At 40.0% G+C, this 57,671-nt stretch carries 54 protein-coding genes, 8 tRNA genes and 1 other RNA gene (2 of these 63 running past the window's edge); 6 read left to right on the plus strand and 57 right to left on the minus strand.

Annotation, left to right across the window (positions count from 1 at the left end; genetic code table 11):
• Positions 1 to 57, minus strand: the 5' portion of a protein-coding gene (gene trmB / locus V6C17_RS01800; RefSeq protein ID WP_333520836.1) for a tRNA (guanosine(46)-N7)-methyltransferase TrmB. The gene continues 585 nt to the left of window position 1, outside the view; 57 of the gene's 642 nt are visible here — the first part of the coding sequence; it begins with the start codon at positions 55 to 57; the stop codon falls past the left edge of the window.
• Positions 58 to 229: 172 nt separating this feature from the next.
• On the opposite strand from trmB, the gene V6C17_RS01805 reads away from it, so the two are divergent.
• The gene (locus V6C17_RS01805; protein ID WP_333520837.1) at positions 230 to 1,297 is read left to right on the plus strand and encodes a two-component system sensor histidine kinase NtrB; all 1,068 of its coding nucleotides are present in this window, start codon (positions 230 to 232) and stop codon (positions 1,295 to 1,297) included.
• A gap of 80 nt (positions 1,298 to 1,377) precedes the next feature.
• Here the strand turns inward: V6C17_RS01805 and V6C17_RS01810 are convergent, their stop codons facing one another.
• A complete protein-coding gene (locus tag V6C17_RS01810) occupies positions 1,378 to 3,288 on the minus strand; it encodes a sigma-54-dependent Fis family transcriptional regulator (RefSeq protein ID WP_333520838.1) in 1,911 nt (636 codons plus the stop codon).
• Between the two features lie 202 nt (positions 3,289 to 3,490).
• On the opposite strand from V6C17_RS01810, the gene V6C17_RS01815 reads away from it, so the two are divergent.
• Complete coding sequence (locus V6C17_RS01815) at positions 3,491 to 3,856, plus strand: methylglyoxal synthase (protein ID WP_333520839.1); 366 nt, start codon at positions 3,491 to 3,493, stop codon at positions 3,854 to 3,856.
• 139 nt (positions 3,857 to 3,995) lie between these two features.
• Here V6C17_RS01815 and V6C17_RS01820 read toward each other — a convergent pair whose 3' ends face one another.
• Positions 3,996 to 5,801, minus strand: a complete 1,806-nt coding sequence (locus V6C17_RS01820; RefSeq protein ID WP_333520840.1) for a heme NO-binding domain-containing protein — start codon at positions 5,799 to 5,801, stop codon at positions 3,996 to 3,998.
• 226 nt (positions 5,802 to 6,027) lie between these two features.
• On the opposite strand from V6C17_RS01820, the gene V6C17_RS01825 reads away from it, so the two are divergent.
• A complete protein-coding gene (locus tag V6C17_RS01825; RefSeq protein ID WP_333520841.1) occupies positions 6,028 to 6,693 on the plus strand; it encodes a nitrite reductase in 666 nt (221 codons plus the stop codon).
• A 108-nt stretch (positions 6,694 to 6,801) separates the two neighbouring features.
• Here V6C17_RS01825 and V6C17_RS01830 read toward each other — a convergent pair whose 3' ends face one another.
• The 8 genes from V6C17_RS01830 to citG all read right to left on the minus strand — a co-directional run bounded on the left by V6C17_RS01830 (position 6,802) and on the right by citG (position 14,028).
• A complete protein-coding gene (locus V6C17_RS01830) occupies positions 6,802 to 7,335 on the minus strand; it encodes a hypothetical protein (RefSeq protein ID WP_333520842.1) in 534 nt (177 codons plus the stop codon).
• Positions 7,336 to 7,419: 84 nt separating this feature from the next.
• Positions 7,420 to 7,980 (minus strand): TIGR00725 family protein, encoded by a 561-nt coding sequence (locus tag V6C17_RS01835; protein ID WP_333520843.1) that lies wholly within the window; start codon positions 7,978 to 7,980, stop codon positions 7,420 to 7,422.
• A gap of 68 nt (positions 7,981 to 8,048) precedes the next feature.
• Positions 8,049 to 9,029, minus strand: coding sequence for an AEC family transporter (locus V6C17_RS01840; protein WP_333520844.1), 981 nt, complete (start codon positions 9,027 to 9,029; stop codon positions 8,049 to 8,051).
• Between the two features lie 156 nt (positions 9,030 to 9,185).
• The gene (locus V6C17_RS01845; RefSeq protein ID WP_333520845.1) at positions 9,186 to 9,896 is read right to left on the minus strand and encodes a peroxiredoxin; all 711 of its coding nucleotides are present in this window, start codon (positions 9,894 to 9,896) and stop codon (positions 9,186 to 9,188) included.
• Positions 9,897 to 9,982: 86 nt separating this feature from the next.
• Positions 9,983 to 10,786: an HD-GYP domain-containing protein gene (locus V6C17_RS01850; RefSeq protein ID WP_333520846.1), complete on the minus strand. Its 804-nt coding sequence runs from the start codon at positions 10,784 to 10,786 to the stop codon at positions 9,983 to 9,985.
• Positions 10,786 to 11,166 (minus strand): response regulator, encoded by a 381-nt coding sequence (locus V6C17_RS01855; RefSeq protein ID WP_333520847.1) that lies wholly within the window; start codon positions 11,164 to 11,166, stop codon positions 10,786 to 10,788. The genes V6C17_RS01850 and V6C17_RS01855 overlap by 1 nt, the downstream gene beginning before the upstream one ends.
• Positions 11,167 to 11,342: 176 nt before the next feature.
• Positions 11,343 to 12,599, minus strand: a complete 1,257-nt coding sequence (locus tag V6C17_RS01860; RefSeq protein WP_333520848.1) for an HD-GYP domain-containing protein — start codon at positions 12,597 to 12,599, stop codon at positions 11,343 to 11,345.
• Positions 12,600 to 12,651: 52 nt separating this feature from the next.
• Positions 12,652 to 14,028, minus strand: a complete 1,377-nt coding sequence (gene citG / locus V6C17_RS01865) for a triphosphoribosyl-dephospho-CoA synthase CitG (protein ID WP_333520849.1) — start codon at positions 14,026 to 14,028, stop codon at positions 12,652 to 12,654.
• Positions 14,029 to 14,402: 374 nt separating this feature from the next.
• Here citG and V6C17_RS01870 point away from each other — a divergent pair, with 374 nt between their 5' ends.
• Positions 14,403 to 14,828, plus strand: a complete 426-nt coding sequence (locus tag V6C17_RS01870) for an acyl-CoA thioesterase (protein ID WP_333520850.1) — start codon at positions 14,403 to 14,405, stop codon at positions 14,826 to 14,828.
• Positions 14,829 to 14,884: 56 nt separating this feature from the next.
• Here the strand turns inward: V6C17_RS01870 and V6C17_RS01875 are convergent, their stop codons facing one another.
• The 3 genes from V6C17_RS01875 to V6C17_RS01885 all read right to left on the minus strand — a co-directional run bounded on the left by V6C17_RS01875 (position 14,885) and on the right by V6C17_RS01885 (position 15,806).
• Positions 14,885 to 15,160: a hypothetical protein gene (locus tag V6C17_RS01875; RefSeq protein ID WP_333520851.1), complete on the minus strand. Its 276-nt coding sequence runs from the start codon at positions 15,158 to 15,160 to the stop codon at positions 14,885 to 14,887.
• An 89-nt stretch (positions 15,161 to 15,249) separates the two neighbouring features.
• Positions 15,250 to 15,477, minus strand: coding sequence for a hypothetical protein (locus V6C17_RS01880; RefSeq protein WP_333520852.1), 228 nt, complete (start codon positions 15,475 to 15,477; stop codon positions 15,250 to 15,252).
• A gap of 155 nt (positions 15,478 to 15,632) precedes the next feature.
• Positions 15,633 to 15,806, minus strand: a complete 174-nt coding sequence (locus V6C17_RS01885) for a hypothetical protein (RefSeq protein WP_333520853.1) — start codon at positions 15,804 to 15,806, stop codon at positions 15,633 to 15,635.
• 204 nt (positions 15,807 to 16,010) lie between these two features.
• Between V6C17_RS01885 and V6C17_RS01890 the strand changes: the two genes are divergently transcribed.
• Complete coding sequence (locus V6C17_RS01890; RefSeq protein WP_333520854.1) at positions 16,011 to 16,523, plus strand: DUF1003 domain-containing protein; 513 nt, start codon at positions 16,011 to 16,013, stop codon at positions 16,521 to 16,523.
• Between the two features lie 64 nt (positions 16,524 to 16,587).
• Here V6C17_RS01890 and V6C17_RS01895 read toward each other — a convergent pair whose 3' ends face one another.
• The 28 genes from V6C17_RS01895 to V6C17_RS02030 form a co-directional block, all read right to left on the minus strand.
• Positions 16,588 to 16,839, minus strand: a complete 252-nt coding sequence (locus tag V6C17_RS01895; protein WP_333520855.1) for a hypothetical protein — start codon at positions 16,837 to 16,839, stop codon at positions 16,588 to 16,590.
• A gap of 84 nt (positions 16,840 to 16,923) precedes the next feature.
• Positions 16,924 to 17,559 carry a phosphoribosyltransferase gene (locus V6C17_RS01900; RefSeq protein ID WP_333520856.1) on the minus strand — a complete coding sequence of 212 codons (636 nt, stop codon included), beginning with the start codon at positions 17,557 to 17,559 and terminating at the stop codon, positions 16,924 to 16,926.
• A 141-nt stretch (positions 17,560 to 17,700) separates the two neighbouring features.
• On the minus strand, positions 17,701 to 19,407 hold the full coding sequence (locus V6C17_RS01905; protein ID WP_333520857.1) for a methyl-accepting chemotaxis protein: 1,707 nt from the start codon (positions 19,405 to 19,407) through the stop codon (positions 17,701 to 17,703).
• Positions 19,408 to 19,580: 173 nt separating this feature from the next.
• Positions 19,581 to 19,656 (minus strand) — tRNA-Val (locus tag V6C17_RS01910).
• Positions 19,657 to 19,663: 7 nt separating this feature from the next.
• Positions 19,664 to 19,738 (minus strand) — tRNA-Glu (locus tag V6C17_RS01915).
• A gap of 5 nt (positions 19,739 to 19,743) precedes the next feature.
• Positions 19,744 to 19,819 (minus strand) — tRNA-Lys (locus V6C17_RS01920).
• A 35-nt stretch (positions 19,820 to 19,854) separates the two neighbouring features.
• Positions 19,855 to 19,930: transfer RNA gene (locus V6C17_RS01925), tRNA-Phe, on the minus strand.
• Positions 19,931 to 19,966: 36 nt separating this feature from the next.
• Positions 19,967 to 20,043: transfer RNA gene (locus V6C17_RS01930), tRNA-Asp, on the minus strand.
• A 55-nt stretch (positions 20,044 to 20,098) separates the two neighbouring features.
• Positions 20,099 to 20,174: transfer RNA gene (locus V6C17_RS01935), tRNA-Val, on the minus strand.
• A gap of 7 nt (positions 20,175 to 20,181) precedes the next feature.
• Positions 20,182 to 20,256, minus strand: a tRNA-Glu gene (locus tag V6C17_RS01940).
• A 5-nt stretch (positions 20,257 to 20,261) separates the two neighbouring features.
• Positions 20,262 to 20,337, minus strand: a tRNA-Lys gene (locus tag V6C17_RS01945).
• 82 nt (positions 20,338 to 20,419) lie between these two features.
• A complete protein-coding gene (locus V6C17_RS01950) occupies positions 20,420 to 21,355 on the minus strand; it encodes an AEC family transporter (RefSeq protein ID WP_333520858.1) in 936 nt (311 codons plus the stop codon).
• Positions 21,356 to 21,420: 65 nt separating this feature from the next.
• Positions 21,421 to 21,900 (minus strand): hypothetical protein, encoded by a 480-nt coding sequence (locus V6C17_RS01955; RefSeq protein ID WP_333520859.1) that lies wholly within the window; start codon positions 21,898 to 21,900, stop codon positions 21,421 to 21,423.
• Positions 21,901 to 21,926: 26 nt separating this feature from the next.
• Entirely contained in the window at positions 21,927 to 22,787 is an 861-nt protein-coding gene (lipA, locus tag V6C17_RS01960) for a lipoyl synthase (RefSeq protein ID WP_333520860.1), read from the minus strand.
• A complete protein-coding gene (gene lipB / locus V6C17_RS01965; protein ID WP_333520861.1) occupies positions 22,774 to 23,472 on the minus strand; it encodes a lipoyl(octanoyl) transferase LipB in 699 nt (232 codons plus the stop codon). The genes lipA and lipB overlap by 14 nt, the downstream gene beginning before the upstream one ends.
• A complete protein-coding gene (lpdA, locus tag V6C17_RS01970; protein WP_333520862.1) occupies positions 23,451 to 24,845 on the minus strand; it encodes a dihydrolipoyl dehydrogenase in 1,395 nt (464 codons plus the stop codon). Before lpdA ends, lipB begins: the two co-directional genes overlap by 22 nt.
• 17 nt (positions 24,846 to 24,862) lie before the next feature.
• On the minus strand, positions 24,863 to 26,146 hold the full coding sequence (locus V6C17_RS01975) for a dihydrolipoamide acetyltransferase family protein (RefSeq protein ID WP_333520863.1): 1,284 nt from the start codon (positions 26,144 to 26,146) through the stop codon (positions 24,863 to 24,865).
• A 31-nt stretch (positions 26,147 to 26,177) separates the two neighbouring features.
• Positions 26,178 to 27,212: a zinc-binding dehydrogenase gene (locus V6C17_RS01980; RefSeq protein ID WP_333520864.1), complete on the minus strand. Its 1,035-nt coding sequence runs from the start codon at positions 27,210 to 27,212 to the stop codon at positions 26,178 to 26,180.
• A gap of 143 nt (positions 27,213 to 27,355) precedes the next feature.
• Positions 27,356 to 28,639 (minus strand): MFS transporter, encoded by a 1,284-nt coding sequence (locus V6C17_RS01985; protein ID WP_333520865.1) that lies wholly within the window; start codon positions 28,637 to 28,639, stop codon positions 27,356 to 27,358.
• A gap of 80 nt (positions 28,640 to 28,719) precedes the next feature.
• Positions 28,720 to 29,466 carry an SDR family NAD(P)-dependent oxidoreductase gene (locus tag V6C17_RS01990; protein WP_333520866.1) on the minus strand — a complete coding sequence of 249 codons (747 nt, stop codon included), beginning with the start codon at positions 29,464 to 29,466 and terminating at the stop codon, positions 28,720 to 28,722.
• Between the two features lie 18 nt (positions 29,467 to 29,484).
• Entirely contained in the window at positions 29,485 to 30,459 is a 975-nt protein-coding gene (locus V6C17_RS01995; protein WP_333520867.1) for an alpha-ketoacid dehydrogenase subunit beta, read from the minus strand.
• A complete protein-coding gene (locus tag V6C17_RS02000; RefSeq protein WP_333520868.1) occupies positions 30,452 to 31,438 on the minus strand; it encodes a thiamine pyrophosphate-dependent dehydrogenase E1 component subunit alpha in 987 nt (328 codons plus the stop codon). Before V6C17_RS02000 ends, V6C17_RS01995 begins: the two co-directional genes overlap by 8 nt.
• A 201-nt stretch (positions 31,439 to 31,639) precedes the next feature.
• Entirely contained in the window at positions 31,640 to 33,520 is a 1,881-nt protein-coding gene (locus V6C17_RS02005; protein ID WP_333520869.1) for a sigma-54-dependent Fis family transcriptional regulator, read from the minus strand.
• A 220-nt stretch (positions 33,521 to 33,740) separates the two neighbouring features.
• Entirely contained in the window at positions 33,741 to 34,706 is a 966-nt protein-coding gene (locus V6C17_RS02010) for a sensor domain-containing diguanylate cyclase (RefSeq protein ID WP_333520870.1), read from the minus strand.
• Between the two features lie 188 nt (positions 34,707 to 34,894).
• The gene (locus V6C17_RS02015; protein ID WP_333520871.1) at positions 34,895 to 35,743 is read right to left on the minus strand and encodes a DMT family transporter; all 849 of its coding nucleotides are present in this window, start codon (positions 35,741 to 35,743) and stop codon (positions 34,895 to 34,897) included.
• 95 nt (positions 35,744 to 35,838) lie between these two features.
• On the minus strand, positions 35,839 to 37,122 hold the full coding sequence (locus V6C17_RS02020) for an adenylosuccinate synthase (protein WP_333520872.1): 1,284 nt from the start codon (positions 37,120 to 37,122) through the stop codon (positions 35,839 to 35,841).
• Positions 37,123 to 37,793: 671 nt separating this feature from the next.
• The gene (locus tag V6C17_RS02025) at positions 37,794 to 39,695 is read right to left on the minus strand and encodes a heavy metal translocating P-type ATPase (RefSeq protein WP_333520873.1); all 1,902 of its coding nucleotides are present in this window, start codon (positions 39,693 to 39,695) and stop codon (positions 37,794 to 37,796) included.
• Positions 39,696 to 39,707: 12 nt separating this feature from the next.
• Positions 39,708 to 40,070, minus strand: a complete 363-nt coding sequence (locus tag V6C17_RS02030; protein ID WP_333520874.1) for an ArsR/SmtB family transcription factor — start codon at positions 40,068 to 40,070, stop codon at positions 39,708 to 39,710.
• 204 nt (positions 40,071 to 40,274) lie between these two features.
• Between V6C17_RS02030 and V6C17_RS02035 the strand changes: the two genes are divergently transcribed.
• Positions 40,275 to 42,125: an APC family permease gene (locus V6C17_RS02035; RefSeq protein ID WP_333520875.1), complete on the plus strand. Its 1,851-nt coding sequence runs from the start codon at positions 40,275 to 40,277 to the stop codon at positions 42,123 to 42,125.
• A gap of 87 nt (positions 42,126 to 42,212) precedes the next feature.
• Here V6C17_RS02035 and V6C17_RS02040 read toward each other — a convergent pair whose 3' ends face one another.
• The 15 genes from V6C17_RS02040 to V6C17_RS02110 form a co-directional block, all read right to left on the minus strand.
• Entirely contained in the window at positions 42,213 to 42,389 is a 177-nt protein-coding gene (locus V6C17_RS02040; protein WP_333520876.1) for an aspartyl-phosphate phosphatase Spo0E family protein, read from the minus strand.
• A 103-nt stretch (positions 42,390 to 42,492) separates the two neighbouring features.
• Positions 42,493 to 42,969: a hypothetical protein gene (locus V6C17_RS02045; RefSeq protein ID WP_333520877.1), complete on the minus strand. Its 477-nt coding sequence runs from the start codon at positions 42,967 to 42,969 to the stop codon at positions 42,493 to 42,495.
• 128 nt (positions 42,970 to 43,097) lie between these two features.
• Entirely contained in the window at positions 43,098 to 43,784 is a 687-nt protein-coding gene (locus V6C17_RS02050) for a manganese catalase family protein (protein ID WP_333520878.1), read from the minus strand.
• Positions 43,785 to 43,900: 116 nt separating this feature from the next.
• Positions 43,901 to 44,209, minus strand: a complete 309-nt coding sequence (locus V6C17_RS02055; protein WP_333520879.1) for a spore coat protein — start codon at positions 44,207 to 44,209, stop codon at positions 43,901 to 43,903.
• A 16-nt stretch (positions 44,210 to 44,225) separates the two neighbouring features.
• The gene (locus V6C17_RS02060) at positions 44,226 to 44,450 is read right to left on the minus strand and encodes a hypothetical protein (RefSeq protein ID WP_333520880.1); all 225 of its coding nucleotides are present in this window, start codon (positions 44,448 to 44,450) and stop codon (positions 44,226 to 44,228) included.
• Positions 44,451 to 44,649: 199 nt separating this feature from the next.
• A non-coding RNA gene (ssrS, locus tag V6C17_RS02065) (6S RNA) lies at positions 44,650 to 44,823 on the minus strand.
• 242 nt (positions 44,824 to 45,065) lie between these two features.
• Positions 45,066 to 46,589, minus strand: coding sequence for a sensor domain-containing diguanylate cyclase (locus tag V6C17_RS02070; protein WP_333520881.1), 1,524 nt, complete (start codon positions 46,587 to 46,589; stop codon positions 45,066 to 45,068).
• Between the two features lie 312 nt (positions 46,590 to 46,901).
• Positions 46,902 to 47,147 carry a helix-turn-helix domain-containing protein gene (locus V6C17_RS02075; protein ID WP_333520882.1) on the minus strand — a complete coding sequence of 82 codons (246 nt, stop codon included), beginning with the start codon at positions 47,145 to 47,147 and terminating at the stop codon, positions 46,902 to 46,904.
• A gap of 317 nt (positions 47,148 to 47,464) precedes the next feature.
• Positions 47,465 to 49,240 carry a methyl-accepting chemotaxis protein gene (locus tag V6C17_RS02080; RefSeq protein ID WP_333520883.1) on the minus strand — a complete coding sequence of 592 codons (1,776 nt, stop codon included), beginning with the start codon at positions 49,238 to 49,240 and terminating at the stop codon, positions 47,465 to 47,467.
• 22 nt (positions 49,241 to 49,262) lie between these two features.
• Entirely contained in the window at positions 49,263 to 50,174 is a 912-nt protein-coding gene (locus tag V6C17_RS02085; protein WP_333520884.1) for a chemotaxis protein, read from the minus strand.
• A 214-nt stretch (positions 50,175 to 50,388) separates the two neighbouring features.
• Complete coding sequence (locus V6C17_RS02090) at positions 50,389 to 52,581, minus strand: PAS domain S-box protein (RefSeq protein ID WP_333520885.1); 2,193 nt, start codon at positions 52,579 to 52,581, stop codon at positions 50,389 to 50,391.
• Between the two features lie 249 nt (positions 52,582 to 52,830).
• Positions 52,831 to 54,162 carry a replicative DNA helicase gene (dnaB, locus tag V6C17_RS02095; RefSeq protein WP_333520886.1) on the minus strand — a complete coding sequence of 444 codons (1,332 nt, stop codon included), beginning with the start codon at positions 54,160 to 54,162 and terminating at the stop codon, positions 52,831 to 52,833.
• A 132-nt stretch (positions 54,163 to 54,294) separates the two neighbouring features.
• Positions 54,295 to 56,229: a Lon family ATP-dependent protease gene (gene lonC, locus V6C17_RS02100; RefSeq protein WP_333520887.1), complete on the minus strand. Its 1,935-nt coding sequence runs from the start codon at positions 56,227 to 56,229 to the stop codon at positions 54,295 to 54,297.
• Positions 56,230 to 56,247: 18 nt separating this feature from the next.
• Positions 56,248 to 56,694 carry a 50S ribosomal protein L9 gene (rplI, locus tag V6C17_RS02105; RefSeq protein ID WP_333520888.1) on the minus strand — a complete coding sequence of 149 codons (447 nt, stop codon included), beginning with the start codon at positions 56,692 to 56,694 and terminating at the stop codon, positions 56,248 to 56,250.
• Positions 56,666 to 57,671: the 3' portion of a DHH family phosphoesterase gene (locus V6C17_RS02110; RefSeq protein ID WP_333520889.1), read on the minus strand. 1,001 nt of this gene lie beyond the right edge of the window; the window shows 1,006 of its 2,007 coding nt (coding positions 1,002-2,007); its start codon lies off the right edge, out of view; its stop codon occupies positions 56,666 to 56,668. Before V6C17_RS02110 ends, rplI begins: the two co-directional genes overlap by 29 nt.

A 57,671-nucleotide genomic window follows, 5' to 3' on the forward strand; every position in this document is an offset into this window, starting at 1 on the left:
AAAATCACTAAATTCTTTAATAGCCTCAGTAACCCAAGGTTTCTTCCTCAACCGCATACTAATCACCTATACCTTTTCTCGCTATTTTTACCTAAATACCCAAATTTAGCAGGATTTGTAAATTATTTTATATAATTAATGAATAAATGATAGTTATATGTAATATATATGAATAAATACAAGCTCAGCTTGTCTAATAGCTCTGAAACAGAGCGCAGGGGGTTATTATGTGTCAGATTGTCTTACTAAAGGTCCAATCAATAATATATGGGATGCTGTTCCAGCTTCCGTAATTATTGTTGACTCGAAATGTCAAATAACCAGCTTCAACAAAGCATCTGAAGATTTATTTGGAGTAACACGGGAAAAAATCCTTGGGCAGAATATCGTTGAAGCTTGTTGCGCTTACCAAGTAACTTACGATAATGATATGTTTACCAAAGCGGTGCAGAGTGGTATAGCCACTCCGTTAACTGAATTTAGAATTACCTATAATGGGCTGCAAATAACTCTTGCAGGCACTGTTTACCCTGTTTATAATGCCAATCAGCAAATTACTGGTGCAATCGGCGTATTAATAAACCTTGATAAAGAGAAGCAGTGGGAACGCAGAATACAGCATCTGGAAACACTAGCGGCTATCGGGCAAATTGCCGCAGGAACAGTTCATGAAATCCGCAATCCGCTGACCGCTATTAAAGGCTTTGCTCAGCTTATACAATGCCGAGCAACACGCCAAGATACAACCTCAATATACGAATACTGTACACTGATAAGCAAGGAAATCGACCATATAAATCTAATCGTCTCTGATTTCCTGACTCTATCCAGACCTCACGAGAAACCCTTTTTACGGCTGGATATAGCAAGCTTAGTAACAGACGTACTGGCGTTTTTATATGGTGAATCACTGTTGGTCAATATAACTGTTTTATCCGAGCTTCCCGATAATTCTCTGTATATCAAAGGCTGTATTGAGAATTTAAAAGAAGTACTTATTAACATCTGCCGCAACGCCTTTCAAGCTATGCAGCCAGGGGGCACATTAACAGTATCAGTATCTAAAAATCTAAATTCAGTATATATCGAGATATCTGATACCGGCTGCGGTATGGATGAGAAGACTCTCGCCCATCTCTTCGAAGCCTTTTACACAACAAAGGAAACTGGCACAGGACTAGGGTTATCAATCTGTCAGCGCATTATCCGAGAACATAACGGCGAAATAAAAGTAACAAGTGCTCACGGCGTCGGAAGTACTTTCACAATTATTTTACCTTTATGCAGTGAAATCTAAAACCAATGATATAGGCTCAGAAACCAGCCGCTCTAATGCCTCATCAAGATGAGGATATAGAACGGCTGTTTTTTTGCTTTTTAAGCTTTTTCTAGTCCATATTTTTTCAGATACCGGTATAGAGTAACTCTACTGACATCCAGCATATTTGCCAGTCTGCTGATATTACCGCCAGCAGCCTGCCACGCCTTAATAAAGACATCACGATCCTCTTTCCAGGAGGTATCAGGCCTAATATCACCCATTAGATTAATATCTTCAGGACGAATTTCATCACTAGTGGTGTTAAAAAACGCATATTCTACTACGCCCTGAAGCTGTTTTATATTACCTGGCCACTCATAAGACTTCAGCAGCTCAGCCGTCTCAGGCAAAATTCGCTTTATACCAATCTGATGCTGCTCTGCAACTTCACTAATAATATGCTCTGCAAGAGCTGGAATGTCTTCTTTCCTCGTCCTGAGCGCAGGTACTCTAATTACATTCTTCGCAATTATATCATACAGCTCTGGAGCAAATGCGCCCCGTTCTGTCAGTCTCTTTAAGTCACTGTCGCAGGCAGCAATAATTCTTACATCAACCGAACGCTCAACCTTATCCCCGATACGACGCATTGCCTTTTTAGCAAGAACTTCTGCCAAAACGGCTGAAATGCCCTTAGGTAATTTTTCAATCTCATCCATAAATAAAGTGCCGCCATTGGCAAGTTCTAGTTTGCCTGGACGACTAATATCAGGAGCGTCCGCAATACCAAACAACTCTTCTTCTAACCGTTCTGGCGGTAAACCGCCGCATTTAATTGCAATAAACGGACCAGCTGCTCGCGTGCTAGCCTGATGAATACCATGAGCCATACGTTCTTTTCCTGTCCCCGCTTCACCTTGCAGCAGTAGATGGGTGCTGTTTCGAGCAACTCTGGCTGCCTTATCCTTAGAGTTAATAAATACCGCAGCATCTCCTATCATACTTGCCAAACTATATCTGGCAGTATATCCTACCGCATGAGCCACAAGTGTCCTTAGATCCTCAATCGGCAGAGAAACAGCAACAACACTATTTACCGTCTGGTCAGAATCCCGTTCCAAAGGTACGACAGTGGTAATATCTTCGTAAGTTTTACGTGGAGTAATCCAAGTAACCTCTTTATTATATGACGGTACACCATTGAAACCTTTGTAAATTGGTGTATGGCGATAATTTAACACTACATCATTAAGATTAGGAAGACCGCTTCCAGTGTCTTCACCGCCAATGCCAGCAAGCCTACTCTGACCTAGTTTGTTTGTGTAAGCAACCTCTCCACCTGGCATAATATGATATACCGCAAAAGGAGCAGCATCCAAAATTGCTTGTTGTGCCTTTAAACGCGACAGCAGCATAATCTGCTTTTCCATTGCATGTTTTATACTTAGTAATAAGGAGACGACCGAACTGTACGGCAGAGCTTGCTGCTCAACCGAAACTAATGTAACAATATACTCAAGTTGTCCATTAATGATAATAGGAGCAGAGCAGGCGTCCCCCATCTGACACTCTTCAACCCACATCTCCGGACCGAATATCAAAAATGGAACTCTGTGATCCCGGGCAATACTAATACTTGAGGTACCAATATCCTGCTCAGATAATCTCGCGCCTTCGATCTGACCAGGTGTTTTCTGGAAAAAAGGCAGGGAATAGCTCTTTAATACATAGCAATCAGCATCTAAAAGCAGTAGGCTAAGATTATAAATATTAAAAAATTCCCTTATTTCACGGTAAAAGTCATTTAGGTATTTTATTGCCCCATCATTCTTTTCTTGACGTGCGGCCAATTCAGATTTAGGCAGCTTAGCTAGTGTTGGCATAAAATCGTTCGGCACACCAATCTCGCGGCTTTTCTGCCAAGAATCTGCTACCCATGGATGGACATTTGGGTCAAGCACATTATCATTTATATATTTACGGTAGTAATATTCCAATTTCTCTTTACTTCGCTGTTCACGAATCATTAAATAACCCCCAAAAAATTCTTTGTATATTAAGTATGTCCAGGATATTATCAATAGTAACTGTTTGCTTACCTAATTGTATCAAGCCTGTACACTTCACGCAATAATGTACGAACCTAATATACAGAAAATTAACTCCTCTTTACCAAAAGCCAAGATTTAGTTATGCTATAAATAGGATATTTTGAAAGTGGGTGATTTAATGAAAACAATTGCTCTCATTGCTCATGACCGAAAAAAACAGGAAATGCTGGATTTCGTTAGGATTCACTCTGACCTGCTTTCCAGCTACAACCTTGTCGCCACTGCTACTACCGGTCGGCTAATTAAAGAAAATACTAAGCTAGCTGTGACCGCATACTTATCAGGTCCATTAGGCGGAGACCAGCAAATAGGCGCCCTTGTCGCGACCCAGCAGGTTGACGTTGTTTTATTCTTCCGTGATCCGCTAACAGCTCAGCCTCACGAACCAGATATTACTGCCCTGCTTAGAGTATGTGATGTACACAATGTGCCACTAGCAACAAATCAGTGTTCGGCACATATCCTGCTGAACGGATTAGACTAATTACCCCATAAGAGTAAAAAACAGGCTGGATAGCCTGTTTTTTTGTACGATAAAAAGCATAAGTGTTCCTTACATGCATATAGGAAACATCAGCTTCCGCCTCGCGGAGGCTCGGCGCAAGCCGTGTTTTCTTTATTAATCACGTACGATAGTGATTCATATCTTCAGTAAAGTGATGAATTACCTTCTTGAACTCACCGATCTTATCCATCATATCTTGCAGCTTATCATTATATACCGCGACAGCCGCACTAACCTCTTCACTTGCTGCTGAGTTTTCCTCGGATATTGCCGCTAATGATTCGATTTTACCATAAACCTGATTTAGCCCGCCCATTTCACGATCCAGCTTATCAATCATATCTACGATATTATCGGCAACACTGTGTATATTCGTTACATGATCGGTATTAGCTTTAACTACTTCACCAAGCTGATGGCTTTCTTTTGCTAAAATTTCATACTCATCTTCTATCATCCCGACAACGCCGCTGATTATTTCCATCAGAATTTGTAAGTCACTTGAAATACTTTCCGAATGCTGATGTGACTGCTCGGCAAGTTTTCTAACTTCTTCAGCTACAACAGCAAATCCTCGTCCTTGTTCACCAGCACGAGCAGCCTCAATCGCGGCATTTAGAGCCAGTAGGTTAGTCTGTCCGGCAATCTCAGCAACCATCCCAGTTATTTCATTTATCTTACTAGCCTGAGCCTGTAGATTCTCGGCTGATTCTTTTACATCAACAAACTTTTGCATGCTTTTTTCAAGTTTAGTACTTGACGCTTGTACCTCACTAAAACCATTTTTGATTTCAATCACAGCCGCTTCTAATTGCAGCTTGTTACGTTCTTGCTCAGCGACAACAGTTTTAAGAGTTTCTAGATTACCATTTAAAATATCAACTGCATGGGTGGTTTCTTCGGCTTGACTTGTAGCTGCCGTAGCGACATCCATTACAACTCCGGAAATCTCATTGGATGTTCCGCGCATTTTTTCAGCAAGATCATTGAAGTTGTCAGCATATTTATTCATTTCATCGCCAGTGCCTTTAAAACCCGTAAAATCACTCTTTAGGCGTTTTTTATATTCATTAATCAAAGTAATAATCTCTTCGAAGTCATCGTTAGAATCTAGATTAGTTGCAATATAGTACTTATGTCCAATGATATTCTTTAAATCCATTTTTATTGTTTCGAAAGGTTTTAACAACAACGATGCTCCCGCACTAGCAAATAAACCTGTCAAAAGCGCAGACCACAGCGGAATATCAAAGCCGCCAAGCGTCAAGATTAAGTTAGCCGCTAGTGAAAACACCGCAGCCGCTATTCCTATCTTTGCCGACAGGCTGCGCACAAAACCTAACGAAAAAGCCTTATTGCACTTATAGGTTACAGTTTGGCTAATTGGTTTAGGAAATTTAATTTTTATTTTCATATGCTCAGCCGAGGATTCAACAATATCAGTTTTAATATCTTCTCGAAAATGTTCGGCCGCACCGGTCAGCAGCCCTTTTAGATAGCCAAACATGCCCCGTTTTGAGCGGTAGCTCAAAACAGCTTCGTCTTCAGATATCGGATTAATTAGAAGCTCTGGGGGGTTAGCACCTGGCAGACGTTTAACCATTACTACATGAACATCATACATAGCCGCTAAGAAAGAATAGAGATTTTCATGCTGAAAAAATGCCGGATATACACTAAAAAAGCTTCTAACGTTATCTTTGCCTATTGCAAGCCAAATCTCATCCTCTGATTTATTTAGCTTTGCTGCAAGAAATGCAACAATTTGCTTAGGCTTAGAATCTTCTATCTCTTCAGTAGGCAAAAACATTTTATCACTAGGCCAACCAACATGCTTCATAGCTTCGATGGTCAATTCTACGCCCCATAGCTGTCTCGATGTATTAAGCCAAGTCCCAACAACAGTACCTTTCAAAAATAACACCTCATTAGTGGTAATTTATGTCTAATAACCAAAAACTTCGCTATCATCCGCCAATATCCTGTTATATATTGTGAAATAAAGTTTAAAATTCCATTTTAATATTAGTTTTCTATTAAAAATACCTATTTTTACTATCATAAATAGTGACTTAAGTCACAGCCGTTTTAGAGTAAAGCCGCTAATATAAAGATATTATTTTTCGATTATTTCATAAGGAGGCTACATAATGACTCTACCTTTAGCGAAAATTCCCTTCTTAAATAAACGTATCAAATTTCCTGTCAGCCCCCACATCCCAGGAGGTTTTACTAATCCTGACCAGCTTAGAAAAATCGCCGAAATAGCTGACAAGTACGGTGGAACTTTAAAAATCATGGGAAACGGCATTACCATTATGGGCCTTAGCTTAGCTGATGGTGAAAAGGCATTAGCAGAATTAGGTACAAAACTAGAATCTTTTATTTCAAAGTCAGTGCGAGCTGTAATCACTTGCCCAAGCAAACCGCACTGTCCTATGGCCCAGCAAGACAGTTCAGCGTTAGGATTGGCACTAGACAGTGAGTTCTTTGGTCAAGAAGTGCCTGGTAAGCTTCGCATAGGCGTCAGCGGCTGTCCTAATTGTTGTGCGGAAGTAATGGTAAAAGATATCGGTATGTTTGCGACAGCTAAAGGATATACGCTAGCCGTTGGCGGCAATTCTGGCAGACATGCGCAGGTCGCCCGGATAATCGCCGAAAACATGCCTTCCGAAGAAATATCCCCAGCAATTCGTTCTATCTTGGCATATTATCAAAAGTACGGTCAGCCTAAAGAAAGACTGGGGCAGGTCATTGATCGGCTTGGATGGGATAATTTTGTTAATCAGACTATTCCTGCTGGCTATCGAAAATAAGCGAAATAACCTGCTGAATAATTAAATACTTCGCACAATTAAAATTAGCCGCAAAATGCTGGGAAGACTCAGCATTTTGCGGCTATTGCGCTCTAATTAGAATCTCTATTAGAATTTGACCATTACTTGGGCATTTGTACCTCTAACCGTATGATAGCCAAGACCGAAAGCTAGCGTCTTTTTAGCCCGAAACTGAAGACCACCGGAATAAGCAGCGTTAGTTGAGGTCCTGGATGATTGAGTGTAAAGCAGCCCTGAAGTTGTTGACTGGGCGACTTCTGCCTTATCCTGAAAGTAAAGGCCTACTCCACCGTACACGGTAAACTTATTCGACAGATCAGCAAAATGTAATATATCCAGCCCGTAAGGACCGTCGATATTTTTATCCCCAAGTGAGATATAACCGTTTTCAGATGTTGGATAGCTTTTAATATCGTTGGAAGCATAATCTCCACCGTTTAAGCCACCTATTTCCCACCCGAAAAAACCGCTTCGTGCACCAAACGAGACACTAAATTGACTGTTTTTTGCTCCAAGAGAAACCCAATTATCTTTCCCGCTAAAAGCTTCCGAAACCGCTGTCACTGGCAAGACATACAGCATCAAAAGAAAGCTTGCAATGCTTCTGTACCGCTGTTTCATATAAATCACTCCGTCCATTATTTACATAATGTTTAGACGGAAAGGTAGAAATATCCTTTACTCTTTTTATTCCAATTTTATCCATTACATTCCATCAACTTTACCAGTATCAATTTGTTGCTTGCATTTTCTTGGCGGTATACTTTCAAGGGCCATTGCCACAGCTTCTTGAGCTGTAGAGGCATAGCCTATTTTAACTGTTTTTCGCATATCTAAATAGCTGCCGTCATAAGCTATTTCACGCACTCGTCCAGCCCATCCCCCAGATGGCTCTACTACAACTACTGGCTTTTGGTTTAGATAGGCAGCCGAAAGCTCACCCAATGTTCCATTACCGCCACTAACCATAATAAGTGCATCAGAAGAGTGCACAAGTATAAGACTTCGATAGTCATACCCAAAACCTGTAGTTATTGGTATATCAATATTATCATTCGCACAATCCAGAGAATCACCTGGTAATATACCTATAACCAAGCCGCCCTGCTGCTTAGCTCCATACGATACAGCATCCATAACACCGCTCGTTCCGCCAGTAAGCAGGACAGCTCCCTTTTTTGCTATTTCCCTGCCAACTTCTTCGGCCAACTTTGCTGCTTCTTCAGATATTTCTCCAGACTGACCTATAACTCCAATTCTTAGCATTGAACCACCTCATTAAAATAATTATTCTAATTTTGCTAATCCCGTTACTAAACTATCAAATTATTAAATTAGACTGAAAGACTAAAAAACAAAATCGGGTAGATAACCATAAGGAAAATTAATGTTGTCAATATAAAAGCAGCCACCGATATGTGCAAATTGAGTCCATAGATCCGCGAAGTAATAACAGCATTCACAGCAGTAGGAGTGCATGACAGCACTAAAATACTGTTTAGCATTATCGGATCGCTTATTACAAGCCGTGCTAAACTATATGTGATTACTGGCGTAACAATAAACTTCAAGGGAATCAAATCAATAATACTTCTGTATTGTTCCCGAAGCTTCCCAAAATCAACCGAATATCCAACAGGGATCAGTGCTGTCCATGCACCAAAATGTACTAATGGGTTAAAAATCATTCCTAGCAGCTCTGGTCGCTCAACATTTGCTGCCTGTAAAGCGACGCCACACATTATTCCGACGACGGCTAGCTGATTACGACTGAAAAGCACTGCTTTGACTGATATTTTGTTTTCAACTTTACCTTTTTGTGATTTCTGATAATAATATTGAGCGAGTGGGTAACAGAACATAAACATTAAGATGTATTGAAACAGTACCACTAGCTGCTGATACGCATAACCTGTTTCCCCATATAGTAAGAAAACACATAAGCCGCCTATTGTTCCTAAATTAGATAAAATAGCGGACATGACATAACTACCTCGGTCCAAATCACTATTATATTTGCGCTCTGCAATAAAGTAAGCGATTACACCAGGAATTACCCCCATTGCTAGTCCTAGCACTGGCAGCCAGACTAAATCCGCTTTGAGCGGCAGCACCCAAAAACTAAGCATTGATAATGCCGGATACACCACCAATATATTATTTAAGATCAATTTATTAAAAAAATTTTCGCCTAATCTCTTTTGGTATTTACAAAGGTAGCCAATAGCTATCGGCAAAATAAGATCAATAGCAAAGTAAATTAGTTTATGTTTAATATCCATAAGTAGAGCTAGAAGCAAGTCACCAGCTTTCATGTAGTTCTATTGGTTAGATCACTTTATATAAGTTTTTAAGTCAGATATTATTACCATACCACAAAATGACAAAACATCAAGTTAACAAACAAATAAAAGCATTAATAACGCTCATGATCTCTCATAAGCGTTATTAATGCTTTTTATTAGCCTAATTTAATCATAATCTTCGTAGTACTTGTATTTACAAACGTCCTTTTTACTACCTACTCCGCCTTTTCTATAGGTAAACCACCAATCAAACCCCTCCAGTTCACCCATATTTATTTTTCTAAGACGTTCCTTAGCTAATTTTTCAGTAGCCGGCGGGGGTATTATAACGTCACTGCCAATTACTTCATTACACGGCCAGTTAGCTGGGGTTGCCACTCCATCGTTATCGGTCGTCTGGAGAGCTTTGACTAATCTTAAAATTTCCTGCATGTTTCGACCAACTTCTTGCGGATAGTAAATTATCGCTCTTACTATAGCTTTATTATCCACTACAAAAACTGCCCTAACAGTATTAGTCGCCTTATTTGGATGTATCATGCCTAATTTTTTAGCAATAATACCTTGATCATCTGCTATTATCGGAAACTTAATTTTTACATCAAAATTATTATCTATCCATTGTACCCATTTTAAGTGTGGGAAAACCTGATCCACCGATAACCCTAAAAGCTCAGTATTCAACTCCTGAAAATCACTGTAGTGTTTGGCAAAGGAGATAAATTCTGTCGTACAAACAGGGGTAAAGTCGGCAGGATGACTAAATAAAACAAGCCACTTACCAGAATAATGACTAGGCAATGAAATTGTCCCCTGAGTCGTTTTAACTGTGATCTCAGGAAACTTATCTCCTATCAGCGGCATTTTTACATCCATATATACACTTCCTCCCAGCGGTGTCCTTGCTTGGATAGCTATATATTATGTAATATTTTATGCGTCTGCCGATGAAAGGGTACCAGCTAACGTAATGTTGCTTCAAACAAACTGATACTTGCCGGATCGAACATATTTCCTTTGCCGGCAATTACCTTAAAAACCGCTTGGTACGGAGTACATTTTTTTAAAATCAACCTATCGTAGTAGTCAGCTACAGCAATTATACGGGCAAATTCAATAATCTCGTTTTTTCCAAATCCAATAGGATAACCCTTGCTATCATGTCGCTCATGGTGCTGCAAGCAGACTAACGCCACTATCATATCTATATCATTATTTTGACGTAACTTGTTAAAACCGACAAAAGCATGTTCGCTGTTTTCTTCACTAAACTTCCTGCCCATACCTACATCATGCATTAGGGCAGCTATAGTCAGATATTCTAAATCGCTGTTGCTATATTCGTTCTGGATACCCATACAAACAGCGAGTATCGCTGTACGCACAGAATGCTTGTAAAGAATGTCATTTTGCATCATGGAGTTCAGATACTCTTTTACATAATGTTTTTCTATCGCCTGATATAAAACTTCTTCTACCTTGTCTAAATATCTGCAAACCTTAACTGTTCTGTATTGATCGATATCACTAATTAAAGCTTTACAGGCAGTAAATTGACGGGTTGGTTTAACTAACGAATCCAGCTTAGCTTCACTTAGCTGTCCGCTTTCTATCGGAATTAGCCCGATATTATACTTTTTCAGCCCCTGTATATAAGATTTGGTTATTTTGGCGCCACGTGAAATCAGCAAAGTACCACGATCATCATAGATGGTCTTTCCACAAACCATGCCCTCTTGAAGCTCATCAACCGTGATCTTCTGCACTATTTCCCACCTACATTCGCTAACTTTTGCACTGCATCTAAAACCTGCATTAAAGAATCCTGATTTACGGGTTTGGGCAACGTAAAAAACGCACCTTGTTTGAGCGATTCAGCATGTATAAAACGCTGATTGCCTAAGGATGACACGATAACTATTTTTACCGTTTTATCAATCTTTGATATGATTCTTAAAACAGATATACCATCTAAAACAGGCATAGTTATATCCATAAAAATTAAATCCGGTTTAAAGACCCGATGCTGTTCTAATACTTCAACCCCGTTCGCAGCTTCAGCAATATCATAGCATTTATTCCAAGATAGAAACCGTTTTATAGTAAGGCGGCATAGAGTAGAATCGTCAGCTATAAGTATACGCACCAATTCACCTCATTTTAAGAATATACCTAATATTTAGACATCAATGTTATATTTCCTTTTTTTTCATTTATTGTATTTATTTATCAGTGGGGCAATAGAAAAAGCAATTCACTGCATGCAGTAAATTGCCTTTTTGATTATTCTTAAAATAAGGTTAAGCTCTCAATAATCTCATTCTAAGCACCTGAAACTTTACGGACCTCATCAGATATTGATGCTTGCATTAAGCCATACGCTTCTTGGCAATTACCAAACAAATCTGCGACAATATTACCGTCCAGTTTTCGATTAGACACCATGCCTTGCATAATTTGCTCAACCCTGCCTAATGGAAGAGTCGCCCGATATGGCCGGTTTTCTGTTAGAGCAACAAACACATCCGCCACTGCCACAATTCTAGACCCTAACCTTAGTGACTTTTCATTTATTCTAAAGGGATAACCCGAGCCGTCTAGAGTTTCATGGTGATACGCCGCCCATTCAGCAATGATGTCAAATCCATCAATTTGTTCCAATATACGATAGGTATAGTAGGTATGCTGTTTTACCATAGCAAACTCCCACTCGTTAAGTTTCCCAGGCTTTTCTAGAATTTCATTAGGTACAGCCAACTTGCCTAAATCATGTAATAAGCCAGCAATACGCATAGCCTTAATCTCTTCAGAACTATACCCTTTGGCCTCAGCTAAATAGGCAGCCATGATTGAGACACTCCGAGAGTGACTTGCTGTAAAAGAACTGGTTCGGTCAATAATCGTTGCGAATATTTCCGCTATATTAATAACATCATCAACTGTGAATTTCATTATTCCATATGAGCTGATGCTCTTAAAGAAGTTATTATAATAATGGGGGTTGACTAGATCCAACCAGAAGCTCTCCTGTCTTGCGAACTCATGAAGAGCCTTTACCAGGTCCGGATCAAAGTAAATCCCACTTAATTTGCGAATAGCTGATAATATATCTGGTCTTTGTTCGAAAATTGGTACATTATCGCGCAGTAGAACTTCAAGCCTGTCTGCTAGATTGATAATTCGACTAGCTATCGGAATGGTTTTTCCGAATAATCTTGTTGGATTACTTCCGTCCCAATAGTCGTGATGATGACGAATAGGCTCCGCCAGTAATCCTAGCTGCGGCGAATCTTTTAATAGCTCATAACCAGCTTCAGCATGATGAAATATCTCCTGATTATTGGTATTAAAGATATGTAATTTCTTCTTCTCTTCCCAGCTTGAAGCTGCACCAATATCGTGTAAAAGAGCAGCATATATAATTGTCTGCTGCTGGGCCTCATCTAACCCAATATATTCGGCGATTCGCCCGCTTATCATCGCAGTACGCCAATGATGCCGTGATAATCCCCCTGTCGAAAGCTCTAATGCCATCGAAAGAGCACGTAATAAATTTATCGGATGGATATTAAATTGCATATTTTCTTCTCCCAAAATTGCATTATCATTAAGTAAAACATTTATATATAAACTATACGCAGACAACGGTGCTTGCTGTCAGACGATGTACAAACCAAGTTACTGCTAACAGATCTGCGGCACCGCCTGGACTAATGTTACTGCAAATAAATTCCCTATCAAGCTCAAAAACTGCATCTCTCCCATTATCGGTGTACATTCCACCAATACTAAGCACTTGCCGCACCTTAGGGCGTACTAACTTAGCCATTTTGTCCGGATTATGACGATTCATCACGGTAGTATCATCAATATTTGCAATTATCTCAAGAAGCGTTTGAATTAAAACATCATTTACATTAAGCCCAGCAGTCAGGGCTTTGCGCAAAGCAGGCAACGCTATATCACGAACGGTAGGGATTCCTTGTTCTAGTTCACCCCGAATTCCAGTAATGCCATATTTTTGATATAATTTTTCACCAGCCGTTATTGGCTTGTTATCACGTATAGTTTTAAGCTCTCTTTCAACAATACCCTCAGTTATTTCCGCGACCTTTTCCAAGAGCTCTTCTGGAGAACGCTTACCAGCTAACTTCTTCGAAAATCCTGCAGCGGCGGCTGTAATTCCTAAAGAAAACAGAAGTCCTTTCTGAGTATTAACCCCATAAGTCGAGCTGAACATTGCTACTTCCCCTTCACGTCCTATCCATCGGAGTATTGGCAGAAGTTCACTCAGTTTTCCTTCGTGCATCATCCCAGCTTGGGCACAGCGTGCCATTGTAATACCTAAGGAAGCAGTACTAGACATAAAGGAGTAAAAATCCATATCCTTATGTGCGCCATTATTAACTCGATCTACCAAACCAGGAGAAGGACTAGCTGATACCTCATACAACATTGCTTCGACTGCTAGTGCTCCAATCTCCTCAGCAGATGGGCTGATAAATCTTGTAAGGTATGCCGAAAATTGATCTATGAGCTGCCTTACCGCTAAACTAAGTTCTACAGCATTATGCCTGCCCTCCCGCATACATAACACAGCTAGATCATTACATATAAGACATTTCCTTTTTTGCCCGCTTTCATGCCGCGATATTAATTGTCCTTCATTGCTAAATACGTCAATATCTAATAGACGAGTAAAGCTATATTGTTCTTCAATTGCTACCGCTAGCGCCTTAATATATTTTGCATCACCTTTGACAGCCAAAATTGCTTCTGGACCAGTCAAAGCATTACTTGTATATTCTTTTATAACTTCTAGTTGGTTCCTTATTTCGCCAACAGCGTAGTCTCGCAGTTTTCGCAAGATTGGCGAGTCCTTTTCTTGACCTGGCATGTTTATTGTAATGCTGACTATTGGGTAAGCATTATTTTGCCGCATTTCGTCTTGGCGATTTTTCCGCACTTCTTTTGCTATCAGCATATCATTTAGAGTCACTTTTGGCATTTCTTCACCACATTCTTTTAATTTACGGGTCACCACCACTACATGAGCACACATCAGATATTATGAAACTATGGACTTGGCTGCAGCCAAGTCCATAGTTTTATGTTCAAGAAAGCATTCTTTATTTGGAATATCTTACGTAATTATATTATATGAATTCTTGTCCATTCGGTCAACATGGCATCCTCCTGAGAAATGCATATGAAATTAGCATAAAAACTAGCATAGCTCTGTATTTCGAATATCACCTATAGAAATTGTCTAAATTTCATAAATATTCTGTTTGACAAAGAAACTTAATTCTCCTAAGATTATAAATATAAATGTATACAATATACAAGAGTGTCAAAATATTCGAAAATAAGGAGAATCTTATGGACGTTCAAACATATGTCATCCACCATCTTGTTAAAAGCGCCGATTTAAATCACCATGGTACATTATATGCAGGCCGAGGAGCTGAATGGGTCGTAGAAGCAGGTTTTGTCGCAGCATCCAGCCTTACAACTACCGAAAGCACCGTCTGCCTAAACATTCATGGCATGCTATTTACTAGACCCGTAAAAAGAGGCAGCCTTCTGCGATATGAGAGTAAAGTCGTTTATGCCGGCCGGACCAGCTTAGTCTCATATGTAAAAGTAAGTTTAGGCCATACTAATGAATTTGTTGTCGATGGCTTTCTAACTTTTATCCACGTAGACGAAAATGGGAAAGCCTCCCCTCATGGACTTACAATTGAAGCTAAGACCCCTGAAGATATAGAACTTCAAGAGAAAGCCCGTGCTTTTTTCAAAAAATAATAAGAGAGACTTTAGGTTTGAGCCTAAAGTCTCTCTTATTATTTTACATTCAATAACTAGCTTTCCAGCTGTCTAATATATTTTACTAGCTCAAATGGTTTATAATCCCAAGAGTTTATTGTCTCGAGATATAAACCTTTATTATATAGAATAGCCATAAATTTTTGGGCATCAGCCTTACTAAATCCGCTATTTTTAAGTTGATTTTCAAAAGTCTCATAAGGTACTTTATTATTGTGCTGCTCAACTGCAGTCTTTAATTCGCCCACTATACTTTGAAATTTTTCATCAGAAAGTCCCAATTCCTGCATCCACTGATTAGCCTTACTCATATTAAACATCCCTTTCGCTTTTTTCTTTGTTTCGTCAAAAATAACGCATATCCTTCACAGCGTTATACTTGGTTATTATGCCAAAGTTTTTATATTTTAAAATCAACTAACCCGCCCACGCCATCTAAACTTTGCTTAGCAAAATTACTTAGTTGATCGCGGTCGTGTTCTTTACTGTCGTCTTGTGTGGCAGTCTTTTTTTTCTTAGGATTTGGAAGATATTCGGGTCGTTTAAACACACGTACTTTTCCAAGCTGTTTGGCTTTTAAGATACTTGCAATTGCACCGACAGGTTGAATGCCCTTATTTTTGTTCATGGACCTCACCTCTCTAATAATTAAACAGCCACCCAAATACAATACGACATAATTATAGAAGTAAATTGTAATTCATCCATTTAGTTCCTATACTTATACATTTCTGGCTGAAATGAAAAAAATCCTTCCGAAATACTCGGAAGGATTAACACTTTCTATTGAAGCGCTAATTTAGGTACAGCCTTAAGCTTATTATATAATGCAAAATACTGTTCACACCATTTTACTAATTCCGCCATTAGTTGCTCTCGCGTGTCGGCGTCAAGATCGCTTTGCTTTAATTTTGAAGATATATCAATTATTTTTTCTTTAACTGCTATAGGCTCCAACCTATCCCCTCCTAGTCACACTATCATAAGCATACACTCTATTATCTGCAATATTTGTAATAACCTGTTGCTTATCACTAAAATTTACAAATAATTGAAATTAACTGCTTTTCAATGTTACCTTTACCTTAAGATAAAGTAGCACACTATAACAACTTTAGATAATAAAATAATAGAGAAGTACTAAGATAGGAGAATAGACATATGAACCTACAAGGTCCTGCCGCTAGATATAAAGTTCAAACAAACATTATCCAAAACGTAAATCGTCAATTTCGCGATAATCTCACTTTCGGCCAGTTTATTGCAGACAAAGTTGCTAACGTTGTAGGAAGCTGGCCGTTTATAATCTATCAAAGTATAGCAATAGTTGTTTGGGTCTGTACAAATTCTTATCTCGCCTACATGGCCAGCTCAGACCCTTCCTTTTTTGCCTCCTGGGATCCATACCCATTCATTTTGCTTAACTTAGCCCTTAGCTTTCAAGCAGCATATACCGGCCCTGTTGTAATGATGAGTCAAAACCGCCAAGCCGAGAAAGACCGCCTTATGGCTGAACAAGATTATCTAATCAACAGAAAAGCGGAAGAAGAGATACAGGTAATCATGGCCCACCTAGTCCATCAAGATACAATAATCGCCGAATTAATTAATAGAATAGAAAGGATTACTAAAAATACTTCCGAGATAAGTTCCCAAGATAAATCTAAACAATAAAAGACCCTGAGAACTCAGGGTCCATATCGACATACTGTCAGCGGATTTGTAAGCTTGTTGCAACTTATGATTTTTCTTCTTTAGTTAGTTCGAGTAATTTCATTTTAAGAAGTTCTACTTCTGACTCTAAATCCCGACTGCGCTGTTCTAATTCTTCCAGTTTATCGCGCTTGTCTTTTTTCTGTTTCTCAATATTTTTGCGGTGTTGTCTTTGATTATCAAATGCAACGGCAAAGTCAATACAGTCACAAGCTAAATCTAACATTATTGCCCAAAACAATAAGTTTTCCCGCCTAAAAAAACTAAAAAAGCCCATACTCACCCCTCCGCTACGATATATTATACAAAAGGGGCTTAGTTAGTTACAAAGTAAAAAAAAGGGGCTAGCTTTTTTAGTGATTTATGCTAATTTGTATTTCTTTAAATATTTTATTACCTCATCGTCCTCTGTCTGAGAAAAATCTTCATAATACATTCCAACAGCCATAAACATTTCCGGCTGAACTGGGCAAATCACTTCAACGTCATACTCATCTAATTCACTAATTACTTCTGGCGGTGCTACAGGCACAGCAATAGTAATTTTACCTGGATTTAACGTTTTCAGCCACTGAATTGCAGCCTTTATAGTATATCCAGTGGCAATTCCGTCATCAACAATAACCACTGTTTTACCCTGTATGTTAGGTAAAGCGCTGTTACCAGTATACTCAATCAATCGCCGCTGAATCTCATTAAGCTCGTGTTTAATCATTGCTTTTATTTGACTTTCGCCAACACCAAGGCTGCTCAGCTGTTTAGGATCATAGACGGCACTACCATCAGGCATAACCGCTCCAATCGCAACTTCTGGATTTAGCGGATGGCCAATTTTCCTCGCAATCAGTACACCTAACCCCACACCTAATTTTTGGGCAATTGGGACAGCTACTACAACTCCCCCACGCGGAACGGCTAATAGATACGGCTCGGACAGTGAACGCTCTTTAATTATTTCTGCTAAAATTTCTCCAGCTTCTAATCGATTTTTAAACATTAATACACCCACTCAATCATATTCTATATATAATTCTGAGCGGTTATGGCTTTAGTTATACTATTCATTACTGACTTTAATAATATTTTTAACAAAACCAGTATAATATAAAACTCCTCCGAAAACGGAGGAGTTTTTATATTATACTTTAAATTGTCTAACAATCCCGTTTAACTCAGTTGCAAGTTTCGCCAATGAATCAGCATTACTACTGATTTCATGCATACTGGCAGATTGTTCTTCTACCGTTGCCGCAACTGTTTGGCTATTTCCAGACGTTTCCTCAGCTATTTTGCTGATGTTCTGAACACTACCAACCATGGCTTGAGTTCCTTTAGCAGTTTCATCGATTGCAACAGCAATCTGCTCTATCCCATTTTTTACTGTCCCTAAAGTTGCGATTATCGATTCAAAGCCCTTTTGAGTATCAGTAGCAGAAGATTTTCCTTTACTTACTTCATTGTTTGCTCTTTCTACTGTATCCACAGCAAAAGCAATTTCACTTCCCATATTGCCTATAATCTCACCAATATCTTTAGTTGCATTAGCACTTTGTTCCGCAAGTTTACGAACTTCTTCAGCGACAACTGCAAAACCACGTCCCGCTTCTCCAGCACGGGCTGCTTCAATAGCTGCATTCAATGCAAGTAAATTTGTCTGCCCAGCAATATCATTGATAACACCTACGATACCTTTAATATCTTCCGAACCACGGGCTAACTTTGATGTTACATCAGTTATTTCTTTCATAGCGTCTGCAATCTGCTCGTTTTGTCCCACAACTGCAGTTAACATATTCATACCGTTATCCGCTTCTTTTACCGCGTCATGTGTTTTATTATTAACCTCGCCCGCCGTTGCACTAATTTGCTGAGCACCAGCCGATACTTGCTGCAAAGTAGCAGATATATTACTGATATTATCTGAGTTTTGATTTGCGCCCACTGCTATAGTCTCAACACTGCTAGCGACAGTTTGTACTGCTGTGAGGTGTTCATCCACTGTAGCACTAAGTTCCTCACCAGATGCAGCCAGCATTTGACCAGTTGTATGCAGCTGACTTACGAAAGCCCTTAAGGCTTTGCGCATCTCGATTATAACAAGACCCATATCACCTATCTCATCATTTCGAGTAGGCTGCAATTCTTTTCCTGTTAAGTCCAGTCTTCCGACCTCGGCCAACTCCGCACTTACGTTTTTAAGACGATTAGATAAGTTTCTGCTGTATGTATAAACTAGACCAATTACAAAGAGAAGGATTACTACACTAACTGTCACAGCCAAATTAACTTGCGACTTGCTGTGCTCCATAACATAGTTACTCTTATTAGTTAGATAATCTCCCTGAATCTTGTTGAGTTTTACAAACTGGGCATCAATATCAGCAACCAGCTGTCTTCCTTGACCAGTTATTTGTGATAAGTTTGGATCATTTGCCTTTTTAGCGGCAATTACCTTATCCCCTAACACAACATAATCACCGATTAACTTTGCAAGCTTTGCACCTTCTTCTTTAGTGTCACCCTGCGTAGAAGTTTCGTTATACTTTTTAGCCGTTTCTAAGCTTTTTTGAATTTCATCACGATAGCTTTTTTCGTAGGTAGCTGCACCGTCTGGGTAAAACAAGAAGCCGCGCATTGCTAGAAGAGCTCTTGTAAAATCAGTATGCGCATCTTTTAACATCAGCGAGCGAGCTGATGTATGAGTTACTAAACTCCCTGCCATACTACCCACATCATTTAAATGATATAATACATAACCTAATAATGATAATAGCAAAAATACCACGATACCAAACATCGAGGATAACTGAACAATGATAGGTAACCTAGTGCCTTTTGTGTTCATAGTTTACTGCCCTCCTGAATCAACTTTGAATATTCTAATACTTCTTCACTTTTCTGATAAATTCCTGCAAAATTGTAGGATAAATTTGCACAAACACCATAAAACGACAAAGCACTCCAATATGCAAAAAAGGTAAATAGACACTTTAGTCTATTTACCTCATTATTATCTTTTGGTGGGCGATGACAGGATCGAACTGCCGACATCCTGCTTGTAAGGCAGGCGCTCTCCCAGCTGAGCTAATCACCCATAAGTTTGGTGACCCGTAAGGGAATCGAACCCTTGATACCGCCGTGAAAGGGCGGTGTCTTAACCGCTTGACCAACGGGCCATGAATGGTGATCCACGATGGACTCGAACCATCGACACCCTGATTAAAAGTCAGGTGCTCTACCGACTGAGCTAGTGGATCATATATAACACCTTACAATGTAAGGATTTTATCAATGGTGCCTCAGGGCAGAATCGAACTGCCGACACGAGGATTTTCAGTCCTCTGCTCTACCGACTGAGCTACCGAGGCATAATTATACCAACACAGCCGTAGGGCTAGTATAAATGGCGACCCGGATGGGACTCGAACCCACGACCTCCGCCGTGACAGGGCGGCATTCTAACCAACTAAACTACCGGGCCGAAAATAGCTTGTCTTAATATCAGTTGATATTATCAACAAACTGTAATGTTAATTTGGTGGGCGATGACAGGATCGAACTGCCGACATCCTGCTTGTAAGGCAGGCGCTCTCCCAGCTGAGCTAATCACCCATAAGTTTGGTGACCCGTAAGGGAATCGAACCCTTGATACCGCCGTGAAAGGGCGGTGTCTTAACCGCTTGACCAACGGGCCATAAATGGTGATCCACGATGGACTCGAACCATCGACACCCTGATTAAAAGTCAGGTGCTCTACCGACTGAGCTAGTGGATCTCATCTCACAAGATATGATTATAGATTATCCAGCTATACTTGTCAACGTTATTTAATCCCAAATTCGACATTAAATCCCATGCTACCTTAAATAAAAGAAGATAACCGGATATACGACTAGCAAATAGACAGCAGTTGTTAGTACAAACGATGCCATTACGAGATGAATATTCAATTGATGCAGCCTAACTGCAATAACAGCATTAATAGCACTAGGTGCAAAAGATAAAAGCATTAAGGTGTTGAATACAATCGTGTCCGTAAATATTATCCGGGCCAAGCCAAAGATAGCAATCGGGGTTAAAATAAACTTAATCACTAATATATCTACTGTGCTGCGCCAATATTGCCGGATCTGAGTGAAATCAATTGAATGACCAACCGGGATAAGCGTCAGCCATGCGGTGATATGTATCAGCCAGTCCACTGCATTGCCTAAATAATCGGGCCGTAGATAATCAGCCCAATTTAGATACGCCCCTATAATCATGCCAACAACGGTCAGCTGATTCCGATTGAAGAGTGACCTCCAGCGAATGCCCTGCCCATCACTATCAGTATCTCTCTGAGCGAAATACTGTGCCAGGGGAAAACAAAATAAAAATAGAATTAGATTTTGAAATAGCACTACCAGTTGTACATATGCAAAGCCGCGTTCCCCGTATAGGATAAACACCGAGATTCCACCCAAAGTCAAAAGATTGGAAAGCATTCCAGCTAAAACAAAACTACCGATATCTGTTCCACTGGTATAATGTTTCCGCGCATAGTAAAAAGAAATTAATCCAGGTATTATATGTAGAATAACTCCAAACAACGGCAGCCAGAACAGTTCCATGGCCGGTCGTAGTACCCAGAAGGTAAGAATAGCCAAAAAGGGAAACAGAGTTGAAAAACATACACTTATCATTTTATCAAGATATTTATTATGAAACCTCGTGCTTCGCAGGTAATAACCTGCTGTTAACGGTAAAATTAAATCTATTAAGAAATAGTTCAATTTTAGAGAAACATCCATTAGATTTCCACCTTACATAATCGCCACACTGCTTTTTCTCTCATGAGGATACCTCCTGGAATGTGTCAGGGTGACCCATCGCGCTTGACCTTAGCCAAAAATTTGCTGAGTTCGGCGATTTCATTGGTTTGAGCATAAACTTCGTCAACAGTTCCGGCAATAACAGCCATACTTTTCTCCAATGCTTTGGATATACTTTTAATTTCTTCTTGTAATTCAACTGATTGAATAACTACAACAGCCCCTACAACTTCTCCTTCTATGCCGCAAACAGGATTAGCTATAGCGATAAAGGGAATTCCATGCAAAGATGCCGGCATTCGTCTTACTATTCGCCTTTTTTCATTAATAGCTGCATACGCTGCCATTTCTGGTCTCAGACATAATCCGGCTCTAATTTTCAAATCTAGTTTCTCAGCAGGCATATAATATAGAACTTTTTCTAAATCCGTAATGCAAATACTGCTGTCCTCAAGTACTAAATCATTAAAAATAGGAGCCACCGCCAATAAATGGCCCAATATTCCGTCAGCTTTAGGCTGCATTGCCCACCCCTCCCAATATAAAGTATCTATTTTAAGAATGCAGCTGCATTGTAAGAACTACGTACAAGCGGACCTGCCGCAACGTGAGTAAAGCCCATTTTTCGAGCTATTTGCTCATATCGCACGAATTGCGCAGGCTGTATATATTCTGTGACAGCTAAGTGCTGAGGAGATGGCCGCAAATACTGTCCGATAGTTACAATACAAACTCCAGCTTCCATTAAATCTTTTAATACCTCAATAACTTCCTCTTCATTCTCCCCTAAACCAACCATAAGCCCGCTCTTTATTTTTGTGCCGCTTTCTTCAACTGCCTGCTTAAGTACATTGAGCGAACGCTGATAATAAGCATTCGGTCTTACAGAAGAATATAATCTAGGTACCGTCTCAATATTATGATTAAATACTTCCGGACGTTCCGCTAAGACCCGAGCTACCGCCTCGCGCGAACCGCCAAAATCGGGTATCAAAACTTCAACTGTTGCCGACACACAAGTCCTTATCGCCCGAATACATGCTGCAAATTGCTCTGATCCGCCGTCGAGCAAATCGTCTCGAGTTACCGAAGTAATAACCACATGTTTTAACCCGAGTTCTTTAACGGCTTCGGCTAATTTCTGCGGTTCCTCTAGATCGACCTTTTCAGGAATCCCTTTTTTAACGGCACAAAAGCGGCATAATCTAGTGCATTTATCACCTAAAATTAAAAAGGTAGCTGTTCCCGAGTGATAGCATTGGCCAATATTAGGACATGCTGCACTGCGGCATACAGTCTGCAAGTTTAAAATATCAATAACGCCGCTAACTTTGCCATTGTCCCAATTTCCCGGCAATCTTATTTTAAGCCATTCCGGTTTTTGCAAGTTAGCTTGATTAATAATAATCACCTTCTATCAGCTTATCACTTATATGCATACTACAGCCAAATACAATGCTAAATTCATTTATTAAAGTATTTATTATCTGCCCAAATTCAGTATTTACGCCATTCTTAGCAAGACTGGTAACACCAAATTCATGAATACCGCACGGTACAATTTGATTAAAAAGCTCTAAATTATTATTTATATTTAATGCAAACCCATGATACGTAATCCACCGTCGAACAGCCACACCTATTGCAGCTACTTTTTCATCATTAAGCCAAACACCTGTATAGCTGGCTTTTCGGCCCGCCCTTAAACCGTACCGGGCGAGTACTCTGATTAATAATTCTTCCAGCAGATTAACATAGCTGTGAACATCCCTTTGCCAATTGCCGAGATTCATCACAGGATAGCCTACTAGCTGTCCGGGGCTGTGGCATGTAACGTCACCGCCCCGACTGGTATTTACAACAGCTATCCCCATATGTTGTAGTTCGCTATTATTGCGCAGTATGTTATCACGGTTTCCACGTGCTCCAACTGTTATTACTGGCAGATGTTCAAGCAGCAGCAAAATCCCATCCCAGCAGCCTTGCTGCACTATATATCTAGCCTTATCTTGCAGGTTGAGACCATCATGATAATCTACTAAGCCGGCCTTAACAATTAAACAGCGGGAACCCATTAGAGTTTTTGGGGCGGCCAATGTACCGCCATATTATTGACAGCAAGTGCCGCCTCGGCCATAGCCTCGCTGATTGTCGGATGAGCATGAATTGTCGAAACAAGTTCATCAACAGTGGCCTCAAGACGAATTGCTAATGCTGCTTCGGCAATCAAATCGGTAGCTCGCGGTCCTAATATATGGACACCGAGTATTTCACCGTATTTTGCGCCAGCAATAATCTTAATAAAACCTGTTCCATTGTTTTCAATAAGCGCCTTGCCATTACCGGCTAAGGGGAACTTGCCTACCTTATATTCCTGGCCTGATTGTTTTGCCTGTTCTTCAGTCATTCCTACCGCGGCAAGCTCAGGATTGGTATAAATACATGCTGGAACTATATTTCCCATATATATCGCTTGATGCCCTAGTGCATGTTCAGCGGCCGCAATACCTTGGGCACTGGCAGCATGAGCCAGCATGCATTTCCCGTTACAGTCTCCAATTGCATATATATTAGAAATATTAGTTTGGAAATCTTCATTAGTTTTTATTTTCCCGTTTTCAACTGCTATCTCAACCTGCTCAAGACCTACGCTGCTTATTGCTGCTCTGCGTCCCACAGCAACCAATACATATTCTGCAGATAACTGCCGTGTGTCACCGCCCGAATCAATACTGACAACAACACCATCGCCCGCTGATGAAATCTCGTTGACTTTAGTATTGGTTAGAATACTAATTCCTTCATCTGCTAATTCTTTTTTCAAGGCGGCCGCCAGTTCTTTATCTATCCCTGGCAGGATCTCTGGCATCATCTCAACAATGGTAACACTTGTTCCTATCGCCCCATATAGCGCAGCAAACTCCATACCGATTACCCCACCGCCTATTATTACAAGCGACTGAGGGATTTGTTTTAAATCTAACGCAAACGTACTATTAATAACCTGGGGCAAATCAGCGCCAGGTATTTTTATAAGTGCTGGTTCCGAACCAACTGCTAAAATAATATAGTCCGCAGTAAGGGTTTCTTTTTGTAATCCGCAAAACTCAACTGCATTTTTATTTAAAATCCTTGCCGATCCTTTATATACTTTGACTCCGTTGGCCTTGAGTAAGCCATCAACTCCGTTGACAAGCCGTCTGACAATAGTCTGCTTGCGCCTTTGAACTATCGTCCAATCTATTCTAAGGTTTTCTGCTAATATACCGCTTGAAGCACCATTTTTCATTGCCTGGTATAATTCTACGCTATGCAGCAAAGCTTTGGTTGGTATGCAGCCTCGATTTAGACAGGTACCGCCTGTTTTGTCCTTTTCAATCAGACATACATCGGCTCCAAGCTGAGCAGCTCTTATGGCTGCAACATACCCGCCTGGTCCCCCACCAATAACTATAACTCTCTTTTTCATATCCCAACTCCCCCTTGTTAAGCCAGCAGCAACAATGGATTTTCAAGCAGCTGTTTTACTCTGTTTAAAAACTTTGCAGCCAGCGCACCATCAATAAGGCGATGATCAAAGGACAGACATAGATTCATCATAGGCCTTATACATATTTGCCCATTTAACACTACCGGAGTTTCTTGAATTCTGCAGACACCGAGAATTGCCGATTCTGGCGGGTTAATTACAGGCGTAAAAACATCTACTCCATACATGCCTAAATTTGTGACTGTGAATGTGCCACCAGATATCTCATCGGCAGTTAGAGTGCCATTTCTTGCTCGGGTGCTCAAATCTCTGATAGAGTCTCTAAGTCCAGTGATACTAAATTTATCTGCAGTACGAATAACCGGAACAATCAATCCATCCTCGAGGGCGACAGCCACGCCAATATTAATCTCCTGATGTTGTACAATTGCTTTATCAATAATGCTTGCATTAACTATTGGCAGTTCTTTAAGCGCTGCAGCCGAGCATTTTATAATAATTTCAGTAAAAGAATATTTTTCTGCATTCTGTGATAATTTTGATTTTAACGCTGCCGCCGCAGTCATATCTACAGCCATTGATATTGTCACATGAGGAGCAGTATGCCAACTTAGGCTCATTCGTTCCGCAATTATTTTTCTTATCCCCGCAAGCGGCACTGACTTTTGTGATTTCTCAATTACTTTGGACGCAGCATTTAATATATCCGAACTCATTATTCGGCCCTGCTTGTTGATAGTACTCGGTTCGATGTTATGTTCGTCAGCAAGTTTTGCTGCTAACGGACTAGTTTTCGGTTTGGCCGTTACCTTTGACAAATAAGCTTTAACATCTCGCTCTACTACTCTGCCGTCTGGTCCTGTTGCCGTTACTAGAGCTAAATCAATATTGTTATCACGGGCTAACTTTTTAGCCGCAGGCGAAGCTTTAATAAAGTCAGGGTGACTTATTGCCATGATGTTTGCTGAGCTCGGGGCTTTTTCCGGACAATTACCTTCCAAACTTTGCAGAGCAGCTGTTTCTTCTATGATTACGGATTCACCGGAGATTCCTACAACACCAATTGTACTAGCTACAGGAGCGATATTGCCTTCACCGACAGTTATTGCTAACAGCGTTCCGTCCAGCGGCGCTTCGATCTGACCACCGATTTTATCGGTAGTGATTTCTACAATAACCTCTCCCTTAGCTACGCTATCACCAACTGCTTTTAGCCATTTTACTACCGTCCCCTCGGTCATAGTCAAACCGAGCTGAGGCATAATGATATTTGCAGCCATACCGTTTTAACCTCCTTGTAAATCCCCTTATTTACGGATAAAAGATAACTTTTCCGGCTCGGCCGTCGCGGGCCAAGGCAATTCCTTGCTGCCATTGGTCTAGGGGAAATTCATGAGTAATAGCTGGCTTGATATTTAGTTTTCCGGCAGCCAGCAAATTTTCCATTTGAGTCCATGTTTCAAACATCTTACGGCCATGAATACCAATTATTTCAGCTTCTTTAAATACGACATCTTTACCTAAATTCAAGTTTACAGATTTACTTGGCAAACCTATTAAAACCATCCTTCCTCCTTTGCGGAGAAAATGAAATGATTGTTCATATGCTTGCGCATTGCCAGAAGCCTCAATAATAACATCAACACCAGCAGAGATTTTCTCCATTATAACTTTGGGGATATCGGCTTGCAGTGCGTTTAAGGTTACTTGAGCGCCCATTCTGCGCGCAGTCTCCAGTCGACTTTCACTAATATCAGTCGCTGTTATAGTGGCAGCTCCAAGAGCCGCCGCCGAGGCTACAGCAAATAAACCGATAGGGCCACAGCCAATAACAACAACATTGGCACCTGATACTTTGGCCTCATGTACAGCTCGCAAAGCAGTCCCAAGAGGCTCCATAACTGCACCTAACTCATACGGTATTGCTGTTGGGATTTTGCGCGCACCAATTTCAGGGATTATTGCATACTCGGCAAAACAGCCATTCATATGAATGCCGAAAAGTTTTAAGTTGCTGCATATATGCTGTTGACCATTAAAACATTGATAACATCTTCCGCAAGGAATATGAGTCTCACTTGCTACTTTATCGCCGACCTTAACTGTGGTAATGTCACTACCGATAGCTTCCACATCACCACAACATTCATGACCTAATATCAACGGCAGTTTTATATTTGCACCTTGGGCCCAAGAATTCCAGTCACATATATGCAGATCAGTTCCACACAGAGCTGCCGCCTTAACTCTTATCAGCACATCCCGCGGACCACAATGGGGAATTGCTACCATTTTAAATTCTATTTTATCTGGGGCTGTCTTTACCAGAGCCTGCATCAGGTTCATAGCATTACTCCTTTCAGACACATTACTACCGCCACAAATAAAACCACAATTTTTAAGAAGCTAAGACTGCCACATAGTGTACTTACACAGCACAGTAAAGCACATGCAGCAGCCTTAGCACTTTCAACTAATATATCGCTGAACTACTTGCTAGTGGGAAGGGTTTTACGTAGGGTAAGTATCAGCAAGCCGGCAACTGCAAGGGAAAATGCTAAGTATATATAGGCCCATTGGAAGGAACCTGTCATATCTTTAATAAAACCAGTTAAATATGGGCCAAGCCAGCCGCCGGTATTGCCAACCGAGTTAATTAAGCCAACTGCCCCCGCAGCCGCTGGTCCAGATAGGAAGGAGGTCGGATAAGTCCACCATACGCCCATCCCTACATATACGCCGATAGCACTGACACAAACAAGCACTAAGCTCATTATAGGATCAGTTACGAATGGGCCAAGCCCCATCCCAATGGCCCCTATAAACATCGGAATCGCAACATGCCAGCGTTTTTCGCCAGTACGCGAAGACGAATTGCCTACCAATATAAAGCCAATCAGCGTAATTGTCATAGGGATAACTATGACCCAGCCGATAGCGGCATTAGACCAGCCAGACACTGACTTGAGTACCGTCGGCATCCAGAAATTGAAGCCCCAGAAACCAGTTATCCACATAAAGTAGATTAAGCATAATTTAAGAACTTCTTTATCACTAAAAGCTTGCCAAACTGTATATTTTTTAGCTGAATTTTTAGCAGCAATTTCCTTATCATAATCATCAGTGATTTTTTGTTTCTCTTCTGCTGTAAGCCATTTAGCATCTTTAGGCCAATCCTTAAGCCAATAAAGTATGATTATTCCGAAAACTACAGCTGGAATTGCTTCAAGGAAAAATAGCACCTGCCAGCCTTTCATACCAAACAGCGGCGTACCCAGCAGCCAGCCGGCTAAAGGTGATCCAATGATTGCTGCAACCAATAGCGACGTAAGCATTACAGATATAGCCTGAGGGCGTTCCTCAGCATTGAACCAACGGGGAATAACTACAGCATACACCACCGGATAAAAACTAGCTTCGGCAGCCCCTAGAAGGAATCGATAAATATAAAACTCCATTTCCGTTGTCATAAAAGCCATTAGACCACAGACAATACCCCAGCTTATCATAATCCTAGCAGTCCAGACCCTCGGACTCCAGCGCTCGGCAATTAATGCACCAGGTACTTCGAAGAGAATATATCCTAGAAAAAATATCCCTGCGCCCATTCCAAAGATTTGAGCGGTAAACCCCATGTCTTTATTCATTGTCAGTGCCGCATATGCTACATTGACTCGGTCAAGATAGGCAATAACCGAAGCAAGGAACAACGGTACAATTATATTGATATACTTCCGGCGCTTTAAACTCCCAACAATAGCCGAATTATCCACTAATTTTCCCTCCTTTTTTCCTCATCAGCTTAGCCCGTAGCATTCTTCTGCCGATAATCCTCCTCCTTTTCCCCTATTCTTCAGTCCATCATTAGACCGCCATCAACATCCATTATTTCCCCGGTAATAAATGATGCTCTGTCAGAAACTAAGAAGCAGGCAGCTGCTGCTACTTCTTCGGGGCGGGCAGCCCGTCGAAGCGGGATCATCCCAACAATATTCTGCCGATTCTCCTCTGACATAAGAGATGTCATATCGGTGTCAGTAAGTGCAGGCGACAAGGCGTTAATGTTTATGTTATAGGGTGCTGCTTCACGAGCGATGGTTTTAGTAAAGGCAATAACTGCCCCTTTGGAAGCAGCGTAGCAGGAATTTCCCAGCAGACCTCCCCCTCTTTTACCTGCAACAGACGCGATATTTAAGATTTTTCCGTTGCTTTGCTTCATCATCAGCGGCAATACAGCCTGACAGCAAAGGAACACGCCTTTTGCATTAACACCCATTACTCGCTCCCATTCGTCCTCCGTAATAGACGTAACTGGTCCAGTCTGAACAATCCCGGCATTGTTAATTAGAATATCTAGTTGACCGAACTCGGCTATAGTTTGTTCAATCATACTTCTCACAGAGTTGGCATCACTAACATCTGCCGATACAGCAATGGCCGCTCTGCCAGCAGCCGTAATTTCAGCTGCTGCTAAGTTTGCTCTTTCTCCATTTATATCACTGATTACAACTTTTACTCCTTCATCGGCCAGCTCCTTACTAATAGCCAACCCTATCCCCCGCGCACCGCCTGTAACAATCGCCACTCGTTTTCTCGGCATTCTTACTCCTCCTCGAATTTACCGACAAACGCTTTCTATTGCTTTTTCAATATCCAGACTCTCTATCTTAACAAGCTTCTCTAATGCTGGACTAAAAGGCACAGGTACAAATGGCGCTCCTACTCTTACAATTGGAGCATCCAAGTAATCCAGCATTTCCTCGGCAGCCATAGCCGATATTTCAGCGCCTACCCCACCAGTACAGATTGCCTCATGTACAATAACCAATCTCTTGGTCTTAGCTAGTGATTTAAATATTGTCTCTTTGTCAACTGGAGATATTGTCCTGAGATCAATCGCCTCAGCTTTAATACCTTTTTGAACTAAACTATCTACAGCTTTAATGACCTTGTTCATAACTAATGAATAGGAGACAACCGTTACATCAGTTCCTTCCCTTACCACTTTGGCCTTGCCGATTGGTACAATGACATCACCATCCGGCACTGGCCCCTTTGTTGCAAACAGCGCTTTATGTTCGAAATATAATACGGGGTCTTCACTACGGATAGCAGCTTTTAGCAGACCTTTAGCATCTGCTGGATTTGATGGAATTACTACTTTTAGTCCGGGTACATGCATAAACCATGCCTCTAAACTCTGAGAATGCTGAGCTGCTGCGGATCGTATGATCCCATCTGGTGCACGTAGTACCAGCGGCATAGAGCATTGCCCGCCAAACATATAGCGAACCTTGGCCATTTGGTTGACCACTTCATCCATCGCGACTGTAATGAAATCAGCAAAGTGCATATCTACTACTGGTCTAGCACCTGCTAAAGCCGCACCTACCCCAGCACCAACAATTGCAGTTTCTGATATAGGTGTGTCGATAACTCGGTCTAATCCAAACTTTTGCGGCAACCCTTTAAACTGCCCAAATATACCGCCCTGTCTGGCTATATCTTCGCCCATTACAAACACTCGCGAGTCTCGTTCCATTTCTTCGCTCATAGCTTCCAGAGTAGCTTCCGAAAAAGTTATTTCACGCATTGAGCTTCACCCCTTCTTCAGCATAAAGATCGTCAAACAGTTCACTAACGTCGGGGTACTGCGCTGCCCGCGCTTTTTCCACAGACTGCTCAACCAGGCTTATTGTTTCAGTCATTACTTCGTCAAGTTGAGACTGCTTCACCAGTTTTTCTTTTATACTTAGTTCAGCCAGACGTTTAATGGGATCATTATTCGCAAATTGAACTTCTACTTCGGCTTTAGCACGATATAATTCAGGATCACCTACGTAATGACCCTTGATGCGATAGGTCTTGCATTCGAGCAGTACTGGACCATTGCCGCTGCGAATCCAGGTAATTAGTTCTTTTGCAGCTTTATAGACTTCCAAGACTGAATTACCATCCACTATTCTTGACGGCATTCCATAGCCTATCGCGCGTACGGCAATATCCTCTACCGCTGTAGTGCTGCGGTATGGAGTAGTTGATGCATATTGATTATTTTCACAGACAAACAACACTGGGAGTTTCCACGCTGCCGCCATATTTAAGGCCTCATGAAAAGTACCACGATTTGAGGCTCCATCCCCGAAAAAGCAAACTGCAACATCATCGCGTTTCATTATCTTTCCGGCTAAAGCGGCCCCTACCGCCAAATTATAACCGCCGCCAACTACACCATTTGCCCCTAACATGCCTATCGAAAAATCGGCAATATGCATTGATCCGCCTTTTCCTTTACAGTAACCATCTTTTTTTCCAAAAAGCTCTGCCATCATACGATATATGTCTGCACCTTTGGCGATACAATGTCCATGCCCACGATGTGTACTAGTAATAAAATCAGTCTTGCGCAGGTTTTCGCAGACGCCTACGGCAATTGCCTCTTCACCAACATATAGATGGACAAATCCAGGTAATTCACTAGCTAGAAATAATTCTTGAGCCTTCTCTTCAAATATTCGGATTTTGACCATCTGGCGATACAAACGGAGTAATAACTCTGTATCGTAAGACACTTGAATCCCCCCTGTTTGTTAAAACTAAGTTGTGAAGCTATTTGCTAATTATTTAATGCAAACTTTGTGCCAAAAAATAAGATGCCAAGAAATAATCTTAGCACCTTTGTTTTCAAGTACTTTTCATATTAGTACGAGGTTATAGTCTGATATGCCAAACAGCTGCGTTCAAATACTGAACAATGTATGTTCAATTTTAGATCATTGCTCTTGCTGGTCCTTCAGTTTGCTGTAGAGGGTGTTTCTTCCGATACCCAATAGCTCTGCAGCCTGCGAAATGTTTCCCTTTGTTTGTTCCAAGGTTTCCCGAATTGCTTTCAGTTCTATTTCCTTCAATGACATTTTGCGACGTAAGTTCTGCACTGGATTGCTAATAACACCCTGAGGAAGATAATCCGACCCGATAACTTCATCTTGGCAGATATTTACGGCCCGCTCGATAATGTTTTCCAATTCTCGTATATTACCGGGCCAATCATAGTATCGCAATGCTTCTTTCATTTCAGCTGATAGTTTTTTAGGCTGCAGATTCATTTGCTCACACATTTTCTGCAAAAATAGTTCTGCTAGAATTACCACATCACCTTGACGCTCGCGCAGCGGTGGTACAAATATTGGGAAGACATTAAGTCTGTAATACAAGTCCTGCCTAAAATTGCCTTGAGAAACTTCATAACTAAGATTACGATTTGTTGCACAAATGATTCTTACATCAACATCCAAATAACGCATACCGCCAACGCGGGAAATACGTCTTTCTTGCAATGCCCTTAAAATTTTCACCTGAATATCAAGCGGCATTTCGCCAATTTCATCTAAAAAGAGTGTTCCACCATGTGCTAGCTCAAATTTTCCTGGCCGTCCCCCACTCTTAGCCCCTGTGAAAGAGCCTTCTTCATAACCAAATAGTTCACTCTCCACAATATCCCGCGGCAAGGCCCCACAGTTAATTGCAACAAATGGTCCATCATGCCTGCTGCTAGAGTTATGAATGGCTTGGGCGATAAGTTCTTTGCCTGTTCCACTCTCGCCCTGAATAAGTACATTGGCTTTCGAATTTGCTGCTATTTTGGCTAATCTTACTGCTTCCATAAGACCTGGGCTTGTTCCAATCAAGTTATCAAAACTAAATCTGGCTGTTGCCCCGACCATGCGGTTTACCATTTGTCGTACTCTTTTTATTTCCCGGAAAATATCAATTACGCCATCAAACTCACCCTGCTCATTGTAAATAGGAATAGCTGTTTTAATAAAGTGCAGTGTTCCTCGTTTCGTCTCAATAACAAACTCACGATCCTGATAACCTCTTTTAGTCTCTAGCACCTGTAAAACTACAGGCTTAAAGTCACAGAGATCCCGAAGATCTTTACCGATCGCGTCTTTAGCATCAACTTTTAATATCTTTGATCCAATTGGATTTATGTAGGTAACAACCCCTGACTTGTTAATCATGAGAAGTCCATCTGAGATTGCATTAACGATTGTCGAGGTGATATGAGAAGATTTTTCTAGCTCTTTTTGAGCTTTATGATTTTTAAGCAAATTTTCTACAGCTGCGGCAGCCGCAACAACCATTCCAAGGGTATGACAATTAACAAATTCCTGAGGACCTGTGAGACTAAGCACCCCGATAAGCTCCCCATCAGTCCCCTTTATTGAGGCTGCTGAACACGACCATTTGTGAAAGATTCGGCAGTAGTGTTCACTCCCGGCCACCTGTATGGCAGGACAGCCTCTAAGAACAAGACCAATTGCTGTAGTTCCTACTATTTCTTCTGTCAATTGAACCCCTTTTACATAATGAACACCCATATTAGGACTGACTGCATCATGCTCTCCTACCACTTCAACTACAAATCCCTGCCGGCTGGCCAAAACAACGACAAATCCTGAACTCTTTACTAAGTCGTATAACTTATTCATAAACGGGGCTGCAGCTTCAATCAAACCTTTTTGCTCTGACAACAACTCTTCAAGGGCTCTTCCTGTTACTACCGCTCCGCTGTTCCCACATATTGGGTCAAGGCCACGCTCGCGGCAGCGCTGCTTAGATAAAGCTATCTCATGTTTAGTCAAATCCATGCTTTTATCACTCCAGCTATTCTGATATACTGCTTTATATTTATAAATGTTTATTCACTGTTTGACCAATTTATCCCGATACACGTCTTGCTTTATAATAATCAAGTCGTCATAAATACTTTACCGCTTTATTGGCAGTAAAAAAGAGCCTAGAAACGAATTAATCGAATCCTAGGCTCTTTTTTAGTATTGTAATAATAGTAGCTAGTTTAAAACTATATTATCTCCTACGGAGTGAATGACGACGTTCAGAAACTTTACTAGTAAGAGTAGTATTTACTGGACTACTCAAAGCACAATTATTATCCGGTTCTTTACTTACTGATAATGCCGCCTTTGTGGCTCGTTCGATAATATAATCAATCGTATCATAGCTTTGCATCGACGCAGTACCAACCGCTACAGCAACATGAAGGGTTTCACTATCAATGCTTACGCCTGACTCTGAAACTAAAAGCTTAACTTTTTCGGCTAGCATCAACAGTCTGCTCTTATTTGAGCTTTCTACGACAGCAATAAAACTCGCACCATGCCACCTACCCACTATATTTGGATTTTTGATGACGGCTTCCAAAGTTTTAGCAACCATTTTGAGTATTTTATCGGCATTAGCAACTCCATATAACTCATTGACTTTTCGGAATCCGAGAATATTAATATATAAAATACCGAACGGTTCATTTGCTGCGCTAGCTTCATTTAACATTTTTTGCAGCCTGCTTTGTAAGTATTGTTTACTAACCAACTCAGTAAGAGAGTCAATATAAGCAGCTTTCGTTAACGCTTTAACCTTATCACCGCCGAGTTTTCGCTGCGAGCTATCTGATATTAATTCGATAACACCTATTATATTATTATCAGCATCATAAACTGGAAAAGTTCTAACTGTTACGGAAACTCTATGTCCTTCCCGATGAAGAATAAATACCTCAGTTTCAGGCTGCTGACTTTCTTGTAGGGCAAGTGTAACTGGGCATTGCTCTCCACAGATTTTTTCACCAGACAGATTAATATGAGAAATTATCTGACAGCATTTCTGATTTATGGCTTCCTCTAATCGATAGCCAGAAAGCTTCTCACATCCGCGATTCCAATAAATTATATTCTTATTCGAATCGACGAAGTAGACACCTTCATCAATATAGTTAAAAACGTTTTTTATCATAGCTCTAAAATAGTCATGCATATTTTTGTGCCTCCTTCGATTTGTAGTTTTCTACAGTTTCTAAGGAGGCTTTATTTTTTCCTGCTTAGTAACAACTATTAATGAACTTTTTATATTATTAGATCGTCTGCTAGTGTTATATAAACAAAAAAACTCAACACACCTAAGATCTAGTTATGTTGAGTAAAGTTTATTCTATGAAACGCGAATTATATTACTGCTTCTTCTTTAGCACTTTGAGGAGTATCAAGATAGTACCTCAGAGTAATCGCGCTCACAACAATTAAACCACCAATTATTGCAAATTGCCCAGGCACTTCCCCGAGCACAAGAAATACCCATATTGGATTTAATATTGGTTCAATTGTCGTTATCAAGGTTGCCTGAAGTGCATTAATGTGACGAATGGCATAAGAATAAAGCACGTAAGCCAAGCCTAACTGAAAAACCCCTAGGACAATAATTCCGACTATATTAGAAGTGGATAAAGAGATACCAGATAAAAATGGAATGCTGATTATAAAGGTCAATAGGTTACCCAAAAGAATTGAACCGTGGGGTGATCCATTCTTTTGCATGCGCAGACAAACTATGCACAGAGCAAAACTAACTCCTGATGCAATAGCGAGTAAGTTTCCTGTCATTGCGCCGCCCGATAGTTTGTCAATAAAGAAGAATATCATACCAGCAACAACTACCCCAATGGTTAACCAATCACGCCTATCGGCTCTTTCGCTGAGCAGCCAACCTCCCAGCAGCGCTACATAGATAGGTGCTGTATATTGTAATAAAATTGCATTTGCCGCTGTTGTCATCTTTGTTGCTGTAACAAAAAAAAATACCGTACTACAGTAAGCTGCCGCTCCTGCCCATTGAACTTTAGAAAAGGTTAATTTCTCATGCCTAAACGCAATTCCAATTACTAAAGCAGCAATTATGCTGCGTATACCTGCGATAGCCATTGGAGACCATTCTACCCACTTGATAAGCACACCGCCCGAACTCCATAAAACAGCGGCTAATACTAAGCATATGAGAGCCTTTTGTTTATCGCTCATTTCTCTAACCTTCCATCTTTTAGCTCAAATTATTTACTTTTAAATAATAGCAAACCGCCTGCTATAAAACAGACGGTTCATATACCATTTAACTCTTAAAACACTTCATGTATAATAATCGTTTGATCACGACGCGGACCTACAGAAACAATTCCGATTTGAATACCAGTAACCTCGCTCAAACGCTCAACATATTTGCGAGCATTAACTGGCAGTTCGTCATATGAGCGAACACCACTGATATCAGTTTCCCAACCTGTTAACTCTTCATAAACAGGTTCAACTTCAGCCAAGACTTTAAGACTTGCTGGAAACTCGTTTATAATCTCGCCTTTGTATTTATAACCCACACAAATTTTTAAGGTTTTGAGTTTATCAAGAATATCCAGACGAGTTATCGCCATGTAGTCAATTCCGCTTACATAACCAGCATAGCGAACAACGCAGGCATCCAGCCAGCCGCAACGACGCGGACGACCGGTAGTAGTACCAAATTCATGGCCTTCTTTGCGAATCATTTCGCCAGTTTCGTCCAGCAATTCAGTTGGGAAAGGTCCTTCGCCAACACGTGTAGTATAGGCTTTAACAACACCAATAACCTTGCTGATTTTGCTTGGGCCAATACCAGCACCGATGCAGGCACCACCAGCAATCGGATGCGAAGAGGTAACATACGGATATGTTCCATGATCTAAATCCAATAACGTAGCTTGAGCACCTTCAAACAGAACTTTTTGGCCTTCACCGATAGCTTGATAAAGAACGGCGGAGGTATCTCTCACATATGGACGAAGTTTCTCGGCGTAGCCAAGATATTCAGCTTTTACTGCTTCGAAATCAAAGCCCTCTTCGTTATATACTGCTTTTAATAGATGGTTCTTAGCTTCTAAATTGCGCTCTAATTTTGCACTAAACTCTTCTTCATCCAACAAATCAACAATGCGAATACCACTGCGCGCATTTTTATCCATATAACATGGTCCAATACCGCGTTTAGTAGTACCAATTTTAAAATCACCACGATACTCTTCTTCGACTGCATCAAGCAGACGGTGATAAGGCATGATGACATGTGCACGGTTTGAAATTCGCAGATTGGAAGTATCTATACCTTTTTCCTGCATATTCTCGATTTCTTTAATGAGTACTGCAGGATCAATAACTACACCATTGCCTATAACGCAGGTCTTATCATTATAGAGTATGCCTGAAGGCAATAAATGCAACTTAAACTCGTTGCCACCAACAATAACGGTATGTCCGGCATTGTTGCCTCCTTGATAACGAACTACGACATCTGCCTTTTCGGCTAAATAATCAACTATTTTACCTTTTCCTTCATCGCCCCATTGGGTACCGATAACTACTACTGCTGACATAATATTCCACTCTCCTAGCGGTCGGTATAAAACTTTTGCCTTATACCAAAAAATTAAAATACTAGAGACTCTTTTAGTATCCTGGCTTTATTAACATTTGTCTGGAGTTCGGCGCATCCATTTAGCTACGCCCGTAACCAGCGACATGCACTTTCGTACATACACCTAATGCAAAAGGCCCTCTGACTGAAAACTAATCCCCATTCTCTCGACATTTGCCTTCATGTCATATGGGTAAACCAGTAGCTTGTCGAAAATATAGTAAATTTGCGCAGGAAGTAATCAGCAATAATTGTACTGTCCGCCAAAACTAACTCCAGCGTTAGCTAAATCAGGCACAACAATCAAGCGCTGAATTACTTGGGTTGCTAATTTAAAAACCTTGATTTAATGCTAAAATCTATATTTGCAAATTAGCGGCTATGCTGCCAATTAAATGGGTTTATTCAGATATCTAATTGCTTAGATTAGCTTTCCCTAAGTCAGAAAAATAACTCAAATAGGCTGTAATTTTTACGCCAACATTTGAGCTTATAAGGAAATATAACCTTTTTTCCCTTGAATATCATAGCATTTACCAGGCTTAGTGTCAATCCATTATTTCGAATGTTAATGGGACTATTGCATGGTAATGTTCGGACTTTTTAGACGAGTTCTCTATCGTTTTTAGATTATTCGCTATTTCTAAGCAAGCGTGATGAGTTTAAAACTACCAAAATTGCTCCTAAATTGTGAACGATTGCGGCAGCTACCGGTCCCAGCAAGCCATATGCAGCAAGCACGATCGCTGCAAAATTTATGAAATTTGCGGCAATGATATTTTGATGGATAGTTTTTATTGTTCGTCTGCTAAGCTGAATAATAACTTTAAGCTTTTTAAGGTCTCCTGAAAGCAATGCGATACTAGCGGCTTCAAGAGCAACATTAGTACCACCACTACCCATTGCTACACCAACATTGGCTGCTGCTAACGCCGGAGCATCATTTACTCCATCTCCAACCATAAGCACCTTATTGCCCTGTTCTTGATAGCTCTTGACGAACTGAACTTTGTCACCCGGCAATAAATCGCCGTGAACCTCTGAAATATTGAGTTTTTCTCCCACCGCTTTACCAACTATAGCAGCATCTCCTGTTATTAATGCGACTGTTTTTATGCCAGCTTGTTTTAAGGATTCAATTGCTTCGGCAGCTCCACTTCGGAGAGGATCTACAATTGTGATTATCGCAGCGAGATCACTTTCTGTGGCGAGATATACTACTGTTTCACCTTGTAGCTGTCTTTCTAGGCTATATTGAATTTGCTCGTCTAGAAGCATAATACCATTATTATCTAAGAGAGATTTGTTGCCTAATAAATAGTTTATGTAGCCAACTTTGGCAGTGACCCCTAGCCCAACTAGCTGCTGCCACTCTTCAGGCTCACTTGAAACGACTTTCTCACTAACAGCTGCATCGATTATTGCTTTAGCTAAATGATGCTCAGATCTTTTTTCGATACCAGCGGCGATCGATAAAACATCAGGCCTTTTCCAATCACCATAGCAAGCAATATCAGCCAACTTAGGCTGTCCTACCGTTACCGTCCCGGTTTTATCAAAAAGAATAGTATCAATATCTCCAATTTGCTCTAAGACTTCTCCGCCTTTGACTAATACGCCTCGCCGTGCTGCCATACCAATTGCTGCCGCAACGGCTGTTGGCGTGCTTAGAAGCATAGCACAAGGACAGAAAACGATTAATATCGTAACCGCCCGTACAATATCCCCTGTAACAGCATATACAAGAACGGCAATTCCTAAACTGAGTGGTACAAACCAATCTGCCCATTTATCGATAATACGAGCAATCGGCGCTTTGCTTTGCTGAGCTTGTTCAACCATTTGAATAATATGCCCAAGTGCAGTATCTTTACCTACCCTGACAGCAGTTATTTCAATGGAGCCTCTTTCAATAATCGTGCCGCCAAAGACTAGTTCACCAACAGTCTTCTCTACAGGTATTGACTCACCAGTTATAGCAGACTGATCTACTACAGCAAACCCTCTGGTTATATTTCCATCCACAGGTATTTTTTCACCAGGCTTCACCAACAGATAGTCGCCCTGACGTACAGCTTCTGCGGGTATCTCCTTTTCTTCACCACTAGAAATTATTCTTGCCTTTAACGGAGCTAGTTCAGCCAGCTTTTGTAATGCATCATTAGACTTCTCAAGCGTTTTATGCTCTAACATTTCCCCAATTGTCATAATTATTGCCACTTCTGCGGCTGCAAAATATTCACCAATAGCAATGGATGCAATTATCGCAATACTGACTAACAGACCAACTTTTGTATCACCTTGTTTGACTATTGCCATTATCGCTTCTCTTACAATCGGAAAACCGCATAACAGAGCCGCAATTAGAGCAGTATCTATGCCAAATATTGCAGGCATTATTTCGAACCAATACAAACTAACTAGACAGGTCGACAGTCCAACAACTATATATTCATATCCATGTCCGTGATCATGGTGATGGCCATGACTCTTAGACTCAGTTAATTTGCTTTCAACCACTTTTAGCGACATTTTCCCTTCACCTCATTCCTGAACATGTTCTAGACATTGATTAAATAGCTGCATAATATGCCCATCATTTAGCGAGTAATAAACATGCTGTGCTTCTTTACGCGTCTTAACAAGGCGCATATTTCTCAATTGCCTAAGCTGATGTGATACCGCTGATGATGTCATACCTAGAATTGTCGCGATATGGTGTACGCATAATTCACCGCCCTCGGCTAATACATGAACAATCTTCACCCGCGTAGGTTCACTTAAGACCTGAAAGGTCTCCGCAATATCAAGGAATACTTCCTCATCAAGCATATTTTCCTTTATTGAAGCTAAGCATGTTTCGTCGACACAGCGTCTCTCACCACAGTTATATTGTAAGTTTTTCATAACAAACCCCCTCCTTGCTTATGTGAATATATATTCATATAAGCAACTTCATTCTACTCAACATTTATACCTTTGTAAACACTTTGTTAATATTTTTTGCATAATACCCCTTAATAAAAAAATAACACTGTTCTTTTTAATAAATTTGGATATAATTGATTTCTGTAATCATTTTTTCTTGAGAGAGGAAGTATCGAACAACATATGATGCGCACGATTAGGCGCTTACTCATTGGAAAGCCACTTCATAACAATGAGCTTGCGCACGAAAAACTGCCTAAATGGAAAGCTCTGTCGATTTTCTCATCTGATGCTCTATCGTCAGTAGCCTATGGTCCAGAGCAAATTATCTTAACTTTAGTTGCCGTTCCTGGTCTGATAGCCTACAGTTATATGGCTCCGATTTCACTTTCAATTCTTGTCCTCCTAGCAATTGTCGCTTTATCTTACGTCCAAGTTGCCAAGGCTAATCCTGGTGGAGGTGGTGCCTACGCCGTTGCTAAAAAGAATTTGGGCGAAATGCCTGCTCTAATTGCTGCAGGTTCGGTATTTGCCGACTATGTGCTTACAGCTGCCGTTAGCGTAACCGCCGGTACAGCGGCTATTACATCTGCATTTCCATTCATAGCAGGTCATGACGTGGCTATCGACCTTTTTGTTTTATTCGCGATTTTAATGCTAATTAATTTAAGAGGTGTTCGCGAATCATCAAATGCTTTTGTCTTTCCTACCTATGCCTTTTTATTTGGGATATTGTGCTTGGTAGCGGTCGGCGCTTATAAAGCATTTACTGAATCTACATATTTAGTTCACCCAGATGCTTTTTCAACCCAGCCGCTAAATTGGGCCGCTTTCTTTGTAATACTGCGCGCTTTTGCTAATGGCTGCAGTTCTATGACTGGGGTTGAAGCGATTGCTGACAGTGTTCCAATGTTTAGGAAACCCGAGTCCCATAATGCAACAATAACCACCTATTGGATGGCTGGAATTTTAGGTACTATGTTTACTGGGATCTCATTCTTAATGCTCCACTATCATATAATACCCATTCCTGATGTAACCGCATTATCACAGATAGCCGAGCAAGTTTTCGGTCGTGGCTGGTTTTATTACTACATCCAGCTAAGTACAATGCTTGTTTTATATTTAGCAGCTAACACCGCATACAATGGTCTACCAATCCTGCTCTCAATTGTAGCAAAGGATGGCTATATGCCTCGCTATCTTGCAACACGCGGAGAACGATTAACCTACTCAAACGGGATTCTTCTGCTGACAATTGCGGCTGCAACCCTTATTGTTGTTTTTGGCGGCAATATAGATCATCTTATTTCACTTTATGCAATCGGTGTTTTTGTTTCTTTTACTATTGCTCAAACAAGCATGATTGTCCATTGGCGCCGCGAACGCGGACAAGGCTGGCAACTTAGGGCCTGGCTGAACGGCCTTGGGGCTTTTACGACTGGTCTTGTTGTTATAATAATAACAGTGACTAAGTTTGCCCACGGTGCTTGGCTGATACTGGTTTTCGTTCCATCGATAATATTTGTCTTCAAAAAAATCCGCGGACATTATGACTCCATTGCCAAACAGCTAAGTATGCCACCAGAATTCGTCGCCCAAGCCAAACCTAAAGCTGGAACTGAAAGTAAACATATTGTTGTAGTCCCCGTCTCGACCCCCACGAGAGTTGTTTTTGAAACATTAAAGTATGCCAAGGCAATTGGCGATAACGTCTTAGCTGTCCATGTTGCCAGCGAAGAAGACTCTGAGGAAAAGATAAAAGCTAAGTGGAATCAGTGGGACTTGGGCCTTGAACTAGTTGTGCTGCACTCACCCTATCGTCTATTAATGAATCCGCTTATCGACTATATCGAGCACCTTCATGATGCAAAAGGCCCAGATGACTACATTACAGTAGTTATTCCTGAATTCGAAACTAAAAGATGGTGGCATCGTCTTCTTCATAACCAAACAGGCTGGATACTAAGAACAGCTTTGATTCTGCGCGAAAACGTAATTGTTACTACTGTTCCGTATCAGCTGAAAGAATAGTAATAAAAGGGCTAAGCAGAGTACGTTTGCGTGCTTCTGCTTAGCCCTTTATTCAACTTAATATATTATTTTTAGATTTCAGTCTAATTATTTGCCCTCACGTATTTTGCTCTTGAAAAACAGCTCATATTTTAATAACATTTCATCTAACTCTTGACTGGCTGCGACAACCGTTGGATCGGTAAATGATTTGCGCTCTGCCGCTTTATATAATTTAGCACGCAGCTCTTGAATTTGAAGTTCTATTTCCCTGATTTTATTCATATATAGCACCTCAAGCACTTTTGCTCTTTATTATGCCCTTTACAACTGGTAAAAAATCGCCTGAGATTCTTCCTAGACTGTTCAATTGGCAATATGATAATTCTTAAAGCTCTATAGCATTGATTACCCATGGTATTTGCGATCTGATAAATTTGCCATCCGATTTTTCGGCTAAAAAAATTAGCTGGTATTTATTTTTATCGCTTATTACTCTAGATATTTCATCTCTAGTTAAATAGAAGTTGAACGACTCAGTTATTAGTGTGTCTGACGGAATAGCTATTTCGCTAATTGACTCTAACTGCCTAAAGGCATCACTAACACTAAACAGTTTTTTTTGAACTTCTAGATTAGCAAAATTCATTATAACACTCAGGTTTTTCAAAACTAAAGGTTCACTTATGTTACTACTAATCTCAGCCTTGAATGAGAATAAGCCAATTTCGGCTTCTTTGATACTTCGAGCTTCTGCAAAGTCTATTTCCGATCTTTTCGAGTACATCTTAAGCGTAGTTTGATAAAAATGGACCTCTATCTCTTTACTGAGATTTAGCTTACACAAAAGTTTCCTAAAAACCATTTAAACTCCCCCATATCTACCGACACAACTTCCCTAGCATAAATGTTTAACGTCCTTTTTGTAAATAGTTATATTAAATGACCTGGTTTAGCACCTAAGCGCTAAACCAGGTCATTTATCTTTTTATGCTAATGCTTCATTACACCAGTATCAGGATTCTGGAAAGCTGGAGGCTGAGGATTTTTTATGTCAAAGTATTTCCCTGGAGTAGATAAGTCAAAGTAAAGTCTAGCGTTCTCATCTATTCCCCAGTCTTGAGTCGATCCAGTTCCTTGAATCTGGTTAAAAGCCTGACGGAAAAGTGTATTATGGGCTTCTTCGCGATTTAATAGGAAGTCAATAGTCTCCCTGACAAACTTATCATTGATTTGTCTGTGAAGTAATTCATAAACTACTTTTGCCCTCTGTTCTGCAGCTATGTTGGAAAGCAAATCGGCAGCTAAATCACCGGTAACATTAACATAAGCAGCTGTCCACAAATAACCAGAAGCATTTGTTAATGCTGGATTTAAACCTGTTAGTACATGACTTTCTATATGGCCTGCTTGTACGGCTTGTGTATCAGGATCATGACCATTAAGGAGATTAATGGTTGTCGCGACCATTTCCATATGGCTCAATTCTTCTGATGCTATATCCATAAACAAATCTTTAATCGCAGGGTCTTTTATCCGAAAACTTTGCGCCATATACTGGATAGCCGCCTTCATTTCGCCTTGCGGACCGCCGAGCTGCTCGGTTAGCATTGCGGCATATGTCGGGTTTGGCCTTTCCACTCTTACAGGGCTGAGCAACTGCTTTTCGTGTTTAAACATTATATACACCACCTAATAGTTTAGTTCATATTTTATTATTTCTAAGAAATTAAGCTTTATTTTATATTCCTATTTTCTATAACTAAGGCCGCCCTTCTGGACGGCCAATATATGTGTTATTGTTGGGCTTGCTGCATCATTTGTTGGGACTGTTGGAAGATACCTTCTAACTGACTATTGGGACGATCATACGGTTTTGTCCATTCCTTTTTTATCATTAAGCCCATAAGTGCTTCATGGCTCATTAGCCCCTGCATGCAATAGTCAGTGAATAATCTTCTTACTTCTGGAGTCGTTGCAGTTAAAGCAGCCGCAAAATAAGCTTGTGCGTTTGCTGCTACACTAGATGTTGCAGTATATGCTAAAGTTTGATCTGCCGAAGTATCAGCGGTAGCTGAGAAAACTGAACCGATTAATGATGACATATTAAACAACTCCTCCTTATTGAATGTTAGTTTCCTGGTAGCCAGCTAATTGGTTCTCGTTTATGAACTGCTGAAGCCCGGCTATCCTCGCCTCAGCAGCAGTTATTCCCGTCTCATACATTCTTTGTAATTGTTCGTCCGAAACAGCTAACCTGCTTGTTTTAGCAACTGCAAGCCCGTTGATCTCCATCTCCAATAGCTTGGCAAGTGACAATACTTCTGCATCCATAAGTTGGCGCATGTAATTAACTCAACTCCTTTGATTTATTACTATTAGTTTGGTCATATGTACACTAAATATGTGGAATTTTATTCAAGCTTGTTTTAGAAGCTAAAATTCCGTATTTCTGTCTTATCTTATCCCACTTTTAATAAGTTATTCTTTATGTTTTTGGACATAAAAAATAACCGTGGCTTAGCCACGGTTATTTTGATAAATATTAAAGCCCGTAATGACGTTACCATCTATGTCTAAACCCGCAACTCGCAGGTGGGCATCCTAGCTATGTTTTTGTCATCCACTCATAGGCGGCTCGACAGCTGCATAACATTAAATTCCCTTAATATAAAAGTAGGTTAGACATAAATTAAGCTGACGTTCATCTCAGGCATTGTTTCGACATCACCTATAATACCATATATACCTCGCGAGCTCAATACGATTTTAGGCTGACTATATTGAATAGATACATACAATCGTCAGTATGCGCTATTACTCTTATCCTAACGTAATTATGCTCGCATTGTTTCATTTTAGTTCAATATGATCTTTGGATAGTACACAGCCAACACTATATTAGTTAACTGTTAACAATTCGTATTAAGCTCAACCGTTAAAATGCTCCGAAGCACTATACTATTCCTTCATGCACACAGTAACCTTATTGCGCGTCAACTTGCTTGTATATAAAGCTTTATCGGCATAGTCTAGCATTTTCTCAATACTTTCCGTATGTTCTGGAATTGATGCTACGCCGACACTTAAAGTACATCCAGATTCTAACTGCTCAAAGCGAGTGCGCATATTCTCTCCAATCAATTTTCCTTGTTCAGAATTTTGCCCTCGCAGAATAACAGCGAATTCGTCACCGCCATAACGAAATGCCGACCGCTCTCCAGCCGTCTCACTCATTATTTTAGCAAACTTTTTGAGCAAATCATCACCCTGCAGATGACCATGAGTATCATTATAGCGCTTAAAATAATCAAGATCGATAAAAAGTACTGTAGTATTAACTAAATTCCTTTGCGCTGTGTTTTTCAGACTCTCAATCGCATTATTAAAACTCCTTCGATTATAAATACCAGTCAGTCCGTCAATTTCAGCTTCATCAGACAGTTTTGCATGCAGCTGCTCAAGTTCATCAACCGTCTGGTTATATGCCAGCACTAGTTCAATAATTTCATCTTCATTTCCAGTTTCAGCAGGCTTTATTTTCTGATACTTACCGGAACGAAGCGAATTAAAGGCTTCAGTAACCTTTACCAGCGGCTTAGTAATCATATTAATAGAGAAGGATGATATAATCAGAAAGATTAGTACCATCGCACCTAGCGTAATTAATACACCGTAAGTGATAGGTTTCTGCATTATTTCTAATTCGGAAACCGGAGTTTGAACTACTGCAATCCATTGAGTTTTGGGTCCCTGGGCAATAGATGCATAATATTCTATACCATCTTTATCCTTAAATGTAAAAGACCGATTCCCATACTCTAATCTTGTTTGGACACTATTAAATGCAACATGCTTGTTACCGATTCTATTTTTATTAGAATGGTAGACAATGTTTCCCTCTCTGTCCAAAATAGTTATTAAACCGTTACGCCCAAATTCTCGATGGTCAAATAGTTCGGCTAAATTACTTTCCCTTACCCAAATAAGTCCTACAACTACTCCAGATACAGACCCATCATCTTCCTTGATAGGAACAGCAATAGCGATCACCTGTCTGCCATCAATTCCTTGGAATACGCCAGTAATAACAGTATTCCCTTGCATAGCTCCTTGGAAATATTCACGATAGGATACATTTTGGCCAATCAGAGATTCGTCATATATACCAGCTTTAACTATGTCACCTTTATCATTAGTTATAATAAGGGCATTTACATCCGGAAGCATTGAGGTTGCAGTGTCGAGATGTTCTTTGTCACGTTGTAACTGCTTATCTTTAGCTATTAGGTTTAATACGCTCTCAGTTCTATCAATTAGCGTTCTAAGCTGTCTAATTTGGTTATTAGCAGCATCTTCATTCATTTCGGCTATAAGTTTTTCCCCAGCAGTTCTTATTACATATTGCGTTCCAATTATTTGCGCAATCGCCGTAAAAAATAGTAATAATACAACAACCCATTTAATTTTTGTTGATAATTTCAAATAAGCTCCCACCTTGAATAAAGTAAAAACTATTAATTCGATATTTTTTGCAGATTCCCTCTTTCCCATGAATTTCAAGTATTCTTAGAAGGCCTGCCAATAACTTTTACAAAAAAAATTGCAAGCTCTATCGCTTGCAAAACAAATGGCAGCAGTCCTAGTTCAACATGATCGTCTAATTTAAACAAAGGCGTATCTTAAAACGCCATAGAATATGGTATGGAACACAATTATAATGGATGTATGTAATTATTACGATCCTTTTTTAAGTTCGCTAATATATAGTTTGAAGAATTTTAGAGTCATTATCGGTTAATCCCTTACCCCATCCTCCAGTATCTTTGTTGGCACATTAAGAACTTCTGCTATTCTAAGTATTAAACTTTTAGGAATATTAGATTTGTTCCCTAGTTCAATTTCCCATAAGTACTGGTAGGAACTTTCGTTAACAGCATCCACGAAATCCTGCCTTTTGTGGAAACCACGAATTTTTCTAAGATATTTTATTCTTTCGCCCAAAGTCATTCTTTTTAAAGTAGATAAATCTAGTTTTTCCAAGTTATACTCCCCTGGTAATATTTTCGTGATTTTATAATTGCTTAAGTCATTCGACAAATTATGACACTCGTTTTGTATTTTACCACGAAAATTTACTAAGGTAACTATATTTTAATCGAATAAACGGTATTGGTAACTATTCCTAATATGATATCACAAAGCACTTAAATTGGTATGCTTACTAGATGTATACCAAAAAATTGTTATACTATGGCCTACAACCGATAGCAGTATCAGGTTACGGATACTAAGGGATTAACTAATCTATTTAATTGTATAGATAATATAAAAAAGGCACTATGTGTGCCTTTTTTATATTATACCTTAAATTTTAAAGTTACCTCTTGAAGATCAGTCGCTAACTTTGCTAACGAACGGCTAGATGAAGCAATCTCGTCAGCCGTTGCGGATTGTTCTTCAGTTGCAGCTGCGACTGTTTCTGCATTAGCTTGCCCATGCTTACTTTCTTGTTCAATTTCTGCAATAGACTGAACTATGTGTTGGCTTCCTGCCGCCATTTCTTGAAGTGAACCTGACATTTCACGAACTCTCTCAGATAACTTTCCGACCTTGCTAAAAATGTCCCGGAACCCTTCCCCGGCTTCATTTACGAGCTTTATTCCATCAGTGACATCACTTTTAGCAGCATTCATTCTAGATACTGTATCTAAAATTTGTTCATTATTTAACTTAATAATGCTAGAAATTTTGTGAGTGGCGTTTTCTGTCTGTTCGGCTAGTTTCCTCACTTCTTCAGCAACGACTGCAAATCCCCTGCCTTGTTCGCCAGCACGTGCTGCTTCAATAGCAGCATTAAGTGCAAGAAGATTAGTCTGTCCGGCTATACCTGAAATTAATTCAATAATCGCTTCTATTTGGGCAGAGCTTTCTTTTAAGCCGTTAACCGCCTCAGCCGTCTGATCCGTCCCTTTGCCGACAGTACTAATTTGATTAATTGCCTTTTGAATAATTGATTGGCCGTTATGAGTAGTCTGTGCTGTTTCTTCTGACATCTCAGATAGATAATTGGCATTTTGCGCAATATGGTCTATTGATGCTGTTATTTCTTCTACTGTGATAGTAGTCTCACTAACGGTAGACACCTGTTTAGCTGAGCTCTCGGCCATATCTGTGATGGTTGTTGCAACTTGTTGAATTGCTAGTGATGATTGCTCAGCCCCAGCACTAAGTTCTTCACTGGCAGCTGCAAGATGCTCAGCGCTTGATCTTATTTGCTTAATAAGGTCACGTAGTTGCGTACTCATCTGTTTTAGAGATTTTGATATTTGCCCTATTTCATCGGACCTAGCTAAATCTTCTTCTTTGAACTTAGTATTAAAATCACCTGATGCTAGTTTGTTTACCTGGTTGGTAGCGTTTTCAATAGGACGCGATAGCGAGTTTCCAAATCTAAATGATACTATACCGGCTACAATTAAGATTATTAATGAAATACCTATTTTAGCATAAATTTCAGATTTTAAGGATTCATAATACTCTTGCTCTTTCTTGTTAACAACAGCATCAATGTCATCAATCCAGTTACCTGTCCCGATAACCCACTCATAGGGTTCAAAAGATTGGGTATACGCTCTTTTGGGTAATGCTTCATTCTGATTTGGTTTTGGAAAGTAATAGTCTGTATATCCCCCACCTTGCTGCCTACCATTTTTTATTAGATCTTTAATAAATTCATGTCCTTGAGAATCTTTGGCTTCGAGCCTTGATACACCTTCTTGGGGTCTACCCAGTAATACAACGTTTACACCTTGATAGTTATCAATCCAAAAATAATTCCCGTTGTCAAACCTTAAACTTCTAACTAAGTCAGCTGCTTTCTTTTTAGCTTCAGGTTCAGTGATAAGCCCCTTCTGCTGTTGCCGATATACGTCTGAAACTAAACTGAGTGCTGTTTCTACCTCTAGTTTTATACTGCGATCAAATTGGTCTAATAGTGTTTTCCTATAACTAATAACGTCTTCTTTAAAAGTCTTTACTGACTTATATATATCGTAGCCAGCTATGCAGACTATTGAAATTAAACAAATTAAGAATGAACATAGGACAATTTTATTACGTATGCTACTCATCATAATCCCCTCATATATTAATTTTTTATAGTGAATATTTATCTATTTCGCTAATAAGTTCTGATATTTCAGGCTTAGTAATTTGCGATATTGCGCCTAATGATTCTCCCTTACGACGCATCTCAGGATTTATTAGTGATGAAAAAATAACAACTGGCAATACATTAAGTTTAGGATTTTCCTTAATTCTTTTTAATAAGTGATGGCCATCCATTTGCGGCATTTCTATATCGGTAATTACTATGTTTACATCCTGAGAAATTTCTCTGTCATTATGTGATAACTTATCTAAAGTGTTCCAAGCATCGCGACCGTTTTCATAAACTAATAAGTTTTTATATCCAGAATCATGGAGTGTTTGGATCAGCAAGTCCCTTAACATCCTTGAGTCCTCTGCAATAAGTATTTTTTTGTTAGCCCTATTTTCAATAACGTCAACACTTGATACAGGTTTTTGACTTAATTTTTGTGCTATTTCTGGACTTACTTCCATCAGAATTTGCTCAAAATCAAGTAACACGACCAGTTTATTTTCCATTTTAATAATGCCTGTTGCAACGTTAGTATCAATTGTATTAGGAACCGGCTCCATTTTTTCCCATGATATTCTATGTATCCTGAGAACTGAATTTACTAGAAAACCAACGTATGTATTATTGAACTCACAAACGATAATGTGCTTCTCTTTGTCGTTATAGTCTGGGTTATCTAGTCGAACGCCTAGATTAACAATTGTTATTACTCTTCCTCTTAACTCAATTATACCTTCGATTACTTTTGGCATACCCGGTATTTTAGTTACAGGGAGGGGTCTAATAATCTCCCTCACTTTTGCTACATTGATTCCATAGTTTACATTACCAACAGTGAATTCGACAATTTCGAATTCGTTAGTACCTGACTCTAATAAAATAGAAGTTGAATTGATATTAGCCACGCAATTCCCTCTCTCAAATAAAATCGACAAAGTTTTACGAATATTGCTATTCTACGCAATATTCAAAAATACCTTTAGGCTAATAGCAATAAATTTACATAAAAAGTAATGATTTTGATATATAACTTTATTTTTAAAAAAGTAGGGAGATAGCCGCCATGAGGCTATCTCCCTACTTCCGAGTTTATTTAATTATTTTTATAGGAACTTCACACTAATAATTGCTGATAAGCGCAACAAATCGTTTAGTTAAGTCGGGGTCGAACTGTTTTCCTGCGCCTTTCTGAAGCTCCTTTATAGCATCTTCTTTAGTGAGTGCCCGCCGATAAGGTCTTTCGCTTAGCATTGCATCGTATGAATCTATTATTGCAAGAATCCTGCACTCTAGTGGTATCTCTTCACCTTTGAGTCCAATAGGATAACCTTCGCCATTCCACCACTCGTGGTGTTTGAGAATCCACTCTGGTACATGCAGTATATCTGGGAGCATTTTGCAAATTCGATATCCTATTTCCGGATGACGGCGAATTTCTCCCCATTCTTTTTCGCTAAGGCTTCCTTTTTTTAATAGAATTTGCTCCGGCACTACTACTTTACCAATATCATGAAACTTAGCAAATAATCTTAAATCAGTTATATGAGATTCTGAAAAACCCAAGTTCTGCGCAAATAGAGTAATTATTTTTTGAACATGCTCTACATTCTCTTTTGCAAAAGGCTTGTTATTAGTTGATTCTATAAACTCCCGAGCAATAGTATTTACACCATCTTGCTTTTTACTTAGCTTATCTTTATACATTAGATCATCGGCTTGCTTGAGCATACCTTCTATGTCAAAGGACCCATCTTCGTTATCAGAATAGCCTATTGACATTCTTAAGGGTGCAATATCCTTATTCTGGTTACTATTGATAATGCTTTGTCTAACTCTTTCACAAATATCTTTAGCACTACAGCTTGCATTATTTTTTATAATTATTGCAAACTCATCGCCACCAATCCTTGCGATAATTGCTTCTTCATTCGGTACACATTTAACAAGTACATTCGCTGCAGAAATAATAAGATTATCTCCAACCTCGTGGCCTAAAGTATCATTTATAATTTTCAACCCGTCAAGATCGCAAATAAGAATGCCTTTAGGTTTTCTTTTTTCAGCCTTGTACTTCTTTAGTATGTTTTCAAAATAGCCTCTATTATAAAGTCCTGTGAGTGCATCATGCTCGCTAAAAAACTTAATTCGTTCTTCTGATATTTTCCTTTCAGAAATATCTCTTACAATAGATAAAAATACAGGTTCATTATCTAAATCAAAAACGTGACAATTTATTTCGACTGGAATTTTTTTACCGCCTTTGTTTTCAAGGTAAGTCTCAAATAGCATACTTCCTTTATCTTTTAATATGTCTTTTACCTTTAAAACATCGATTTTGAAAACATGTGAGCTACGATTAACTGAGGTTAGATTTGCAAGTTCCTCTTTTGAATACCCTAGCATATCACACATTACATTATTAACTTCAATGATGGGTTGATAAACGTCTTTACTATTGAACCGATGAACAACAGCTCCATCCTTCATATTGTTAAATAGTCCTCTATAACGTTTTTCGCTATTCATAGCCTTAGATTCCATCAATTTACGCTGACTAATATCCCGTATAATTGACAAGCAGGCTGTTTTCCCCTGAAAATTAATTATTCTATTATTAATCTCAACAGGAAATATAGTCCCATCTTTCCTGCAATGCTCTTTTTCAAAAATCAATTCCTTATTAGCAATTATTTTGCTTACAAGACCTTTTATATCTTTATCAGCTACTTGAGAAGGATGAATGTCTAACGGAGTTAATTTTAATAACTCATCTCTAGTGTAACCCCGTTGTTTACAATAAGTTTCATTTACCTCAAAGAAATTAGTAAAAGGATTTTCCCCTTCTTGAAATCCATGAATTGCGACGCCATCATTAAGCGCATTAAAAAGGTCTCTGTATTTTTGTTCACTAGCAATTAACTCAGTTTCAAGTCTCTTTTTTTCAGTAATATCCCGTCCAATATTAAGAACTGCTTCCACCTGACTACCGGAATCATTGTAAACAGGACATCTAACAACTTCGTAATACGAAACGGTATTTCCAATAGGAAAAGCCGTTTCGCCTTTATATACCCTTCCTGTTACTAATACTTGTTGAATTTCTTTTTCAATATTTAATATTATATCTCCTGAAAATCCCAAATCTTTTAATGATTTACCCTCTATATCCTCTCTGTTTATACCAAGAAAATTCGATATCGAAGGGCTGACATATAGATAGATACCTTCCTTATTTACTATACTTGTATAATCCAATGGCGAACTCGCTAATGATTCTAGTAACTTTCTAATATTCAAATTCAATTTATACATAATACGAACCTCTTTAATAGAAATCGACAATTTTGATTATAGCTCTTTTGACTATAGCCTACAATAATTTGTAATCACAATTCTTACAAAAGGCGAGCCCATCGGAGATAATAAGAGCACTTCAACAAAATGGAACTTATCTTTAAAATGAGCAAATAAATTAAAGTCACTATCATTCGATAGTGACTTTAATTTATTTTAAGTTTAAGGTATATCATTTTCACTTTATGGGTAAAACGACACAAAAGCTTACCCCTGCATTCGCGATAAATCAGCAAACTTAGTAAATTGCTTATGGAAGAATAGCTGAACAGTATCTACTGGACCGTTACGGTGTTTAGCTATTATTACTTCGGTTATATTTTTGTTTTCAGTGTCAGGGTTATAGTAATCTTCGCGGTATAAGAAAGCTACAATATCCGCATCTTGCTCTAGAGAACCAGATTCGCGCAAGTCGCTCAGCATAGGTTTTTTTACCTGGCGTGACTCAACACTACGGCTGAGCTGAGACAAGGCAATAACAGGCACATTAACCTCCCTGGCCAAAGCCTTAAGTGAGCGGGATATTTCAGAGATTTCCTGCTGACGGTTTTCTCCGCCTTTTGAGCCGCTGCCCTGCATTAGCTGCAGGTAGTCAATGATAATCAACTTAAGGTCATGTTCAATTTTAAGCCTCCGCGCTTTTGAACGCATCTCCATTACGGTTATACCAGGAGTATCGTCGATAAATATTGGAGCAGACGACAGCCTATCCGCAGCACTAATGAGCTTAGACCAGTCTCGGTCCTCAAGCTCACCTATCCTCAGTCGCTGTGAATCAATTGAAGCCTCCGCACAAAGCATCCTTTGTACCAGCTGCTCCTTAGACATCTCCAGGCTAAAGAATGCAACAGCCTGTTTCTCCCTAATAGCAACATTTGACGCAATATTAAGGGTAAAGGCTGTTTTCCCCATACTCGGACGAGCAGCAACAAGTATCAAGTCTGACGCCTGCAAGCCTGAAGTGAGGCGGTCTAAATCCTTAAAGCCTGAAGCCAGACCAGTAATACCGCCCTTTGAAGCATAAAGCTGTTCAATTTTACCAAAAGCATCAAATATTATGCTCTTTATCGGTGTAAAATCTCCGCCGATTTTTCGTCCCGAGACTTCGAGAATCATCTTCTCGGCTTTATCTAAAATATTGGCAACTTCTTCACTGGCCTCATAACCAAGTCCCGCGATATTGGTAGCAGAATTGATTAACTGGCGAAGCAGTGATTTTTCTTCAACGATTTTTCCATGATAGGTTATATTGGCTGCTGTCGGCACACTATTAGCTAATGAAGTTATGTAGGCAATACCGCCGGCATTCTCAAGCTTATCGGCCTTGCGCAGATATTCTGTTACTGTTACCAAATCTACCGGTTCATTTTTATTGAATAGCTCTTGCATCGCCCCAAATATCAAGCGATGAGCTTCACGATAAAAATCCTCTGGTCGCAGAAATTCTGCAACTTTCGATATAGCCTCACGCTCAATGAGCATACCGCCAAGCACAGCTTGCTCGGCTTCAAGGTTCTGTGGTGGTATTCTTTCTATCAAACAACTTCCCTCCTGCATTAAAAAGCACTTACAATCCCTATATAGGGCTTATTACAGGTATATTTAGTTACCTGTTTCTAATCTTTAAAAATAGGGCGGCTTTCGCCGCCCTCATCTACGAACATTTATCTATTAAGCACTGGCTTCTGCTTCGGTCTTTGGAAATAGCACAGCGAGTGCTTCTTCAGCTGTCTCCACAGGTCTTATATCAAGCCCTAAATGTCCTTTAGGAATATCCTGTGCGTTTTCTTTTGGTATGACGAGCGTAGTAATTCCAGCCTGTTTAGCTCCGTAGGCTTTTTCAAAAACTCCGCCTACGGCTTTTACTTTGCCCTGAATTGATATTTCGCCAGTAATCGCAACATCTTGGCGAATTGGACGACCAGTAATAGCCGATATTATGGCAGCTAAAATAGCTGTACCTGCTGAAGGTCCGTCAATTCTTCCACCGCCGATAATGTTTATGTGAATGTCATAATTACCTAGATCTTCACCTGTAATTTTGCGAACTACAGCTCCTGCATTAAATACCGAATCTTTAGCCATGCTGCCAGCAGTATCATTAAACCTCATACTGCCTTTTCCCTTTTCGGAAGAAGGGAAAGAAACAGCTTCGATTTCCAATACAGAACCCAAATAGCCGGCCACGCCAAGTCCGAACACTTTGCCTATCTCAGCACTAACAGAAGCCTTTTGATTAACAAAAGGTGATAACCTGCTTACTTGAACTACGCGATAAACATCCTCTTTAGTAATTGAAATAGCCTGCTCACTCTCTTCTCCCTCACGGTACAAAGCGAGTCCATAAGCATCTGCTAGTATATTTAGAGCCTTTCGGCCTTCAATGGTGTATTCACTTATAAGACGCGGCACATCCGGATCCATTTGTACGTCTAGCTTTACTGCCGCATTATATACAATCTCTTCGATGTGTTTAGGTGTCAGGGGTTCAAAATAGATCTCTGCACAACGTGATCTAACAGCTGGATTAATATCGCTCGAATCACGCGTGGTAGCTCCTATAAGAATGAAATCGGCTGGTGCGCCTTCCTCAAATAGCTTTTTAATATACTTCGGTACATTCGGATCGGTAGAATCATAGTAGGTTGAGTCAAAGGATACCCTTTTGTCTTCCAATACCTTAAGCAATTTGTTTTGGAGCATTGGGTCCATTTCACCAATTTCATCAATGAACAGGATGCCGCCATGCGCATCGGTTACCAGACCTGGCTTAGGTTCTGGCACCCCAGTTTCAGCTAAATCACGACGCGCCCCTTGGTATATAGGATCATGAACCGAACCCAGAAGTGGATTTGTCATGTCGCGCGGATCCCACCTCAGTGTAGTACCATCAACTTCAACAAATGGAGCATCTTGTGCGAAAGGGGTAAACTTTAGTTTTTTAGCCTCCTCGAGTACAAGACGAGCCGCAGTAGTCTTACCAACACCCGGTGGACCATAAACTATCAGATGCTGAGGATATGGAGATGCCAGCTTCGCCCGGAGTGACTCAACAGCCCGCTCCTGACCAACAATCTCGTTCAGCGAAGAAGGTCGCAGTAATTCCATAAGGGATTTAGTAAGTTTTTTCTGCTCCAGCTTTTCAAGCATAGCAAACTTTTTCAGTGTTTGCGGACTTTCAACATTTTGTTCTTCTTTGAGTACCTGCATTTTGATTTCTCTAACATATTCTTGGTGGCGTTCTTCCATCTTTTCAACAATCAATTTCTCGATTTTTTCTTCGACTGCCCGACGCGCCATCAAATCCGCTAACTCTTCCTCGATATCCTCGAGAATAGCTGGTATTTCCTCGTAAGTTGGTAATTTATCAACAGTTGGATCCTCGAATACCAGTTTTTGCAGTGCCAAAACCCTTTCAGGTACGCTTTCTGAGCGCATTAATTCAAGCGCATCAAGCTTTCCCGCTTTAAGAACAACCTTTTCTGAGCCTAATATTCCGGATAGCATACCATATATTGCTGCCACCTGGCGTTTAAGCTGTTCATCTGCTGTAATTTTAGACATTGCTGGTTCCTTGCGGAGAAATTTGTTAAAAAAATCTTTCATATATATTTAGTCCTCTTTCTAACCTGCAGTAATATGCACTTGTATCCGGCTAGTAATTTCAGGATGTACTTTTATTGTAACCGGATATGTACCAAGGCCTTTGATAGCATCTTTTATTTCAATTTTTCTTTTGTCTAAGTCTATTTTATGCTGAGCTACTAATGCATCAGCGATGTCCTTTGCTGTTACTGAACCGAATAGCTTACCGCCTTCACCAGTCTTAACCGGAATAGTAACTTCAAGCTTTGAAATTTGGGCAGCTAGAAGCTTTGCTTCATCAATTGCCTGCTGCTGCTTACGTGCTTCTGAGGCTTTCTTTTGGTTGATACTATTAACATTTGTAGCAGTAGCTTCTACCGCTAATTTTTTTGGCAATAGGAAATTACGAGCATAGCCTTCGGAAACTTCTATAATATCGCCCTTTTTACCAAGCTTTTTAACTTCTTCCTGTAGTATTACTTTCATTCTGTCCACTCTCCTCAATATAGTTATTGCTGAGTTCAATTACTCTCTTTTTTACCTCAGCCATAGTAGCATTTTTTACTTGGGCTCCGGCCATGGTCTGATGACCACCACCACCGAGCTGTTCCATAATAACTTGAACATTAACTTCGCCATGCGAACGGGAACTGATGCCAATTCCTTCATCATCGATGTAAAACAGTACTATGCTAACTTTAACATTTTCTATTTTTAACATCAAATCTGCGGCCTGCGCCGCAATTACTTGAGCATTTTTTATATTGGCTTGGCATGCAGCTAATATCAGTCCATTTGGCAGCATCTCAGCACGCGACAGCACCTCTGCTATTGCCCTGGTATCTGCATAATCCACACGGAATAAAAATTTAATAAGTGAAGGATCAGCACCTGACCTGCGCAGATAGGCGGCAGCATCAAATGTTCTAACACCTGTTTGTACAGCAAAATTCTTTGTATCAACTACAATTCCAGCATATAGGGCAGTGGCATCAATTCTTGTTAGATCAACCGTTTCATCAAAATACATTAATAACTCTGTAATTAGTTCACTAGTCGAAGAAGATGATGGTTCGAGATAAACTAAAAGCGGACTTGCAATAAATTCTTCTGCACGACGATGATGATCAATAACAACTATTCTTTCTACTTTTCCTAAAAGCTCTGGGTCTGCAGTTAGCTCGGGACGGTGAGTATCCACTACAAATAGTACCGGGTTTTCCAACTGAAGGCCTGTAGCCTGAGCTGGGGATATAAGAATCTCTCTATACTCTTCATACTCTGCAAATAACTCATTAAGCTTAATAACAGCAGTGTTCTGCTGGCTTATAACTATATATACCTTTTTGCCTAGCATTCGAGCCATTCTAGCGACACCAATAGATGCTCCTAAGCTGTCAAAGTCTTCATTGTTATGTCCCATTATTAAGACCATATCTGAAGCGCCAATAATTTCACGAATA

The sequence above is a fragment of the Dendrosporobacter sp. 1207_IL3150 genome, assembly GCF_036763085.1.
GTDB lineage: Bacteria > Bacillota > Negativicutes > DSM-1736 > Dendrosporobacteraceae > JBAIYU01.

What these genes read in the sequence shown, in the direction of transcription:
- V6C17_RS01810 (WP_333520838.1), bottom strand. Translation starts at nt 3,288, where the DNA reads ATGATTCGTGAACAGCGAAGTAAAGAGAAATTGGAATATTACTACCGT.
- V6C17_RS01815 (WP_333520839.1), top strand. Translation starts at nt 3,491, where the DNA reads ATGAAAACAATTGCTCTCATTGCTCATGACCGAAAAAAACAGGAAATG.
- V6C17_RS01825 (WP_333520841.1), top strand. Translation starts at nt 6,028, where the DNA reads ATGACTCTACCTTTAGCGAAAATTCCCTTCTTAAATAAACGTATCAAA.
- V6C17_RS01830 (WP_333520842.1), bottom strand. Translation starts at nt 7,335, where the DNA reads ATGAAACAGCGGTACAGAAGCATTGCAAGCTTTCTTTTGATGCTGTAT.
- V6C17_RS01835 (WP_333520843.1), bottom strand. Translation starts at nt 7,980, where the DNA reads ATGCTAAGAATTGGAGTTATAGGTCAGTCTGGAGAAATATCTGAAGAA.
- V6C17_RS01840 (WP_333520844.1), bottom strand. Translation starts at nt 9,029, where the DNA reads ATGAAAGCTGGTGACTTGCTTCTAGCTCTACTTATGGATATTAAACAT.
- V6C17_RS01845 (WP_333520845.1), bottom strand. Translation starts at nt 9,896, where the DNA reads ATGGATGTAAAAATGCCGCTGATAGGAGATAAGTTTCCTGAGATCACA.
- V6C17_RS01860 (WP_333520848.1), bottom strand. Translation starts at nt 12,599, where the DNA reads ATGCAATTTAATATCCATCCGATAAATTTATTACGTGCTCTTTCGATG.
- citG (WP_333520849.1), bottom strand. Translation starts at nt 14,028, where the DNA reads ATGCCAAAAGTGACTCTAAATGATATGCTGATAGCAAAAGAAGTGCGG.
- V6C17_RS01870 (WP_333520850.1), top strand. Translation starts at nt 14,403, where the DNA reads ATGGACGTTCAAACATATGTCATCCACCATCTTGTTAAAAGCGCCGAT.
- V6C17_RS01875 (WP_333520851.1), bottom strand. Translation starts at nt 15,160, where the DNA reads ATGAGTAAGGCTAATCAGTGGATGCAGGAATTGGGACTTTCTGATGAA.
- V6C17_RS01880 (WP_333520852.1), bottom strand. Translation starts at nt 15,477, where the DNA reads ATGAACAAAAATAAGGGCATTCAACCTGTCGGTGCAATTGCAAGTATC.
- V6C17_RS01890 (WP_333520854.1), top strand. Translation starts at nt 16,011, where the DNA reads ATGAACCTACAAGGTCCTGCCGCTAGATATAAAGTTCAAACAAACATT.
- V6C17_RS01895 (WP_333520855.1), bottom strand. Translation starts at nt 16,839, where the DNA reads ATGGGCTTTTTTAGTTTTTTTAGGCGGGAAAACTTATTGTTTTGGGCA.
- V6C17_RS01900 (WP_333520856.1), bottom strand. Translation starts at nt 17,559, where the DNA reads ATGTTTAAAAATCGATTAGAAGCTGGAGAAATTTTAGCAGAAATAATT.
- V6C17_RS01905 (WP_333520857.1), bottom strand. Translation starts at nt 19,407, where the DNA reads ATGAACACAAAAGGCACTAGGTTACCTATCATTGTTCAGTTATCCTCG.
- V6C17_RS01950 (WP_333520858.1), bottom strand. Translation starts at nt 21,355, where the DNA reads ATGGATGTTTCTCTAAAATTGAACTATTTCTTAATAGATTTAATTTTA.
- V6C17_RS01955 (WP_333520859.1), bottom strand. Translation starts at nt 21,900, where the DNA reads ATGCAGCCTAAAGCTGACGGAATATTGGGCCATTTATTGGCGGTGGCT.
- lpdA (WP_333520862.1), bottom strand. Translation starts at nt 24,845, where the DNA reads ATGAAAAAGAGAGTTATAGTTATTGGTGGGGGACCAGGCGGGTATGTT.
- V6C17_RS01975 (WP_333520863.1), bottom strand. Translation starts at nt 26,146, where the DNA reads ATGGCTGCAAATATCATTATGCCTCAGCTCGGTTTGACTATGACCGAG.
- V6C17_RS01980 (WP_333520864.1), bottom strand. Translation starts at nt 27,212, where the DNA reads ATGAACCTGATGCAGGCTCTGGTAAAGACAGCCCCAGATAAAATAGAA.
- V6C17_RS01990 (WP_333520866.1), bottom strand. Translation starts at nt 29,466, where the DNA reads ATGCCGAGAAAACGAGTGGCGATTGTTACAGGCGGTGCGCGGGGGATA.
- V6C17_RS01995 (WP_333520867.1), bottom strand. Translation starts at nt 30,459, where the DNA reads ATGCGTGAAATAACTTTTTCGGAAGCTACTCTGGAAGCTATGAGCGAA.
- V6C17_RS02005 (WP_333520869.1), bottom strand. Translation starts at nt 33,520, where the DNA reads ATGGATTTGACTAAACATGAGATAGCTTTATCTAAGCAGCGCTGCCGC.
- V6C17_RS02010 (WP_333520870.1), bottom strand. Translation starts at nt 34,706, where the DNA reads ATGCATGACTATTTTAGAGCTATGATAAAAAACGTTTTTAACTATATT.
- V6C17_RS02015 (WP_333520871.1), bottom strand. Translation starts at nt 35,743, where the DNA reads ATGAGCGATAAACAAAAGGCTCTCATATGCTTAGTATTAGCCGCTGTT.
- V6C17_RS02020 (WP_333520872.1), bottom strand. Translation starts at nt 37,122, where the DNA reads ATGTCAGCAGTAGTAGTTATCGGTACCCAATGGGGCGATGAAGGAAAA.
- V6C17_RS02025 (WP_333520873.1), bottom strand. Translation starts at nt 39,695, where the DNA reads ATGTCGCTAAAAGTGGTTGAAAGCAAATTAACTGAGTCTAAGAGTCAT.
- V6C17_RS02030 (WP_333520874.1), bottom strand. Translation starts at nt 40,070, where the DNA reads ATGAAAAACTTACAATATAACTGTGGTGAGAGACGCTGTGTCGACGAA.
- V6C17_RS02035 (WP_333520875.1), top strand. Translation starts at nt 40,275, where the DNA reads ATGATGCGCACGATTAGGCGCTTACTCATTGGAAAGCCACTTCATAAC.
- V6C17_RS02040 (WP_333520876.1), bottom strand. Translation starts at nt 42,389, where the DNA reads ATGAATAAAATCAGGGAAATAGAACTTCAAATTCAAGAGCTGCGTGCT.
- V6C17_RS02045 (WP_333520877.1), bottom strand. Translation starts at nt 42,969, where the DNA reads ATGGTTTTTAGGAAACTTTTGTGTAAGCTAAATCTCAGTAAAGAGATA.
- V6C17_RS02050 (WP_333520878.1), bottom strand. Translation starts at nt 43,784, where the DNA reads ATGTTTAAACACGAAAAGCAGTTGCTCAGCCCTGTAAGAGTGGAAAGG.
- V6C17_RS02055 (WP_333520879.1), bottom strand. Translation starts at nt 44,209, where the DNA reads ATGTCATCATTAATCGGTTCAGTTTTCTCAGCTACCGCTGATACTTCG.
- V6C17_RS02060 (WP_333520880.1), bottom strand. Translation starts at nt 44,450, where the DNA reads ATGCGCCAACTTATGGATGCAGAAGTATTGTCACTTGCCAAGCTATTG.
- V6C17_RS02080 (WP_333520883.1), bottom strand. Translation starts at nt 49,240, where the DNA reads ATGATGAGTAGCATACGTAATAAAATTGTCCTATGTTCATTCTTAATT.
- V6C17_RS02090 (WP_333520885.1), bottom strand. Translation starts at nt 52,581, where the DNA reads ATGTATAAATTGAATTTGAATATTAGAAAGTTACTAGAATCATTAGCG.
- lonC (WP_333520887.1), bottom strand. Translation starts at nt 56,229, where the DNA reads ATGAAAGATTTTTTTAACAAATTTCTCCGCAAGGAACCAGCAATGTCT.
- rplI (WP_333520888.1), bottom strand. Translation starts at nt 56,694, where the DNA reads ATGAAAGTAATACTACAGGAAGAAGTTAAAAAGCTTGGTAAAAAGGGC.